This window comes from Bradyrhizobium sp. (assembly GCF_016213215.1).
In the GTDB taxonomy this organism is placed as follows: Bacteria; Pseudomonadota; Alphaproteobacteria; order Rhizobiales; family Xanthobacteraceae; genus Bradyrhizobium.
Genome location: NZ_JACRAW010000069.1, coordinates 1 through 47,858, shown reverse-complemented (window position 1 = coordinate 47,858; position 47,858 = coordinate 1). Strand labels below are relative to the sequence as shown.

47 protein-coding genes and 1 tRNA gene are annotated in these 47,858 nt (G+C 63.3%); 24 read left to right on the top strand and 24 right to left on the bottom strand.

The features are described 5' to 3' along the window. Positions 1-2,822 (top strand): carbamoyl-phosphate synthase large subunit (carB, locus tag HY852_RS12490; RefSeq protein ID WP_291605013.1); only part of this gene is annotated, 2,822 nt, incomplete at its 5' end. Between the two features lie 195 nt (positions 2,823-3,017). After that, positions 3,018-3,494 carry a transcription elongation factor GreA gene (gene greA, locus HY852_RS12485; protein ID WP_291605011.1) on the top strand — a complete coding sequence of 159 codons (477 nt, stop codon included), beginning with the start codon at positions 3,018-3,020 and terminating at the stop codon, positions 3,492-3,494. A gap of 76 nt (positions 3,495-3,570) precedes the next feature. On the opposite strand, the gene HY852_RS12480 is transcribed toward greA, so the two are convergent. Further along, entirely contained in the window at positions 3,571-4,059 is a 489-nt protein-coding gene (locus HY852_RS12480; RefSeq protein ID WP_291605010.1) for an Lrp/AsnC family transcriptional regulator, read from the bottom strand. A gap of 254 nt (positions 4,060-4,313) precedes the next feature. Here HY852_RS12480 and trxB point away from each other — a divergent pair, with 254 nt between their 5' ends. From trxB to HY852_RS12460, 4 genes are all read left to right on the top strand, one after another. Further along, positions 4,314-5,279 (top strand): thioredoxin-disulfide reductase, encoded by a 966-nt coding sequence (trxB, locus tag HY852_RS12475; RefSeq protein ID WP_291605008.1) that lies wholly within the window; start codon positions 4,314-4,316, stop codon positions 5,277-5,279. A gap of 6 nt (positions 5,280-5,285) precedes the next feature. Continuing rightward, positions 5,286-6,209, top strand: coding sequence for a LysR family transcriptional regulator (locus tag HY852_RS12470; protein ID WP_291605006.1), 924 nt, complete (start codon positions 5,286-5,288; stop codon positions 6,207-6,209). Positions 6,210-6,677: 468 nt separating this feature from the next. Next, positions 6,678-7,640, top strand: coding sequence for a 4-hydroxy-tetrahydrodipicolinate synthase (gene dapA / locus HY852_RS12465; RefSeq protein WP_291605004.1), 963 nt, complete (start codon positions 6,678-6,680; stop codon positions 7,638-7,640). A 148-nt stretch (positions 7,641-7,788) separates the two neighbouring features. Continuing rightward, entirely contained in the window at positions 7,789-7,920 is a 132-nt protein-coding gene (locus HY852_RS12460; RefSeq protein ID WP_291605002.1) for a hypothetical protein, read from the top strand. A gap of 89 nt (positions 7,921-8,009) precedes the next feature. Here the strand turns inward: HY852_RS12460 and HY852_RS12455 are convergent, their stop codons facing one another. The 5 genes from HY852_RS12455 to HY852_RS12435 all read right to left on the bottom strand — a co-directional run bounded on the left by HY852_RS12455 (position 8,010) and on the right by HY852_RS12435 (position 10,992). Continuing rightward, the gene (locus HY852_RS12455) at positions 8,010-8,687 is read right to left on the bottom strand and encodes a ParA family protein (protein ID WP_291605001.1); all 678 of its coding nucleotides are present in this window, start codon (positions 8,685-8,687) and stop codon (positions 8,010-8,012) included. A gap of 324 nt (positions 8,688-9,011) precedes the next feature. Then, the gene (locus HY852_RS12450; RefSeq protein WP_291605000.1) at positions 9,012-9,368 is read right to left on the bottom strand and encodes a hypothetical protein; all 357 of its coding nucleotides are present in this window, start codon (positions 9,366-9,368) and stop codon (positions 9,012-9,014) included. 267 nt (positions 9,369-9,635) lie between these two features. Next, positions 9,636-9,712, bottom strand: a tRNA-His gene (locus tag HY852_RS12445). A 166-nt stretch (positions 9,713-9,878) separates the two neighbouring features. Further along, the gene (locus HY852_RS12440; RefSeq protein ID WP_291604999.1) at positions 9,879-10,313 is read right to left on the bottom strand and encodes a phasin; all 435 of its coding nucleotides are present in this window, start codon (positions 10,311-10,313) and stop codon (positions 9,879-9,881) included. Positions 10,314-10,608: 295 nt separating this feature from the next. After that, a complete protein-coding gene (locus HY852_RS12435) occupies positions 10,609-10,992 on the bottom strand; it encodes a phasin (RefSeq protein ID WP_291604998.1) in 384 nt (127 codons plus the stop codon). Positions 10,993-11,321: 329 nt separating this feature from the next. Between HY852_RS12435 and HY852_RS12430 the strand changes: the two genes are divergently transcribed. Further along, the gene (locus HY852_RS12430; protein ID WP_291604997.1) at positions 11,322-14,567 is read left to right on the top strand and encodes a PAS domain-containing protein; all 3,246 of its coding nucleotides are present in this window, start codon (positions 11,322-11,324) and stop codon (positions 14,565-14,567) included. 36 nt (positions 14,568-14,603) lie between these two features. Here HY852_RS12430 and HY852_RS12425 read toward each other — a convergent pair whose 3' ends face one another. Beyond that, complete coding sequence (locus tag HY852_RS12425) at positions 14,604-15,806, bottom strand: NnrS family protein (protein WP_291604996.1); 1,203 nt, start codon at positions 15,804-15,806, stop codon at positions 14,604-14,606. 195 nt (positions 15,807-16,001) lie between these two features. On the opposite strand from HY852_RS12425, the gene HY852_RS12420 reads away from it, so the two are divergent. Next, positions 16,002-16,721, top strand: coding sequence for a Crp/Fnr family transcriptional regulator (locus HY852_RS12420; RefSeq protein ID WP_291604995.1), 720 nt, complete (start codon positions 16,002-16,004; stop codon positions 16,719-16,721). Here HY852_RS12420 and HY852_RS12415 read toward each other — a convergent pair. After that, positions 16,718-16,936, bottom strand: a complete 219-nt coding sequence (locus HY852_RS12415; protein WP_291604993.1) for a DUF1858 domain-containing protein — start codon at positions 16,934-16,936, stop codon at positions 16,718-16,720. The genes HY852_RS12420 and HY852_RS12415 overlap by 4 nt on opposite strands. Before the next feature lie 144 nt (positions 16,937-17,080). Further along, positions 17,081-18,430, bottom strand: a complete 1,350-nt coding sequence (gene hemN, locus HY852_RS12410) for an oxygen-independent coproporphyrinogen III oxidase (protein WP_291604992.1) — start codon at positions 18,428-18,430, stop codon at positions 17,081-17,083. Positions 18,431-18,663: 233 nt separating this feature from the next. On the opposite strand from hemN, the gene HY852_RS12405 reads away from it, so the two are divergent. The 5 genes from HY852_RS12405 to HY852_RS12385 all read left to right on the top strand — a co-directional run bounded on the left by HY852_RS12405 (position 18,664) and on the right by HY852_RS12385 (position 24,215). Further along, positions 18,664-18,870, top strand: a complete 207-nt coding sequence (locus tag HY852_RS12405; RefSeq protein ID WP_291604991.1) for a hypothetical protein — start codon at positions 18,664-18,666, stop codon at positions 18,868-18,870. Between the two features lie 364 nt (positions 18,871-19,234). Next, positions 19,235-20,356: a copper-containing nitrite reductase gene (gene nirK / locus HY852_RS12400; RefSeq protein WP_291604990.1), complete on the top strand. Its 1,122-nt coding sequence runs from the start codon at positions 19,235-19,237 to the stop codon at positions 20,354-20,356. A gap of 48 nt (positions 20,357-20,404) precedes the next feature. Then, positions 20,405-21,286, top strand: a complete 882-nt coding sequence (locus HY852_RS12395; protein ID WP_291604989.1) for an SUMF1/EgtB/PvdO family nonheme iron enzyme — start codon at positions 20,405-20,407, stop codon at positions 21,284-21,286. A 216-nt stretch (positions 21,287-21,502) separates the two neighbouring features. Continuing rightward, positions 21,503-22,492, top strand: a complete 990-nt coding sequence (locus tag HY852_RS12390) for a Fe(3+) ABC transporter substrate-binding protein (protein WP_291605015.1) — start codon at positions 21,503-21,505, stop codon at positions 22,490-22,492. Positions 22,493-22,568: 76 nt separating this feature from the next. Then, positions 22,569-24,215, top strand: coding sequence for an iron ABC transporter permease (locus HY852_RS12385; RefSeq protein WP_291604988.1), 1,647 nt, complete (start codon positions 22,569-22,571; stop codon positions 24,213-24,215). Between the two features lie 177 nt (positions 24,216-24,392). On the opposite strand, the gene HY852_RS12380 is transcribed toward HY852_RS12385, so the two are convergent. The 4 genes from HY852_RS12380 to HY852_RS12365 form a co-directional block, all read right to left on the bottom strand. Then, positions 24,393-26,042 (bottom strand): caspase family protein, encoded by a 1,650-nt coding sequence (locus HY852_RS12380; protein ID WP_291604987.1) that lies wholly within the window; start codon positions 26,040-26,042, stop codon positions 24,393-24,395. A 158-nt stretch (positions 26,043-26,200) separates the two neighbouring features. Next, positions 26,201-26,668, bottom strand: coding sequence for a DUF3592 domain-containing protein (locus HY852_RS12375; RefSeq protein ID WP_291604986.1), 468 nt, complete (start codon positions 26,666-26,668; stop codon positions 26,201-26,203). 177 nt (positions 26,669-26,845) lie between these two features. Further along, positions 26,846-27,412, bottom strand: coding sequence for a cytochrome b/b6 domain-containing protein (locus tag HY852_RS12370; RefSeq protein WP_291604985.1), 567 nt, complete (start codon positions 27,410-27,412; stop codon positions 26,846-26,848). 8 nt (positions 27,413-27,420) lie between these two features. After that, positions 27,421-27,693, bottom strand: a complete 273-nt coding sequence (locus HY852_RS12365) for a PepSY domain-containing protein (RefSeq protein ID WP_291604984.1) — start codon at positions 27,691-27,693, stop codon at positions 27,421-27,423. A 180-nt stretch (positions 27,694-27,873) separates the two neighbouring features. Here HY852_RS12365 and HY852_RS12360 point away from each other — a divergent pair, with 180 nt between their 5' ends. The 5 genes from HY852_RS12360 to HY852_RS12340 all read left to right on the top strand — a co-directional run bounded on the left by HY852_RS12360 (position 27,874) and on the right by HY852_RS12340 (position 31,119). Beyond that, entirely contained in the window at positions 27,874-28,158 is a 285-nt protein-coding gene (locus HY852_RS12360; protein ID WP_291604983.1) for a PepSY domain-containing protein, read from the top strand. Beyond that, complete coding sequence (locus HY852_RS12355) at positions 28,158-28,820, top strand: response regulator transcription factor (RefSeq protein ID WP_291604982.1); 663 nt, start codon at positions 28,158-28,160, stop codon at positions 28,818-28,820. The genes HY852_RS12360 and HY852_RS12355 overlap by 1 nt, the downstream gene beginning before the upstream one ends. After that, positions 28,817-30,208 (top strand): sensor histidine kinase, encoded by a 1,392-nt coding sequence (locus HY852_RS12350; protein WP_291604981.1) that lies wholly within the window; start codon positions 28,817-28,819, stop codon positions 30,206-30,208. The genes HY852_RS12355 and HY852_RS12350 overlap by 4 nt, the downstream gene beginning before the upstream one ends. Before the next feature lie 49 nt (positions 30,209-30,257). Beyond that, positions 30,258-30,665: a c-type cytochrome gene (locus tag HY852_RS12345; protein ID WP_291604980.1), complete on the top strand. Its 408-nt coding sequence runs from the start codon at positions 30,258-30,260 to the stop codon at positions 30,663-30,665. 193 nt (positions 30,666-30,858) lie between these two features. Further along, a complete protein-coding gene (locus tag HY852_RS12340; protein ID WP_291604979.1) occupies positions 30,859-31,119 on the top strand; it encodes a DUF3606 domain-containing protein in 261 nt (86 codons plus the stop codon). A gap of 48 nt (positions 31,120-31,167) precedes the next feature. Here the strand turns inward: HY852_RS12340 and HY852_RS12335 are convergent, their stop codons facing one another. The 5 genes from HY852_RS12335 to HY852_RS12315 form a co-directional block, all read right to left on the bottom strand. Then, complete coding sequence (locus tag HY852_RS12335) at positions 31,168-31,344, bottom strand: hypothetical protein (protein ID WP_291604978.1); 177 nt, start codon at positions 31,342-31,344, stop codon at positions 31,168-31,170. Between the two features lie 211 nt (positions 31,345-31,555). Next, a complete protein-coding gene (locus HY852_RS12330) occupies positions 31,556-32,281 on the bottom strand; it encodes a hypothetical protein (RefSeq protein WP_291604976.1) in 726 nt (241 codons plus the stop codon). After that, positions 32,278-32,673: a phage holin family protein gene (locus HY852_RS12325; protein WP_291604975.1), complete on the bottom strand. Its 396-nt coding sequence runs from the start codon at positions 32,671-32,673 to the stop codon at positions 32,278-32,280. The genes HY852_RS12330 and HY852_RS12325 overlap by 4 nt, the downstream gene beginning before the upstream one ends. Then, positions 32,670-33,221, bottom strand: a complete 552-nt coding sequence (locus HY852_RS12320) for a hypothetical protein (protein WP_291604974.1) — start codon at positions 33,219-33,221, stop codon at positions 32,670-32,672. The genes HY852_RS12325 and HY852_RS12320 overlap by 4 nt, the downstream gene beginning before the upstream one ends. Then, complete coding sequence (locus HY852_RS12315) at positions 33,218-34,228, bottom strand: DUF3618 domain-containing protein (RefSeq protein WP_291604973.1); 1,011 nt, start codon at positions 34,226-34,228, stop codon at positions 33,218-33,220. The genes HY852_RS12320 and HY852_RS12315 overlap by 4 nt, the downstream gene beginning before the upstream one ends. A gap of 344 nt (positions 34,229-34,572) precedes the next feature. Between HY852_RS12315 and HY852_RS12310 the strand changes: the two genes are divergently transcribed. The 5 genes from HY852_RS12310 (at position 34,573) to HY852_RS12290 (ending at position 39,416) form a co-directional block, all read left to right on the top strand. Further along, entirely contained in the window at positions 34,573-35,856 is a 1,284-nt protein-coding gene (locus HY852_RS12310; protein WP_291604971.1) for an SDR family oxidoreductase, read from the top strand. After that, a complete protein-coding gene (locus tag HY852_RS12305) occupies positions 35,853-36,326 on the top strand; it encodes a DUF2269 domain-containing protein (RefSeq protein WP_291604970.1) in 474 nt (157 codons plus the stop codon). The genes HY852_RS12310 and HY852_RS12305 overlap by 4 nt, the downstream gene beginning before the upstream one ends. A 269-nt stretch (positions 36,327-36,595) precedes the next feature. Further along, a complete protein-coding gene (locus HY852_RS12300; protein ID WP_291604969.1) occupies positions 36,596-37,543 on the top strand; it encodes an oxygenase MpaB family protein in 948 nt (315 codons plus the stop codon). 171 nt (positions 37,544-37,714) lie between these two features. Further along, on the top strand, positions 37,715-37,933 hold the full coding sequence (locus HY852_RS12295) for a hypothetical protein (protein ID WP_291604968.1): 219 nt from the start codon (positions 37,715-37,717) through the stop codon (positions 37,931-37,933). After that, positions 37,914-39,416: an amidohydrolase family protein gene (locus tag HY852_RS12290; protein WP_291604967.1), complete on the top strand. Its 1,503-nt coding sequence runs from the start codon at positions 37,914-37,916 to the stop codon at positions 39,414-39,416. The genes HY852_RS12295 and HY852_RS12290 overlap by 20 nt, the downstream gene beginning before the upstream one ends. A gap of 78 nt (positions 39,417-39,494) precedes the next feature. Here HY852_RS12290 and HY852_RS12285 read toward each other — a convergent pair whose 3' ends face one another. From HY852_RS12285 to HY852_RS12275, 3 genes are all read right to left on the bottom strand, one after another. Beyond that, the gene (locus tag HY852_RS12285; protein ID WP_291604966.1) at positions 39,495-39,758 is read right to left on the bottom strand and encodes a GlsB/YeaQ/YmgE family stress response membrane protein; all 264 of its coding nucleotides are present in this window, start codon (positions 39,756-39,758) and stop codon (positions 39,495-39,497) included. A gap of 43 nt (positions 39,759-39,801) precedes the next feature. Then, on the bottom strand, positions 39,802-40,257 hold the full coding sequence (locus HY852_RS12280) for a YidB family protein (RefSeq protein ID WP_291604965.1): 456 nt from the start codon (positions 40,255-40,257) through the stop codon (positions 39,802-39,804). A 268-nt stretch (positions 40,258-40,525) separates the two neighbouring features. Next, positions 40,526-41,080: a group 1 truncated hemoglobin gene (locus HY852_RS12275; protein WP_291604964.1), complete on the bottom strand. Its 555-nt coding sequence runs from the start codon at positions 41,078-41,080 to the stop codon at positions 40,526-40,528. 377 nt (positions 41,081-41,457) lie between these two features. Here HY852_RS12275 and HY852_RS12270 point away from each other — a divergent pair, with 377 nt between their 5' ends. Further along, positions 41,458-42,267 (top strand): enoyl-CoA hydratase/isomerase family protein, encoded by an 810-nt coding sequence (locus HY852_RS12270; RefSeq protein WP_291604963.1) that lies wholly within the window; start codon positions 41,458-41,460, stop codon positions 42,265-42,267. Between the two features lie 181 nt (positions 42,268-42,448). Here the strand turns inward: HY852_RS12270 and HY852_RS12265 are convergent, their stop codons facing one another. From HY852_RS12265 to HY852_RS12255, 3 genes are all read right to left on the bottom strand, one after another. Further along, entirely contained in the window at positions 42,449-44,407 is a 1,959-nt protein-coding gene (locus tag HY852_RS12265) for an AMP-binding protein (RefSeq protein WP_291604962.1), read from the bottom strand. A gap of 95 nt (positions 44,408-44,502) precedes the next feature. After that, positions 44,503-45,201 (bottom strand): cellulose biosynthesis protein BcsS, encoded by a 699-nt coding sequence (bcsS, locus tag HY852_RS12260; RefSeq protein ID WP_291604961.1) that lies wholly within the window; start codon positions 45,199-45,201, stop codon positions 44,503-44,505. A 70-nt stretch (positions 45,202-45,271) separates the two neighbouring features. Continuing rightward, positions 45,272-47,230: a glycosyltransferase family 2 protein gene (locus tag HY852_RS12255; RefSeq protein WP_291604960.1), complete on the bottom strand. Its 1,959-nt coding sequence runs from the start codon at positions 47,228-47,230 to the stop codon at positions 45,272-45,274. Positions 47,231-47,858 lie beyond the last annotated feature (628 nt).

Sequence of the window (47,858 nt, the reverse complement as noted above, 5' to 3'; positions counted from 1 at the left end):
TCATCCGCCCCTCCTTCACGCTGGGCGGCACCGGCGGTGGGATCGCCTACAACAAGGAAGAGTTCCTCGACATCGTCGAGCGCGGTATCGACGCCTCCCCCACCAACGAGGTCCTGATCGAGGAGTCCGTTCTCGGCTGGAAAGAGTTCGAGATGGAGGTGGTGCGCGACAAGAAGGACAATTGCATCATCATCTGCTCGATCGAGAACGTCGATCCGATGGGCGTGCACACCGGCGATTCCATCACCGTGGCGCCGGCGCTGACGCTGACAGACAAAGAATACCAGATCATGCGCGACGCCTCGATCGCCGTCCTGCGCGAGATCGGGGTGGAGACCGGCGGATCCAACGTTCAGTTCGGCATCAACCCGGTCGACGGCCGCATGGTCCTGATCGAGATGAACCCGCGCGTCTCGCGCTCGTCGGCGCTCGCCTCCAAGGCCACGGGCTTTCCGATCGCCAAGGTCGCGGCCAAGCTCGCCATCGGCTACACGCTCGACGAGATCGCCAACGACATCACTGGCGGCGCGACCCCGGCCTCCTTCGAGCCGACGATCGACTACGTCGTCACCAAGATTCCGCGCTTTGCCTTCGAGAAATTCCCCGGCGCCTCCACCACGCTCACCACCTCGATGAAGTCGGTCGGCGAGGTGATGGCGATCGGCCGAACCTTCCAGGAAAGCCTGCAAAAGGCGCTGCGCGGCCTGGAGACCGGCCTTACCGGCCTCGACGAGATCGAGATCGAGGGTCTCGGCCGCGGCGACGACAAGAACGCGATCCGCGCCGCGCTCGGCACGCCCACACCCAACCGCCTCCTGCAGGTGGCCCAAGCCATGCGGCTCGGCTGGTCGAACGAGGACATCTTCAAGTCCTGCAAGATCGATCCCTGGTTCCTCGCCGAAATGCGCGGCATCGTCGAAATGGAGAACAAGGTCAGGCAGAGCGGGCTGCCGGAAAACGCCTTCGGCATGCGGACGCTGAAGGCGATGGGATTTTCCGACGCGCGCCTTGCCGTTCTTGCCGAGACGACCGAAGCGGAAATCGCCGCAAAGCGCCGCGCGCTTTCCGTTCGCCCGGTCTACAAGCGCATCGATACGTGCGCGGCCGAGTTCGCCTCGCCCACCGCCTACATGTATTCGACCTATGAGGCGCCGTTCGCGGGCCAGACCGCCGACGAAAGCGCGCCCTCGGACAAGAGGAAGGTCATCATCCTCGGCGGCGGCCCGAACCGCATCGGCCAGGGCATCGAGTTCGACTATTGCTGCTGCCATGCCTGCTTTGCGCTGCATGACGTCGGCTACGAAAGCATCATGATCAACTGCAATCCGGAGACGGTGTCGACCGACTACGACACTGCCGACCGATTGTACTTCGAGCCTTTGACCGCCGAGGACGTGCTGGAGATCATCGATACCGAGCGCAGCAACGGCACGCTCCACGGCGTGATCGTGCAATTCGGCGGCCAGACGCCGCTCAAGCTCGCGCGCGCGCTCGAAGCCGCAAACGTGCCAATCCTCGGCACCTCGCCGGAGGCGATCGACCTCGCCGAGGACCGCGACCGCTTCAAGCGGATCCTCGACAAGCTGCACCTGAAGCAGCCGAAGAACGGCATCGCCTATTCGGTCGAGCAGGCGCGCCTCATCGCCGCCGATCTCGGTATGCCGCTGGTGGTGCGTCCGTCCTACGTGCTCGGCGGCCGCGCCATGCAGATCATCCGCGAGGACAACCAGCTCAGCGACGATCTGCTCGGCACGCTGCCCGAGCTGGTGCCCGCCGACGTCAAGGCGCGCTATCCGAACGACAAGACCGGGCAGATCAACACTGTGCTCGGCAAGAACCCGCTGCTGTTCGACCGTTACCTGTCCGACGCCATCGAGATCGACGTCGACTGCCTTTGCGACGGCAAGGATACCTTCGTCGTCGGCATCATGGAGCACATCGAGGAAGCCGGCATTCACTCCGGCGACTCCGCCTGTTCGCTGCCGCCGCATTCGATCGACGCCGCAACCATCACCGAGCTCGAACGGCAGACCCGAGAGCTCGCGCTCGGGCTCGATGTCGTCGGCCTGATGAACGTGCAGTACGCGATCAAGGACGGCGAGATCTACGTGCTCGAGGTCAACCCGCGCGCCTCGCGCACGGTGCCCTTCGTCGCCAAGGTGATCGGAACGCCGGTGGCGAAGATCGCGGCGCGGATCATGGCCGGCGAGAAGCTCGCCGACTTCAACCTGAAGCAGAGCGACCTCAAGCATGTCGGCGTCAAGGAATCGGTCTTTCCGTTTGCCCGCTTCCCCGGCGTCGACACGGTGCTCGGTCCGGAAATGCGCTCGACCGGCGAGGTCATGGGCATCGACCGCACCTTCGAGATCGCCTTCGCCAAGAGCCAGCTCGGCGGAGGCACGCGGGTACCGCGCAAGGGCACGGTGTTCGTCTCGGTGCGCGACAGCGACAAATTGCGGATCACCGAAGCGGTGCGATTGTTGCACGAGGTCGGCTTCAAGGTGCTGGCGACGTCGGGCACCCAACGCTTCCTGGCCGACAACGGAATCCCGACCGAAAAGGTTAACAAGGTGCTGGAAGGCCGGCCCCACATCGTGGACGCGATCACGAACGGCGACATCCAGCTTGTGTTCAACACCACGGAGGGGCCGCAGGCCCTGGCGGACAGCCGATCGCTTCGGCGGGCTGCCCTCTTGCATAAAGTGCCATATTACACCACTCTCTCTGGCGCCGTGGCGGCCGCGCAGGGCATCCGCGCTTATCTGGGCGGGGACCTTGAGGTTCGCACCCTGCAGAGCTATTTTTCCGAAACTGATCGTTGACCGGGCTGCGCCCCGTCAAGTGGTTCGGCAATAAAGCCGCAAGCGGCCGGAACCAGCCGGCCGTGCGGCTGTTCTGTTTCGGCGCCCGGCATGACAAAGTTCCGTTGGCCGCGTACCGAGCCCCGGAAAGGCTGATTTGAAGAGGTCTCCTGCGTATCCGCCGTTGCGGATTCGCGGGACCGAAGGACGAGAGAGATGGTCGAAAAGGTTCCGATGACCTTGGCCGGTTTTGCCGCGCTCGAGGAAGAATTGAAGCAGCGCCAGTCGGTAGAGCGTCCGCGTATCATCGCGCACATCGCCGAGGCTCGCTCGCATGGGGACCTGTCGGAGAACGCGGAGTATCACGCCGCGAAGGAAGAGCAGTCCCACAACGAAGGCCGGATCGCCGAGCTCGAGGACAAGCTCGCGCGCGCCGACGTGATCGACATCTCCAAATTGTCCGGCGACACCATCAAGTTCGGCGCGACCGTCACGCTGATCGATGAGGACACCGAGAAGAAGACGGTGTGGCAGATCGTCGGTGAGCCCGAGGCCGACGCCAAGAAGGGGCGCATCTCGATCACCTCGCCGCTCGCGCGCGCGCTGATCGGCCAGAAAAAGGGCGCTTCGGTGGAAGTGAACACGCCGGGCGGCGCCAAGGCCTACGAGATCACCAAGGTCGAGTGGCGATAGAATCATCGGCCGTCTGAAGCCAAGAGGGCCGCGCTTGCGCGGCCCGCTCGCATTCGCCCCGCATAGCTTCACGCGGTCATTGCGCGCCGCGCCGCGCCTTCACTTCAAGGGGTACCGCCGCTTCATATTTGCAGTTGTCCAGCACCAGCGACGTCCTGACATTGCGCACATGAGGCGCGGTGGTCAGGTGAGTGACGAATTCCTGGAAGGTCGCCATGTCAGGCGCCACGCATTTCAGCATGAAATCGACTTCCCCCGACAGCATCCAGCACTCGCGCACCAAAGGCTCGGCGCGGACGAATTCCTCGAACGCGCGGAGGTCGGCCTCGGCCTGGCTCGACAGATGCACCGCGGCGAACACCGTCACGTCGAAGCCCAGGCGGCGCGGATCCAACAGCCCGCGGTAGCCCTGGATATAGCCCTCCTCCTCCAGGGTGCGGACCCGGCGCAGGCAGGGCGGCGGCGAAATGCCGACGCGCTTGGCCAATTCGACATTGGTGATTCGTCCGTCGGCCTGGATTTCACTGAGGATTTTGAGGTCGATCTCGTCGAGATTCTTCGACACGGGCGGAGGTCCTCGGCTGGGGAGGCGGCGAATTTGGCGGCAATCCTCTTAGCCCAGCTCGGGTGCTTTGCGCAATTTTATTGCGCGTGCAACGCCGCAAATTTTGGTTCCGCGGGGAAAAATCCCCCGCTTGGGCTGCAATTCTTGCATGGCTGGCAGGATTGCTTAGATTGGGTGCACGCTTCGGGCCGCCCCAATACCTTCTGGCACCCCCTCCCGGGCGTAACGCAACTTCCCCGAGAGGCTTCAGTCCCATGCCCGCCGCGATACATGCCAAGATCGTCATCATCGGCTCCGGTCCTGCCGGTTATACCGCCGCGATCTACGCCGCGCGCGCGATGCTGGAGCCGATCCTGATCCAGGGCATCCAGCCCGGCGGGCAGCTCACCATCACGACCGACGTCGAGAACTATCCCGGCTTCGCCGACGTGATCCAGGGTCCGTGGCTCATGGAGCAGATGGAGAAGCAGGCGACGCATGTCGGCACGAAGGTCCGGACCGACCTCGTCACCAAGCTCGATCTTTCCCACCGGCCGTTCCGCCTGACCTGCGACAGCGGCGACGTCTATCTGGCGGAAACGGTCGTTCTGGCGACCGGCGCGCAGGCGCGCTGGCTCGGCATTCCCTCGGAAGAGGCCTTCAAGGGCTTCGGCGTCTCGGCCTGCGCCACCTGCGACGGCTTTTTCTATCGCGGCAAGGAAGTGGTGGTGGTCGGCGGCGGCAACACCGCGGTCGAGGAGGCGCTGTTCCTGACCAATTTTGCCTCGCAAGTGACCGTGGTGCATCGCCGCGATCAATTCCGCGCCGAGCGCATTCTTCAGGACCGCCTGTTCAAGCATCCCAAGGTGAAGGTGATCTGGGACAGCGCCGTGGACGAGATCTGCGGCAGCGACAACCCGAGGAAGGTCACCCATGTCCGGTTGAAGAACGTCAAGACCGGCGCGGCCACAGCGGTGCCGGCGGACGGCGTCTTCATCGCAATCGGCCATGCACCGGCGACCGAGCTCGTGGCCGGCCAGATCAAGCTCAAACCTTCCGGTTACGTGGAGGTGGCGCCGAACTCGACGGCAACGTCGGTGCCCGGCCTGTTCGCGGCCGGCGATGTTGCCGACGAGACCTATCGCCAGGCGGTCACCGCCGCGGGGTTCGGCTGCATGGCCGCCCTGGAAGCCGAACGCTATTTAGCCCTGCGCGCCGGCGAGCGCGCGGCAGCGGAATGACAGATCATGCCCCGAGCACGCGACGGATTTACGGATATGGACTGGGACAAGCTGAAGGTGTTTCACGCGGCGGCGGAAGCTGGCAGCTTCACGCATGCCGGTGAGCAGCTCGGCCTTTCGCAATCAGCGGTTTCACGCCAGGTCAGCGCGCTGGAGCAGGAGCTTTCCGTCTCGCTGTTCCACCGCCACGCCCGCGGCCTCATCCTCACCGAGCAGGGTGACCTTCTGTTCCGCACCGCGCATGACGTGTTCATGCAGCTGCAGGCCGCGCGCGCGAAACTGACCGACAGCCGCGAACGGCCGAGCGGCGACCTGAAGATCACGACCACGCCGGGCGTCGGCATCAACTGGCTGATCCCGCGGCTCGGCGAATTCACCTCGCTGTATCCGGAGATCCGGATTTCGCTGATCGTGACCGACGAGGAGCTCGATCTTTCGATGCGCGAGGCGGACGTGGCCATTCGCACCCGTAAGCCGACGCAGCCGGACCTGATACAGCGCAAGCTGTTTGCGATGGGCTTCCACGCCTATTGCTCGCCGGAATACATCAAGCGCTTCGGTACGCCGCGCACGCTCGAGGAGCTCGACAGCCACCGCATCATCACCTTGAGCGACGGACAGGTCGCGCCGCACCTGCAGAACCGCAACTGGCTGATCGAGGCCGGTCGCAACGGTTCGGGACCGCGCGAGGCTTATTTCAAGGTCAACAACATCCTCGGCCTCGTGCGCGCCTGCCAGCAGGGCCTCGGCATCGCCGCACTGCCGGATTACCTGGTCGAAGAAAACAGCCGGTTGGTGCAGCTGTTCAGCGAATCCGATTCGATCCAGCTCGACACCTACTTCGTCTATCCGGAAGAGTTGAAGACGGTGGCGCGGGTGCAGGTGTTCCGCGATTTCGTGGTGAGCAAGGCGCAGCGCTGGCCGTCCTGATTTCCGCATGACTGACATGCGGACCGGGCCTTGCTGCACGATGCGTGGCGCCCCCATAATGCTTTCATGCTGAGGGTTCGCGTTGCGCATTGTCCCCCTCCTCCAGTGGCGCGAAAGCTCAGTGATCCCTCTTGGAAGGTGATTGTGTCGGCCCCATGTGGCCAATACCTCAGCCGGGCTCCGCTGCGAGCCCGGCTTCTTTTCGTCGCCGCCGTCTCGTTTTACCTGTTCTCTCCCTAGTTGCATGCCAAATCGCGTGCTACCAATTGACTTTGCGGCCCGTTCACCGCATCATCGCTTCATGATCACGATCTCGTGCGTCGCCACTTTGAAACATCGTCCCCTCCCGGGGACGACGAGTCGACGCGCGCGATAGATCTTCGCTTCAGGCCGATTCCGAACCCCGCCGTCATGACGGGTTTTTTTTTCGTGGTCCCCGTCTCCGACGCAACTCCCAAGGAGATGGACATGACCGACCTTCGACACAGATTGCAGGGCCTCTGGCTTCCGCTCGTCACCCCGTTTCGCGACGGCGAGGTCGACGAAACTTCGCTGCGCCGGCTGGCGCGCCACTACGGCGCCAGCCCCATCCGTGGGCTGATCCTGGCGGCGACCTCGGGCGAGGGCATGACTCTTCGAAGCAGCGAACTCGAGCGCCTCGTGACGACGGTACGCGACGAAACCGAAAGCCGCAGCCTTCCGATCTGCCTCGGGCTTGCCGGCGTCGATACAAGCAGGCTGCGCGACCTCCTGGACGAAACTGCGGACTGGCCGATCGACGGCTACCTGATCTCGAGCCCCCATTACGTGCGACCTTCCCAGGCGGGACTGCTGCAGCACTTCACCGCCCTTGCCGATCACGCCGCCTGGCCGATCGTGCTCTACAACATCCCGTACCGGACGGCGGTCAACATCGGCAACGAAACCCTGCTTCGACTTGCCGAGCATCCGAACATTGTCGGCTTGAAGGATTGCGGCGCGAACCGCGAGCAATCGCTTGAGCTCTTGCGCGACCGCCCGGCCGGCTTCCGGGTCCTGACCGGCGAGGACGCGCAGTATTTCGACGCGCTCGCCGATGGTGCCGACGGCGCCATCCTGCTGTCGGCGCATGTCGAGACGAAGACCTTTGCCGCGGTGCAATCTCTGTTGAAGGAAGGCGACCGGGCCGCAGCGCTGGCACGCTGGCAGGAAGTCGCCGAACTCACCCACCTGCTGTTCGCCGAGCCGAGCCCGACGCCGGCAAAGTACTGGCTTTGGCGAACGGGATTGATCGACAGCCCCGAGGTGCGCCTGCCCATGGTGGAGATCGGGCCGGGACTGTCGGCATGGCTCGACCGCGAGATCGAACGGCGCGCTGTGCCGATCGACACCTTTCGCGGCCTGGCTCCGGCCGCACCGCACGCCGGCGCAGCCGTGGTCAATCCGGGCTGATCGAAAGCCCGGATGCTGTTTGGCAGCGCGACTGTCGTGGTTAATCCGACAGCAGCGCCTGTGGCCAAATGTGAGCGAAATCGCGACCGGGTTCTTAAAGGCAATCGCCTACGATTGCCGCGAAATAACAAGAAACGCGGGGGCGTTTGTGAATACCAGGCACTTGGTCAGCGAACAGCGGGCGTTTAGCACCGAGGACATTCTATGGGCCATCGGCATCTGGTGGGTGATCCTCACCCTGACGCCGGTCATCATCTTCTACATCCTGATGGTGGCCTGACCGCCGGTTCCATCTGAGAACCGAAGGCGGAAAACGAAAAAACGCGCGGGCAGCCGCGCGTTTTTTGTCGGGGGCCCCTCTTCCGGAAGCTACGCTGCCTGTTTGTGCATTGCACCGCTCGCGGAAGCCGTGCCGCGGATCGCCTTCACCGAGCGCTCGATCGCAGCCCACAGCCTTGCGATTTCCTGGGCCGCACGGCCGTCGGCAGAATATTCGCGTGCGCCTTCGCCATGTCCGAGCGCCATCAAGAGGTCCGAACGGTTGGTGATCTGACCGCCCCACACCGGAGCCCGGAATTTCGCCATTGCCTCGCGGGCGATGGTCACGATCGGGCTTTCGGCATCGTCCCTGCGCGCCGGCGCACCGTTGAGCACCACCGCGTAGGGTTTGCGCGCCGCACGGCACATCTGAATCGTTTCCTGCACTGCGTTGACGTCGAATACGCCGGGCCGCGCCGGAATGATGACCATGGTGGCGTTCTTGATGGCGTCGTCGACCACGGCCGACAGGTTCGGCGGCGTGTCGATGAGAACCCATTCGAATCCGTCGCGCCTGGCAGCGGCAACGATTCCGCTGACCGAATTCACCGCGGTCTTGATCGGCGGCTCATTCGTGCCGCGCAGCTTATGCCATAGCGTCAGCGAGCCCTGCGGATCCGCATCGACGAGCAAAACCGGCTTTGTCGCCTTGATTTGTGCAGCGAGATGAGCGGCCAGGGTACTCTTCCCCGAGCCACCTTTTCGTGATGCGAAAACAACAACATTCATACCCTTGCCTCCAGATTGACCCCAGGCCGCAAAAATGAATCACCACGGTGATTCGTAAAAGAAAAATTTACCGACAGTTGTCTGAAAGACACGAAATAACGAGTCGTGTTGGCTTTTGAGTCACACTTGAGCGCCGCAGTGCGTCGCAAACCAGACGAAAAGCCTTCGGCGCACGCAATTCGACCAGCAGCGAGTCAGGAAAATCCGGACTCAACCTCGGCGAGCATCGGCTTTCCTGACAGGTCCGACGTCGTCAGACACGAGCGGCGAACAAAAGGAGCCCACGCCGGAGCAAGAAGCGAGCGACCGCAATGGCCCGCCTGGCTACATCGCGTTTGGCTTCGCCGGCTTTTTCGCTTTGCGCGATTTCGCGCTCGCCGACGTGCCGCCCGAAGCCGGCTTGATGTTCATCGGCTTGCCCGCGGCCTGCGTCGACGTTTCGGGCCCGTCCCTGAAGAACACCCGGCAGGCCGGCGAGAGCTGCGCCTTGTTTCGGATCATGCACGCCGTGATGCGATCGACGTCGGGAATGTCGGAGCTGCAAAGGCGGAAAGCGTCGCCCGAGCACGCCTGCTCCTGCTCCGGCGTGTGTGCACCGGCGAGGCCCGGATAGGTCATTCCAGCGCCCGCCAAGGCCGCAATTGTGAGAAACTGGAACGCCCGCGACCGAAAAGCACTCATTCCTTCCCCCGAATCCGTCCTGAGAAATCTTGGGGACAGGTTCGATCCTTGGCAAGCTCGAACGAGCGCGGCCTGTGCGCGCAGCCATGTTCGGTCGCCGATGGAAGGCGCGCAGGTCTGCGCGGCTCGCCGCACGAGTTCCGGAGAATGGAAGGTCTACTTATTGGGATCGGCCGCAATCCGGCGAAGAGCAGCGGCGGTACGGTTCAATGCCGGAGGGCGGCCGCGACACCGATCGAGCTTGAAGACTTTGAAGGAGACAGAGGCTGGTACAGTTGGGTGGGCTCGAACCACCGACCTCCTGTTCCACAGACAGGCGCTCTAACCAACTGAGCTACAACTGCATCCGCAAGAGCCCGTCTCGGCAGGACCGGCGGGCTGAATGGGCCGGAAACTAGGTGCAACGCCCCGCTTTGGCAAGGCCGGAAGAGCGCCCGGCCGCTCGTCCTCATTCAAGAAAAAACCCGGACCTTGCGGCCCGGGCTTTCAACCTTGTTGGCCGACTTTAAATCAGGCGGCCGGCTTGTAGAACTTGGATGCGCTATCCTTGATCGGCTGGGCCGTCTCGGTCGCCACGCGCTGCGTCAGCTCGGCGAGCTCCTTGGCCTGGGCGGACAGCGTCTCGAACTGCTTGCGCGTCTGACTCGTCCACAGCTCCATCGCCTCCGACGGCGACTTGGCTGCGAGCAGATCCTGGGCGAAGTCCAGCGTGGAGCTGGTGTTCACCTTCAGGAACTCCATCACCTTGGCGCTATATTCGCTGGCGCCCTTGCTGACGCTGGTGAACACCGCCTCCATGGTCCCGTTGTGGGTCTCGGCAGCCTCCTTGAACTTGGCGTAGCTGTCGCGGGCTTGGGAAACACCCTTTTCGGCAAGGGCCCGCATCTGCTCCGGAACCTGGAACGGGATGATCGAGGCGGAGAAAGGATCGGTGGCACCTGTCATGTCAGTCGTCCTCTGCTAGTGATGAATGAAGAGAAGCCTCTTTGCGCGCCCGCGGGACCAGCGGGTGCGCGGAACTGGAACACGCTTTTAAGGGAGTGTGGCCTCGCCCAGCGCCAACATTGAATATCACTATCATGTCAATATTGTGCAATGCAATGTGATCTGAGGTGCATTGCCAAAAAAAAGACCCGGTCAGGATGACGCTCCTGGCCGGATACCGTTTCGGTTGTAGGGCCTTTGTCCCGAATCGTAGGCTTTCGGCTCCCGGCTTACCTACAATTTCAAGCGCTGGCTTTCAGCTTTTGGGCTTGGTGGCGTCGATCGCCGCCTTGCCGACCGCGTGTCCGATCTCGCTCGCCTGCGCCGCCAGCGCCCGCATCTGAGCCTGCACATACTCGCTGTGCAGGCGCATCACCTCGGAAATATCCTTGGCGTGGACCAGTGCTTGCGCGTAGTCCAGCGAGGCGTGCACGTTCTTTTCGGCGAAGGCGATCGCCTTGGCGCCGACGTCCTTGGCGCTGGCACGAACCGTCGCACCGCGCTCCTCGATGGTCCCCGCCGCGGCGTGGGCGCCGGCCAGGAATTTCTCAAAGGCTTCGCGCGCCTGGTTGAAGCCGGCCTCGGCCATCGACCGCAGCTCTTTCGGAATCTCAAAACGGTCGCGCGCTTCTTCGCTCATGGTCTTGCTCCTGTTGTCTTCCCTCGGCCCGCCGGGGGTCGTTTACCGGGATGAACTTAACACTATCAGCCACAAACGCAGGTGGTATGACGCCTGCCTCACAATCGACATGGTGGACCTCCGACCGTGTTTTGCAACCCGCTATGCTATGCCGTCGCGGGCTTGAGTGTTCAGCCGGATTAAGGTTATCGCGGCTTAAGCGGTGTGGGGACAGGATGGGGCCGTGGACCTGCCCGCCTCCGCAGGCGATACTAACAGTCTGTTAAGGCTGTCATGTTTGGCGGCCCGATTCGGACCGCCAAAGTTGATAACGGGCAAGTCGGGGTTGGATGAAGGGATCGGAATTCCAGTTGCGAGGCGTCGCCGATCCGCGGCTGGCGGTATACGCAGCAAGTCCCCTGCCCGCCTGGCTTTGGTCGGTTGACGGTATGCGAGTATTGTGGGCGAACCCGGTGGGCGCCCAGTTTTTCAACGCCGCCAACAGTACCGAACTTGCCGCAAGGACTTTCGGTCCCGCTGAGCCTCATCGTCGTCAGGTCGCCCGGCTCGCCGGAACGCTGCCGCCGAACGGCGCGCTAAGGCTCGAGCGGCTGCGCGGCTTCGGCGCGCCGCTCGGCTCGCTCATGACCTGCGGCTGCGCGCGGCTTGAATTTCCCGATGGCAGCCAGGGCATCCTGGTAGCCGCAACACAGGCTTGCAGTCGCGCCATGCCCCTGGTCGAGCGCCTGCAGCGCCTGGTCGAGGGCGTCTCGGTGCCGGTGGCAGCGTTTGCCCAGGACGGCATGTTCATCGGCGCGAGCGAGACTGCCCGCCCCCTCTTCGGCTTTCGCGATCTTTCGGAAGCGGGCCTGGATCAGGCGCGAAGCGACGCGTTGAGGCAGGGAAGAGTCGAACTGCCGGTCGGCATCGGCCACATGGTACTGCAGCGCGTTGGCACTGGCCCCGATATCGGCCTGGTGGCAACAATCGCTCCGGGCGCAGCACAAGCCGCACATGACGCCTGTCATGTCACTCCGGCCGCGCCGCTCGTTGTGCCGGCTGCACAGGACGAGCCGGTCACGCCGACCCGTGCGCTGCCGGATTACGAGCAGCCGGCGATCTCGGGAGAAGCGCCCGCGGAGTTTGCCCTCGTCGAGGAATGTGCCGAATGGAGCGAAACGCCCGAGCCCGAGCAGCCGCCGAGGCCGCGGCCGCTTTCTGCTGCACCGGTCGCGCAGCCGCTCGAGGAAACGCCGGCGCCACGCTTCAGGCCACTCCGCTTCGTCTGGCAGATGGACGTCGATGGCCATTTCATGCTGGGCTCGGACGAGTTCATGCGCCTGATCGGGTCGCGCACCGCTGCGCGCTTTTTCCGGCCCTGGCACGAAATCGCGGCCGGCTTTGATCTCGATCCGCAAGGCCGGGTTGCCGAGGCGCTCGCAACCCGCAACACCTTCGCCAACATCGAAGTGCACTGGCCCGCCGACAGCGAGGAGCGCCTGCCCGTCGAACTGTCGGGCATTCCGGTCTACGACCGCATGCGCAATTTCGCTGGCTACAAGGGCTTCGGCGTGTGCCGCGATCTCGACGGCCTCAACCGGCTGGAGGCGTTGCGGCGCTTCGAACTGTTCAGCGAGCCTGCAACAATCGCGCGGGCGCTGTCGGCCGACGTCGTCCAGGAGCCGGCGGGGTCGACCGAGACGCGGGCGCCGGGCGCACGCGATGCGACACCCCCCGCCGAATTGCCGACGCCGGATACCGAAGCAAAGTCATTACAAAACGATGTGGAACAGCACGTGGAAACGCCCCAGAACGTCGTGCCGTTTCGCCCGCTGAGCGAGGCGAAATCGCTGACCCTTACTCCCGTCGAGAACAACGCCTTCCATGAGCTTGCACGACAGTTGTCGCAACGGCTCGAGCGCGAGCAGGACTTGCCCATCGAACCGGAGCCAGTTCCGCGCGAGGCGGAAGCTGCGGCAGAGCCGGTGCCACCCGAGCCCGCGCCGCCCGCGTCCGAACCGCCACGCGAGTTGCCGGAATGGATGCAGCAGCCGGAGCCGGCGCCGCTCGGCAACAGCCGGCGCGACCGGACCCTGCTGGACCTGCTGCCCACGGGCATCCTGATCTACCGGCTCGACCGGCTGCTCTATGCCAATGCCGCTTTCCTGTCGCGCATGGGGTATGCCGACCTGCATGCACTGGAGGAGGCCGGCGGACTGGACGCGCTTTATGTCGAGCCCGGCGTCTCACTGGCGAGCAGCACCTCGGAGGCCGGAACGCCGGTGACGATCACCGCGAGCCGGGCGAGCGAGGCGACCTCCGTTCCCACCGAGGCGCGCCTGCACACCATCTCCTGGGATGACGAAGCCGCGCTGGCCCTGATCTGCGCAGCGGCGCAAGGCGCGACCGCAGCACCGGCCATCGAACCCGCCGTAACGGCGGCCGAGCCGGAGCCGCCGCCCGCCGAAACCCCGGTCGCAGGTCACGCCTATGCCGAAGATCTCGCCGCGATCCTCGACACCACGGCCGAGGGCATCATGATGTTCGATGCGCAAGGCCTCATCCACGCCTGTAACCGCAGCGCCGAAGCGCTGTTCGGCTATGACGGCGAGGAGCTGGTGCGGTTCAACCTTGCGGACCTGTTCGCGCCCGAAAGCCGGCGGCTGGTGCGCGACTATCTCGAGAACATCAAGGCCCAGGACATCGCAAGCTTGCTCGAGCACGGCCGCGAAGTGCTGGGACGCGAACGCAAAGGGGGCATCATTCCGCTGTCGATGACCATGGGACGCACGCGCCCCGACGGCCCGAACTTCTTCGCTGTGTTCCGCGATCTCTCCGAGAGCAGGAAGGGCGAGGATGAAGTCAAGCGGGCGGAACGGCTCACCGAACGCGCGGCAAATGCCAAGGCCGACATGCTGGCGCGGATCAGCCACGAGCTGCGTACGCCGCTCAATGCCATCCTCGGCTTTGCGGAGATGATGATCGGCGAACGCTTCGGCGCGCTCGGCAACGAACGCTATGTCGAGTACATGAAGGACATCCGGGCCTCCGGCCAGCGGGTCATATCCGTGATCGACGACCTGCTCGAACTGTCGCGGATCGAGACCGGCAGGCTGGAACTCGTCTTTGCCGACCAGAACCTCAACGATCTCGTCGAGCGCTGCGTTACCGTGATGCAGCCGCAGGCCAACCGCGAGCGCATCATCATCCGCACCTCGCTTGCGCATACGCTGCCGCCGGTCATGGCGGACGGCCGCGCGCTGCGCCAGATCACCATGAACCTGATCAGCAACTCGATCCACCTTGCGAGCGCGGGCGGCCAGGTCATCGTCTCCACCGCGCTCACCGACCGCGGCGAGGTGAGCTTACGCGTTCGCGACACCGGTCACGGCCTGAGCCAGACCGAGGTCGCCGCCGCGATGGACCCATTCCGCACGCTGCCGCCGCCGGACCAGGCTTCCGACAGCACGGGGTTCAGCCTTTCGCTGACCAAGGCGCTGACCGAGGCCAACCGCGCCCAGTTCGGCATCAAGAGCGTGCCGAATTCGGGCACGCTGATCGAGGTGGTGTTTTCGCCGACGCTGGCGCGGGCCTGAAGCGCGATTGGATCAAATCGCGTTTCACGTTCCTGCTCAGGCCGCGGCCCGCCGTATCGCCAGCGCGCGGCGGCGGCTGCCGACGAGCAGCGGGCCGAATGCGACTGCAAAGCCGAAGAAGGCGACCGCCCAGCCGAACGCCGCGATGTGCAGCAGGACGTCACTGTGCGCGGGCAGCACCACGGCGCAGATGCGCGCCAGCGCCGCAACGATGACCGCGGCATAGATTCCCTGGGTCGCAGGCGAGGCGGTCAGCGCCTGGCCGGTGTGTCCGAGGCTCGCACGCGTCATCACCGCGAGCGTCATGGTGCCGGCTGCGCCCGCCATCCAGGCGTGAATGCCCCCGCTCGATGGCAGCGAGGTAAAGGCCGCGGCGGCATGCAACAGGAAGCCGAACGGCACGAAGGCGTAGCCGACATGCAGGATCACGAGCAGCCGCTCGCGCAAGGTGCGGTCCCCGGCCCAGCGCGAAAGCCGCGCCAGGTGCAGCACGCCGGCAACCGCCATGAGCGCGCCGGTGATCTCGCTCGAGGGGCCAACAATCCAGCACACAAGCGCCAGCGCCGTGACGCCGATCACGACCATGTCGAAGCGGCCGAACGGCACCGGCAGCCGGCCGGGATTTTCCCGCACCAGCCAGTTGCGGGTGAAGCTCGGGATGATGCGGCCACCGATCAGCGAGATCAGCAGCACCACCACGCCGATGCCGATGCGGATGGCATAATCGGCGGCGCCGTTGACATGCGCCTCCAGGTGAAAGGTGATGTTGCCGGCGAGCAGCAGCAGAATTAGCCCGACGACAGGCAGATTGCGCCAATTGCGCCCGGCCAGGATCTCGCGCGCCGCGGCAGCGGCAACCAGCGTCAGAAAGCTCGCATCGACAACCAGCGCAAAGGCCCAGCCGGTTTCGGCCGACAAGGTCACCGCCAGGCGTCCCGCAAGCCAGGCGAGGACGAGCAGCATGAGCGGCGTACCCTGGATCGGCAGCCTTCCCGTCCAGTTCGGGATCGCGGTGAACAGGAAACCGGTGATCACCGCCGGCAAAAAGCCGTACAGCATCTCGTGCACGTGCCAGTCGCGGGGCGCGAACGCCGAGGTCAGGGAGAGTTCGCCGTGAAAGACCGGCAGCCACACCATGATGGCGAGCGCAGCCTGGATCGAACCGAGCAGGAAGAAGGGGCGGAAGCTGTTGGCAAACAGCGGCCAGCCCTGATAGGCGCGAAAACGCGGAACCGCCATGCAGCAAACTCCGTCTGATCCTCAGATCTTTGAAACCAAACTCGCTGCGCAAGTGGTGGAGCCAACCCGATCGCGCCGCGAGCCTCCTTCGGTTAAGTGAAGGCGCAAAGCTCGTTATTGTGCCAGCACAAACTTCCGCTTGATCGAACGGCCTAATCGCAGTCTAGATCGGTGGAACTGCCCGCGGGAGAGCCAATGGCCAAAGTCGACGCTTCGCTGGTCGCCCATCTGCCGCTGTTTGCGGGATTTGGCCCGGAAGATCTCGAGGAGATCCTGCGCGAAGCGCGCTCGGCGCGCTATCCGAAGAATTCCACGATCTTTGCGCAAGGCGAGGACGCCCATTCCTTCTTCCTCCTGCTGCATGGCCATGTCCGCGCCAGCAAGACCACGCCCGCCGGGGAACAGATCGTGGTGCGCTATGTCTCGCCAGGCGAGACCTTCGGGCTCGCGATGGCGATTGGGCTTCAGCATTATCCGGCGAACGCGACGGCCGTCGACGATAGTGTGGTGCTGGCCTGGCCGACGCCCGCCTGGCCGCGGCTGGTGGCGAAATTCCCGGCGCTTGCGACCAACACGCTGCAGACGGTGGGGAGCCGGCTGCAGGAGACCCATACCCGCGTCATCGAGATGTCGACGCAGCAGGTCGAGCAGCGTATCGCCCATGCGCTGCTGCGGCTTGCCAAGCAATCCGGCCGCAAGCTCGATCGCGGGGTCCAGATCGACTTTCCGATCAGCCGCCAGGACATCGCGCAGATGACCGGGACGACCCTGCACACCGTGAGCCGCATCTTGAGCGGCTGGGAACAGCGTGGGCTGGTCGAGAGCGGGCGGCAGCGCATCATCCTGCGCGAGCCGCACAAGATCGTGCTGCTCGCCGAACAAGGTATCGACGAGGGCAGATCCTCCGGCGATTAGTCTGCGGTCTCTTCCGGGCACATTTCGACGGACGAGCAAAGCGCTTTCAAGAAGGCATCCTGTTCGACGCCGTGCTCGCGACAGGCGTCGTCCACGGTATGAAAAGTTGCGATCGGGCAACCGACGCAGCTCATCCTGAATTCCAGGAACACGCGGATCGTCTGCGGCCATCCGCGCATGATGTCGTCGACGAGATCGTAAACTCCGAAGGGCATCCGCGTCTCCGTTCCGAGCTTCGAAAGGTAAACGCGTATCCGGAGCGACTCTTTGTCGGGGCGCAAGCTGCCGGGCGGTTCACGTCGAGGGAAACGCGCCTCGTCATGCCGCGCCTGGGCGGGGGCAGCCAATGGCCGCGAGCGTCAGACCGCGCGGCTGTGAAGCTGCTTGGAACTGTCCAGGTGGGCGTCGAACGCGGCGGCGACGCTACGGACCAGGAAACGGGAGTCCTCGGCGACGGTAACCTTGTTGCCCTTGAGCTTGACGATGCCGTCCGAGATCAGGGTGTTCAGGCGCGGCGAGGAGCGGAGAAGTTCCGGAGCCGCGCCGTGCCGCGCGCAGATCTCGCCGAGGTCGGCGTCGTACCGACACATGATCTGCTCGATGATCTCGGCCCGCAGACGGTCGTCCTCGGTCAACGCATAGCCCCTGATCGTGGCCAGCCGTCCCGAACTTACGAGATCCGAATAGACCAGCGTGCGAACCTCGTTCTGCACGTAGCCCTGCGGCAGGTGGCCGATTGCGCTCGCGCCGAAGCCGAGCAGCATGTCGCTGGCATCGGTCGTGTAGCCCTGGAAATTGCGGCGCAGCCTGCCCTCGTTGAACGCCTTTGCCATGGAATCCTCGGCCAGCGCGAAGTGGTCCAGCCCGATCTGCACGTAACCGGACTCCTTCAGCGCGTTGGCGATGGCGCAGGACTGGTCGAACCGTTCGGGGCTGTCGGGCAAGCAGTTTTCGCTGATCTTGCGCTGATGCTTCTTGAAACTCGGAACATGGGCGTAGCCGAACACGGAGAAGCGGTCCGGGCGCAACTCAAGGCAGTGGCGAACCGTGTCAAGGCAGGAGGCGACGGTCTGATGCGGCAAGCCGTAGATCAGGTCGAAATTGAAGCCCTTGATGCCGGCGCGCCGCAGGTTTTCCATTGCCGCCGCCGTTTCTTCGAAGCTCTGTACCCGGTTGATCGCGCGCTGAATCAAGGGATCGAAGCTCTGCACGCCGAGGCTGGCACGGTTGACGCCGGCAAGCGCCAGGGCGTCGATCATCTCCGACGTCAGAGTGCGCGGATCCACCTCGATGGCGATCTCGGCGGACGGCAGCACGAAGAAGCAGTGGCGCAGCGCTGCCATCAGGTCGCTGAAGCATTCCGGCGCCAGGATGGTCGGCGTTCCGCCGCCGAAGTGGATGTGCTCCACTTTCATCCGCCGGCCGATGTTGCCGGCAACGAGTTCGATCTCGGCGCGCAGGGCCGCGGCATAGGCCGTTACCGTCTCGTCGCGGCGGACGATCTGGGTGTGGCAGCCGCAATACCAGCACATCTCCCGGCAGTACGGGACGTGCAGATAGAGCGACGTGCTCAAATTGGCCGGCAGGGCCTTGAGCCATTGTCCATAGGTGTCCGCTCCGACGGCGGGCGAGAAATGGGGGGCCGTCGGATAGCTAGTGTACCTCGGCAGGCGTTCTTCGCCATAACACGCCGCCAGATCAGCCCTCATATTGCGCTCATTCCTGCATTGAACTGCCCCGGGGTACGACAGACAGTCGTTCCCCCAATTATCGTAGTTTACCCGGAACGGCGGGCCCGACTTTGCGCTCGCTCAAAACCGGTTTCCGTTTCCGGATCAAGGGGAAAAGAAAGCGGATTGGCGAGATTTTGCGCTCGCGCAAAGCGGCCTCGGGCCTTTCCGGCCATGGTTTGCATGGTGCTCGACCAATCGGAGCAGGTGCAATGGGCCTTTTCGTTCTGGACGTCGTTCTCTGGCTTTTGGGTGTCCGCGGCCATATCCCCCAATTCGGCGATTTCCGCCCGGTCCCGTCGGAGACTTCGGCCAACCCGTCGGTCCTGAAGCGGATCCTGACCGCCTTTGTCGCCGTTTTTGCCGTCCTGTCGCTCGCGGTGTGGGCGACGGTCTGGCTGGCCATCCGGCTGCTCTGATCAAGCTTAAGCCCCCCGCCACAGACACATCCCGAACATCGAAGCACGGCCGTACCACAACCATCGGGCGCACCTGACCGCGCGAGCGCCATTTTATTCCTGCCCCGCTTATGCGCCCTCACCAGCGGTGTGACGGTTTCGCCGAGCACGTCGGCGCCGATCAAAAGCGCGTAGCGACGTCGGGACCGACCATCTCGACACCCGAAACCGTGAACAGGTCTTCCTGCTGCAGCAGATCACCTACGTAGTTTTGCGGAGGCCCCGACAAACGATCGGAAGATTGTTGCGGCACAAACAGCCTTGCGGCAGTCGGCGCAAGATGGCGGCGGTAATCAAAGCAGTTTTCAGAGCAAGGAAACATCCGATGTTGACCCGCAGAGCCGCAATGATCAGCGCCGCCGGTTTAGCTCTCATGCTGGCGACGCCCGCATTTTCCAACGAACTCAAATTGCCGCGACAGAAGGTCGAACTCGTCGCGCCGCCTTTCGTGCATGCCCACGAGCAGGCAACCAGGCAGGGCCCCAAGATCATGGAGTTCAAGCTCATGATCGAGGAAAAGAAGGTTGTCATCGACGACAAGGGCACGACCTTCCAGGCCATGACCTTCAACGGCTCGATGCCCGGACCATTGATGGTCGTGCATGAGGGCGATTACGTGGAGGTGACGCTGGTCAATCCCGCCAGCAACACGATGCCGCACAATATCGATTTCCATTCCGCGACCGGCGCGCTGGGCGGCGGCGCGCTTACCCTGATCAATCCGGGCGAACAGGTGGTGCTGCGCTGGAAGGCGACGCGCACCGGCGTGTTCGTCTATCACTGCGCACCGGGCGGCCCGATGATCCCCTGGCATGTCGTCTCCGGCATGAACGGCGCCGTGATGGTGCTGCCGCGCGACGGCCTGAACGACGGCAACGGCCATTCCCTGAAATACGACCGCGTCTACTATATCGGCGAGCAGGACATGTACGTGCCGCGCGACGAGAAGGGCAACTTCAAGTCCTACGACTCGCCGGGCGAAGCCTATAACGACACCATGGAAGTGATGCGCAAGCTGACCCCGACCCATGTCGTTTTCAACAGCAAGGTCGGCGCGCTCACCGGCCAGAGCGCGCTCAAGGCCAATGTCGGCGAGAACGTGCTGATCGTTCACTCGCAGGCCAATCGCGACAGCCGTCCGCACCTGATCGGCGGCCATGGCGACTACGTCTGGGAGACCGGCAAGTTCGGTAACGCGCCGGAGACCGGCCTCGAGACCTGGTTCATTCGCGGCGGCTCGGCAGGGGCTGCAATGTACAAATTCCTGCAGCCCGGCATCTACGCATACGTCAGCCACAACCTGATCGAAGCGGCCGAGCTCGGCGCCACCGCCCACTTCAAGGTCGAAGGCAAATGGAACGACGACCTGATGACCCAGGTGAAGGCGCCGGCGGAAATCCCGCCGCAGGTGCAAGGCGCGCTGGAAACCGGCCGGCAAGCCAACTGACCACGAAAGGGGCCGGCGCAACCGGCCCCTTTCTTTTCGAGGCCTCCCATGCTGATCGCGTTCAAACTCAAACTGGCGCTGGCCTGCGCCGCCGGGGTCGCCGGACCGCTCGCGGTGGCGCCGCTGGTCACCGAGGTCACAGCTCCCGCCACGCTCGTCGCGCCGGCCCTTGTGGAGATTTCTTCCGGCTCCTTATCCTACCGCGCCTCCGGCGACTTCACCCGCGCCGGCAAGCAGGCCGAGGCACCGATGCTGTCGCGGCATTTTGCAGAGCCTCTTGCGATCATGCGGCACCAGGTCAGCTCCGCCGATTATCAGCTCTGCGTCGGCGATAGCGCCTGCCATGCGCTCGATCGCGGCGTCACCGTCGCACCCGACCGGCCCGCGGTGCAGGTGAGCTGGCATGATGCGCAGGCCTATGCCGCCTGGTTGTCGCGCAAGACCGGCGACCACTATCGTCTGCCGACCGACGAGGAATGGGCGTTTGCCGCCGGCAGCAGATTCAAGGACGACGCCCTGCCGGTCGATGCCAGCGATCCCGCAAAGCGCTGGATCAGCCGCTATGAACGTGAATCCGACCGCGACCTGTCCGACACCGCGGCTTATCCCTTCGGCAAGTTCGGCACCAACGAGCACGGCCTGTCCGACCTTTCCGGCAATGTCTGGGAGTGGACCTCGAGCTGCTTTGTGCGCAGCGTGCTCGACGAGACCGGAAAGACGATCCGGGAAAGCGCCAATTGCGGCGTCCGCATCGCCGAAGGCGCGCATCGTGCCTACGTAACGGACTTCATCCGTGACGCCCGCGCCGGCGGTTGTGCCGCCGGCCTGCCACCCGCCAATCTCGGTTTTCGCCTTGTGCGCGAGCCGAAATCGTGGGTCGGCGGCCTCTCTGGACGGCTGAGCAAGGCGTTGTCGGTCGCAAGATCGTAGGATCGCACGAACCCATTCAGCCTGCGCCAGTCGCGCCGACGAGAGTTTAAAGTTGGAATCACTCTAAATCATGGCCCTGGAATCACTCTAAATGGCGCCATTCGCGACATCGCGTCGCTGACTTTGCTGTGTTGCCTGCGCTACTCAGTCCGGCACCCAACCGCTGCCGGAGCAGCATTCATGAAAATTCTTCGCGTCTTCGCCGTGTTCGCGGCGATGCTGTGCCTGACCTCGCCCTTTGTCTCGCCGGCAGTCGCCGACAACGGCGAAGTCAACGTCTATACCTATCGAGAAACCAAGCTGATCCAGCCGCTGTTCGATGCCTTCACCAAGGACACCGGCATCAAGGTCAATATCGTCTCGGCGAGCTCCGGGCTGGAGCAGCGCATGAAGGCGGAGGGGGCAAACAGCCCGGCTGACGTGCTGCTGACGGTCGACATCGGCCGCATCGATGAGGCCGTGCAGGCCGGCGTGACCCAACCGATCAAGTCGGAGGTGATCGACAAGATCGTACCGGCACAGTACCGCGACCCGGACGGTCACTGGGCCGGCATTTCCATGCGCGCGCGCGTGATCTATGCCTCCAAGGACCGCGTCAAGCAGGACAAGATCACTTACGAAGAGCTCGCCGACCCCAAGTGGAAAGGCAAGATCTGCATGCGCTCCGGCCAGCACATCTACAACAACGCGCTGTTGGCGGCCTACACGGCGAAGTATGGCGAGGCCAGGGCCGAGGAATGGCTGCGTGGCGTCAAGGCCAATCTCGCGCAGAAGCCGTCGGGCGGAGATCGCGAAGCCGCGCGCGACGTCGCCGCCGGCAAATGCGACATCGGCATCGGCAACACCTATTACTGGGCGCTGATGATGAACGATCCCGAGAAGAAGCCGTGGGCGGAAGCAACCCGGGTCATCCTGCCTACCTTCGAAGGCGGCGGCACTCACGTCAATCTCTCCGGCGTGCTGCTTGCCAAGCAGGCGCCCAACAAAGCCAACGCCGTGAGTCTGATCGAGTGGCTCGTCGGCGAGCATGCGCAGCAAATGTATGCCGACCAGAACTACGAATATCCGGTTCGCGCCGGCCTCGCCGTCAATCCCATTATTGCAGGCTACGGCAAGCTCACACCCGATGCGCTGCCGATCGCAAAGATCGCCGCAAACCGCAAGGTGGCTGCGACACTCGTCGACAAGGTCGGCTTTGACAACTGATCTCTGGCAGCCCTCCTCCGACTTCTCCAGCGAAAAAGCGGAGGCCATCGCAGGCGTTCCGGAAGCGCGACCTCCCATGAAGCGCCGCGCTTACGCCGGACGGGTCGCGGCGGTAATCGCAGTGGCGACGGCGATTCTGGTCGCCGCTCCGGTCATCTCGATTATCTCGATTGCCATGCAGCCGGCCCCGGAGGTGTGGCACGACCTGATCAACTACGTCTTGCCGACCGCTGTCCTGGACACCGCTCTTCTGCTTGGCGGGGTCGGCGCCCTGACGCTCTCGATCGGCACCGGAACGGCGTGGCTGATATCGCTCTATGATTTCCGTGGGCGTCGGACGCTGCTGTGGTTGATGCCGTTGCCGCTGGCAATCCCGACCTATCTTGCCGCCTATGTCTATGCCGACCTGTTCGAGCCGCTCGGCCTTGTCCATCGCACCCTGGCAATCTGGTTTCCGATGCGCGACACGATCGGGGCGCTGCCCAATCTACGCTCGCTCCCGGGCGCGATCTTCGTGATCGGCCTCGTGCTCTACCCGTACGTCTATCTTTCGGCGCGGGCCATGTTCCAGTTCCAATCGGCCGAAGTCACCGAAGCCGCGACAGTGCTCGGCGCGGGCAAGTGGACCGTGTTCTGGCGCGTCTCCCTGCCGATGGCGCGGCCGGCGCTGGCGGTTGGCGTGGCGCTGGTATCGCTGGAAACGCTGAACGACATCGGCGCCAGCGAATATCTCGGCATCCGCACGCTGACGGTTTCGATCTTCACGACCTGGCTCAACCGCGGAAGCCTCGCCGGAGCATCACAGCTCGCCTGCCTCATGCTCGTCATCGTCACCGGCCTCATCGCCATGGAGCGTTACGGCCGCCGCAAAGCCGTCACCGAATTCTCCGCCGAAAGCCCGCAGTTGACGCAACGAACCCAGCTCGTGGGCGCAAGGGCATGGTCGGCATTCGCGGCTTGCCTGGTGCCTGTGCTGATCGGGTTTGTCGTGCCCTTGCTCTATCTGATGCACCAGAGTCTTGGCCGCGGGCTGTTTGCAAATTCCGACGCGCTGCTATGGCGACACGCGTTCAACTCGGTTGCCTTTGCAAGCCTTGCCACACTGCTCGCGCTCCTGCTTGCTCTCGCGATCACGATCGCGCATCGCTGGCGGCCTGGTCCTGTGCAATACCTGGCAATGAGCATCTCGCAGGTCGGCTACGCACTGCCCGGTCTGGTGATCGCGCTCGGCCTGCTGACTCCGGTTCTGGCGCTCGACAACGCCTTGAACGCGCTCGCCGCGTGGATGGGACTCCCGCTCCCGGGCCTGGTCCTGATCGGCTCGGGCGGTGCCGTCGTAATCGCCTATGCGATAAGGTTCCTGGCAGTGCCAAGCGGCCTGATGAAGGCCGGCTTCGAACGCATTCCTCGCGAATACGACGAAAGCGCGCGCGCCGTCGGAGCCGGCCAGACCATCACACTGCGGTGGATCTACCTGCCCTTATTGCGGCCGGCGATTCTCGGTGCCGTCATCATCGTGTTTGTGGATTGCCTCAAGGAGCTTCCGGCGACGCTGCTGTTGAGGCCGCTGAACGTAGAGACGCTGTCGACCTCCATCTATCAGTTCGCCAGCCGTGGCAGCTTTGAGGAGGGCGCGCTTGCGGCATTGCTGATCATTGCCGCCAGCATCGGTCCCGTGGCCTGGCTGACCCGGTTCTCCGACATGCCGAACGGCCCGGCGTAAGATCGCACGCGGATGGCGGCACAACAACCTTGGGGCGCATTTGCCTGCGCGACCGTCATTCATTGCCGCCGCCGCTGCTGCCGCCTGCCCCGCCGCCCCGAGAGCGCGGCATCGACCGGTCAGCCGGGCCCATCATCAACTCAGGTCTCCACCTGCCAACGACAACGGCGGCGCGCCTCAGCGTGCGGCCGTCGCCGCGGTGCGGAAGTAGAAGGGCTCGCTCGGAAGCGAACCGTACACGAAAGGCTCCTGCTGCCGTCCCGTCGCTGCCAACACGTCGTCACGAACGAAGCGAAAGAGCATGGAAATCTCCAGCCCCGGCTGCTTCAGTCGCTTAAGCAGCGCCTTCATGAACGGGCTGTTGCCGTCCTCTCCGTCCTGTGCCACCTGACCGGCCTTCGCCGCATAGGCGACCATCGTCCCACCCTCGGGCTCCACCCGCGCGAGTCCGCTTCCGAGCGAACGCGTGCTGTTGGTCAGGCGCATCTGCGTCGTGAACGGATTGTTGCGGCACGCGTCGAGCACGATCAGCCGGAGTCCCCGCGCGCCTTCGATTGTGGCGCTGAGTTCGTCGATCGACACCGCTTCGAGGCGAACGTCGCGATCTGTCTTGAACTGCGCATCCACCGGCGCGAGCCAGTTGATTCCACCCATCTCGAGCCCGTGCCCGGCAAAATAGATGACGGCCCAGTCGGCCGTCTCGGCTTCCCTCGCGAAGCCTCGCAGGGCAGCGAACATCTGCTCGCGCGTCAGGTCGCGCAGGAGCGTGACCTTGCGGAAGCCGAGCGTGTCCAGCTCCGCAGCCAGGGCCTCCGCGTCACGCCCCGCATTGTTGAGCGCGGTTACGTTCTGATAGGCGGAATTTCCGATCACCAGCGCGACGCGATTGGCCTGCTCTCGCGACGGCTGCCTGCCTGGGGCCGCCGGCTCCTCGCGGGATGGCGCCAGGCTGCTGTCCAGCTCGCGCAGAACCTGCTCGGCCTCGCGGAACACGTCGGCGGCATCGACGCTGGAGAGCGGCAGCCGGCGCGCGGCCGCCAGCGCGTCTCGGGCGGCCACCATGTTGCTCGTTCGGGACGCCGCCAGGCTCTTGAGCGCGAACGCTTCGGCGTTGTTGGGGTCTATCTTGAGCAGCCCGTCCAGCACCGAAAGGGCTTCCGAAAAGCGCTGCACCCCCACCAGGGCCTTGCTATGCAGCACGCCGATGTCCGAGGCGGTCTTCTGCTGCGAGTAGTCGCCGGCGGCGTTGCGAGCGGCCCGGGCGCGCGCAACGTATGAGAGCGCCTCGTCCGGGCGGCCGAGCTGGAGCAGGAAGTCAGCCTGCATGATGAAATTGTAGACGTTGCCGGGCTGCAGCTTGGCCGCGCGGTCCAGGTCGGCCCGGCTCTGCGCGCCGTTGCCGTGTCGCACATGGGCCGCGGCGCGGTTGCGCAGCGCACCGGCACGGTCGGAATTGTTGGTCGCCACCGCCAGCGCCCGGGTCGCGTCAGAGATGGCGAGATCGAATTGGCCGAGTCCACTGCGGAGCACGGACCGCGCGAGCCAGGGGTCGTAGAACGACGGATTGTCTTCGAGGGACCGGTCGCAATTCGTCAGTGCGTTCCTGTAGTCGTGCCGCAGGAGGTAGTTGTAGCACCGATTGTAGTACGCGGCCGCGCGCTCCTGTCTTGGAATGCCGCGCGTGCTGATGATCGCCATGCAGGCTGCGAGCCCGGCCTCGCCGTCGTCCATGCGGCAGGAATTCCAGAGCTTCGACCGGTTCTCGATGGCAGCATCCGCGGACGCCTCAAGACCGAGCAGCACCGCCAAAGCCAGCAGCAGCGCCATGCAATGCCTCAGCCAGGAGGTCTGCCGATGCGCCGGACTCTGGAAGGCGATCATGGATGTGTCCTGTTGATGTGACGCAGCGCTCTCATTCCAGACACCCCGCGGCTTACGGAACTACGACACGGCGAGACGACGAGACGCCCGGCCTGGCCGACGGATCACGCAGAGGCGGGCTGGTCGAACATTCGTTCGACCCGGCCACTCAGCACGACCATGGCAGTTCCGACCAAAAGGAAGATGGACCCGATGAAACTCAGGATCATCGGCATGAGCCAAAGGGAAATCATCCCTCGGATCGCCGCCGATTGAGGCTCCTCGGGATCATAGACGACCGAGACGGTCTGGCCGGTGCGGTAAGCGGGCGGATTGGTCCGCACGCCGGACTCGAATTCGATGGTCCTGCCGGCCACGGTCTTGAAGCGCACGATCGGCGTGAAGAGATAGCCTGTGTTTTCGCTGTTGCGCACGCGCACCATCTCGATCACTGACCCGCGCACTTCAACGGCGCGCGCGAGCCACGCTCTTGTGGTCCAGGCCGTGTAGGCGGCTCCGAGCAGCAGCAGCACGCCAATCGGTATCAGGCCGAACTTGCCGAGACGGCTGAGAAACACGGTAGGACGTTCCATGGCGAGCGGGCCCCTCGCAGGCGAGCGCGGTCCCGCGCTGTTGACGATGTGCGTCTGTCTCAGGACGGGCCAGAATGGTTCAAAGTTACCTCTCAAGATCAAGCGGTCTGGGTGCAAAGCGGACGTCTCGCATGACGGTCCGCCCGGCCCCCATTTTCGACCGATCGCGCCACCTCGCTAATCCGCCTTTCTCTTCCTGCCGCTGATCATCGAGGCGACGAGGTTCTCCTTGTGCTCGAAGCTGGCCACCAGCACGCCGAGGATGTGCCCTACCACAAGGCCCACGGTGAGATTGGCGAAGAGCTCATGGACCTCTTCCACCCACTTGGCTCCCCAATAGGCGTCGGTGGTCATCATGAAGCCGGTCGTGCAGGTGCCGATGAGGGCCGCAAGGAGCGCGACGATCATCGCTCCGCCTGCAGGATTGTGACCGAGATAGCGCCGCGCCCGGAGGAGCACCACGTCGCGGAGATAGGACAGCACCTCTCGCGGCGACCGGACGAAGTCGCTGAACCGCGCGTGACGGGAGCCGATCACGCCCCACACGATGCGGGCCGCGACCAAACCGGCAATCGTGTATCCGGCCGCGAGGTGAACCTTCTCGATTTCGTCTCCGGTTGCATAGGCCACCACAAAGCATGTGACCAGCGACCAATGGAACAGCCGCACGAACGGGTCCCACACCTTGACCGTCACCGGCGGCGTCGCGCCGCCGGCTTCGATCGTATCGCTCACGAGACTCATGTCGCCCGTCACAGGCGGCCAACGATCTGGCCGTTGGTCGGATCGACGAACAATTCGACCCGGTTTCCATTCTTGTCGAGCGTGTACAGCTCGCCACAGGCCTTCTTCAGCTTGGCCTTCTCCACCTTGAAGCCCAGCGCCTCGACCTTGGCCTGCAGTTGCTCGATCGAGAGCCACTGACCTTCGGGCGCCGTGGTGCACGGCTTGCCCAGGCTTCCGGCCTGAGCCGTTGCCGCTCCAAGGGCCGCCGCGGCGATGGTCAAAAGGGCGATCTTGCGCATAGATATCTCCTGCTGATGGTGGGCCACCGCACCACGCGGGGCCGACGGCGAGGAGACTGCCAGAAGGGCGCCAACGGCCGCCTGTTGATCGAAGTCAGCGATTTGTCAGGCTCGATCTGGCATCTTTATCCCTGGATGATGAGATGCTTCATGACGTTAACCTTTCATCGCGTTCGGACGATGTTGCTTGCGGTCGCCGCCCTGGCCGCGTTCGGTGGTACGCCTTCCGCCGCCCGGGACCAGGATGAGGCGCGGCAGGCGCTTCAGGCCGGCGAAATCCGCCCGCTCGCGGAAATCCTGGATGCCGTTCGCGGCAAGCTTCCCGGCGAGATCGTCCGCGTCAAGCTGGAACGGGAGATGGGCCGCTGGATGTACGAATTGCGCGTCGTCGACCACAGAGGACGGCTCCTCGAGATCTACGTCGACGCGCGCAGCGGCATGGTCGAGCGGACGAAGGAGAAGTGATGCGCATACTTGTTGTCGAGGACGACGCGCGCATCGCGTCAGATGTGTCTCGTACGCTCGAAGCCTCCGGGTACGTGGTGGAAACCGTCACCAACGGGGAAGACGCGTGGTTCGCCGGCGACACCGAGGATTATGGAGCCGTCATCCTCGACCTCGGCTTGCCGGGCATGGACGGCCTTGCCGTCCTTAAGCGCTGGCGCGCCAACGGGCGCGACATGCCGGTCGTCATCCTGACCGCGAGGGGCAGCTGGGCCGAGCGGGTGGACGGGATCGATGCAGGTGCCGACGACTACCTGCCCAAACCGTTTCGAATGGAAGAGCTGTTGGCGCGACTGCGCTCGATCGTGCGGCGCTCGACGGGGCGCGCCTCCTCTATTCTGAGCGCAGGCGAGATCACGCTGGACGAGCGGCAAATGAAGGTGACGCGGCGCGGCGTGCCGATCACGCTCTCGCCGCTGGAATACCGTCTCGTCGCCTACCTGCTCCGAAACCGCGGGCGGGTGGTGTCGCAGCTGGAATTGGACGAGAACGTCTATGGTCACGGCGAGGAGCACGACTCGAACACTCTGGAAGTGCTGATCGGGCGCGTGCGCAAGAAGCTGGGTGCCGGCGCCATCGAGACGCGGCGCGGCTTCGGCTATTTCATGCCGGATACGCCATGAACTGGCATTCGCTGAGATTGCGGCTCGTGGCCGGCGGGCTTGTTGCCATCCTGGTCGCCCTCGCGATCGCCGGCGGCGGGCTGGTCCTCGTGTTCGAGCGGCATGTCGCGCGCAACCTCGCCGAAGATCTCGATGTCCATCTCAAGCAACTGCTCGCCGGCATTGATGTCGACGCGCTGTCCAATTTGGTGCTGACGCAGACGCCAGGCGATCCGCGTTTCGCCGATCCGCTTTCCGGGCTTTACTGGCAGGTCAGCGACGAACGGGGACAGCTCCTGCGCTCCCGTTCTCTCTGGGACATGACCTTGAACCTCCCGCTGGACAAGCTCGGGCCGGGCGACGTTCACCAGCACGAAGTGGCGGGACCGCAAGGAAAGCGGCTCCTGCTGGCGGAGCGCGCAGTCACGCTTTCGACCGACGGCAAGCGCGTCCTGGTGCGCCTGGCGGTAGCCGCCGACCTCGCGCGGGTTTCCGCCGCCGCATCGGCCTTCGCGAAAGATCTCGCGATCGCGCTCGTCCTTCTTGCCTGCGTTCTGGCGATTGCGACCTCGATCCAGGTCAGCGTCGGCTTGCGTCCGCTTGCCGCCCTGCTCCGTGGCGTGGCCGACATCAGGGCGGGGCGCAGTCGGCGTCTGCCATCTTCGGTGCCGGCCGAAGTCAGGCCTCTGGTCGAGGAGGTCAATGCCCTGGTCGACGCCCAGGAAGAGGAGATCGAGCGGTCGCGCAGCCGCGCCGCGGACCTGGCCCACGGCCTGAAGACGCCGCTCGCGGCACTTGCGGCCGACGCATCCCGCCTCCACGAACGTGGCGAGCACGCAATCGCCGAGGACATCGAAGCGGTCGGCGAGGCGATGGGCCGAAACGTCGATCGCGAGCTGGCGCGGGCCAGAGTGCGAGGTCGCGCGCGAACTGCAGGCACGTCCTCTACTGAACTCGCGCCCCTCGTCCGGTCACTGGTCTCGACGCTGTCGCGCACGCCCCAGGGCTCACGAGTGACGTTCGAGCCGAAGATACCCGACGATTTTCGCGTGCCGTTCGACAGGACCGATCTGGCGGAGGTGCTCGGCAATCTCCTGGAGAACGCCGTCCGCCATGCGGCAGGGCGCGTCCTCATCGCGGCCGAGTCCGGTCCAGTCGGACCGTCCATCGTCATCGAAGACGACGGAACGGGAATCGCGCCTGCCCTGTTGTCACGCGTCGTCGAACGTGGCGTTCGCCTCGACGAGCGAGGCGGAGGCGCGGGTCTCGGACTCGCCATTGTCCAGGACGTTCTCGACGCTTATGGCTGGCAGCTGAACCTGTCCAATTCGTCACCGGGTGGTCTCAGGGCGACGATATCACCGGCACTGGCCCTGGATCCGCCCGCCAGATCATCGGCCATGCAATAGCCACTTTGGTTGGTGTTGGAGTCTTCTGGTTGGCCATTTCGACCAGACGATGGCTCGGCTTGCCGCCGGCTGGCCGCCGGGTGATACTGCAGATCGAAAACGAAACCCATCCGGTGCTCGAATGAACGCTTCCGATGTTTGTCGCGGCCTTTTCGTGTCAGCCCTTTTTGTCGCGTCGTATGCAATTGGCGGGGAAACGTCGGCCCAGCCTGTCAGTGGAGATCCCTCTGCAGGACGTCGAACGGCGGCTACGCTTTGCATGCAATGCCATCAGGTTAGCGGTCGGACCGGCGCTGAGAGTCCTTCCGGCTTCGCGGAAATAGCCAATCTGTCCTCAACCACGCCGCTTTCCCTGAAGGTGTTTCTTCGCTCCAATCACAACCGAATGCCCAACCTGATCATTTCGGAGTCCGATACCGACGATCTGATCGCGTTTATCCTCAGTCTCAAGAAGTAGCCGAGCTCAGCCCTCCGCCGGAGTTCGGAAGAGACTCCGATCGGACGACGGAGACAGCCCGATCGGATTACACCGTTCCGCGAGTGCGATCGAGGTGCCGAAGCACGGCTTCTTCGGATCCAAAGCGATCTTGAGGCGCAGGCTGGAACATTCCCTGTCCGCGTCGATTAGCTTCGCATCGGAGCACGCCATCATGCGCACTGTAAAACGGACGCCCATTCGCAACAGACTGGACCTCACCGATGCGCGGCAGGTCAGGACAATCAAGAAACGGCTTGGCGTGACGGAGCACGAACTCAGGAGCATCGTGGACAAGATTGGAGATTCCATCGCGGCTATCAGCAAGGAGGTTGACGCCCAGAAGCTTATCCGCACAGGTAATCTCGGCGCTGCGGTTGCTTCCAACTCACATGCCGAAGCTGATTTGAAGGCTGCGACTGTCTCGAAATTCTAGACGCATTGGCGTGCGCACCCCAGGTCGTGCGCAGCCTTGACCGATCCATCATTCGTTGCTGCTCTGGACAGGCACGATTTCCAGCTGGGCATCGGCCAGCGCCTCGACGACACACTTTGCGACGATCTTGGCTTCCTCAGTCCCCATCTGGTGCGGGGGTTGCTCCTTGAGAGCATCCAAGATCGCCGTTGCAATGATGGTCATCGCCTGGTGCGTGTCAGCCAATCTTGCTCTCCCATCCCGGTGATCTCGGCCGCTCTGATCAGCTTGGATGATTGGACTCACCTCGGACAAGGCTCGCGGTAACGCGGACGCAGACCCTGCCCGCGCCTTGCCCACGTAGTACTTCCGACTTCGCCGTCGAGCTTACCGACCTCAAGAAACATTCGTCCGCTTGCGGACATTGGCGCTGAGATCAAGGCAGGGAGAGATGCGCTTACGCGCCTGACGTCTCACGAGCTGCACGAAGAGCATCATCGCCGGTTCGCTTAAGCCTGTCGATCGATTCGGCGGTCATGTCGCTGACTTCATTTCTCACCACGTCCGCTCCCTCTCTCAAGCTTTGCGACACGCCAGCGGCTCGCGTCTGGATGCTGTTCTTTACCTTGTCACTCAAAGGGCCTGCCATCTCGTTCTCGAGTGCGGAGCTCTGGAAGGCGCTGGCCACCATGCCACCGACCGCCAAGCCGATCGCGCCAAGCGCCAACGGCTGCCTTTCAAAAAGATCCGACAAAATGGTTCGCGTTTGCGTGTATGCCCCTCTGACGGTCTCACGGGGATCAGGAAACTGACCTGCCGTCTCCATGACGTGAGATGTGCCTTTTGCCCAGACCTCCCGGAGAGAGTCGAAGGTTTCGGAGGCCGAATTCGCCATCGGTTGCATTCCCTCGCGGATATTGCCCGCAGCTTCGGCTTTCGAGGCGCCCGCTGCCTCTGCCGCCCTGCTCACGCCGTCGCGAACGGCGGCCCCGGTGTTCCGGATGTTGCGCGCGGTGATGTCGACCACCGGTTCGGCCGCACTGGCGATACCCGATGCCGCCGACTTGACGCCCTGATTGCCAAGCAGGAACCACAAGGCCCCGCCCGCTACCAGGGCGGCACCGAGCGGATTCTCCCGGGCCGCGGCGGTCAGTTTGTCCACGAAGTTGTTGGGGTTGTTCATCGAACCATTTCCTTTACCGCGTTCTTGTCCTTGTCGAGCTGGCGCATTGTTTCGTTCGGCGCCAGCGTCCTTGCATCCAGGCGGTTGATACCGATCGCGAACAAGATCGCCGCGAGTAGCCCGGCGATGACGGCCGACACCAGGTAGGAAACCGGCTCCGACCATCCCGCCGAGATCAAGGCGGCGGAAAGCGCGAACAGCGCCATGACCAGCGCCGGTATGACGAACATCGCTCCTGCCGCGATCATGCCGGCCGCGGTGCCCACCTGCCGGGCTTTTTCGCCGAACTCGGCTTTCGCCAGCTCGATTTCGTTCTGAAACAGCTTGGTGAATTGCGAAAGCGCATCACCCATCAGCGTGGCGATGGTGCGGAAGTCCTGTCTGTCGATCATGATCTGTCGTCCCGCGCCCCGGAGGTGTCGCCTGAAGCCTTCAGGAACCGCACGGCGGCAAAACCTGCGAGCACGGACAGCCCGAGGAAAGCAACCGGCTGGCGCTTCGCAAAATCGGTCGCTCCGTCGACGAGGTCGCGGAAGGTCCCGTTCCGGATTTTCTCGGCAGCGTCCTCCACGTAATCGGCGGCCGAGTTGATGCCGCGAGCGGCGAAGGGGGCGTCTGATTGGAACGCTTGGGCAGCGCTGCGGATGTTCCCGGCTACCCGTTCGACGAAATCGGCCCCCGCATGTTGCTGCTCGCGAGCCTTCTCCTGGACCTTGCCGGCTGCGTCGGATGCAACGTCCCTGACGGCCTCGGCGGCTTCCTTGAACCGCCCGCTCGCAGCGTCACTTGACGCCTGGAAAGCCTCGCCCGCACGCTGCCTGGCTTCGGCTTCGCTCATTTGACCCTGGAACGGTCGGGAGCTTTCCCCCGTCTGGCCTTTGGAGGAAGACTGGGAAGATCGTTCTTTGCTCTCTTTGTTGTAAACGTCGAAATCGCTCATGACTGCCTCTGTTCACTCTGGTGATTGTGAGACGGTTCGAACGCCGTCGTGACAGCGTCTTCCGTCACCGTCTTCAGCGTCTCTGCCACGTCCTGGGTCATGCGGCTGGCGTGCTCTCCAAGATCGGCATCGGACGCGGTTTGCGCTGCGGACTCTACGGCCGAAAGAGTCGCCTCTTTCGCCGCTTCATAACCCGACTGAGCCGCGTGCCTCGCAGCCTCCCGTACACGTGCGCTCGGCTTCCCAAGCATCCGGCTCTCCGCGCGGCTGGCGGGGAACGAGGCTGCGACGATGGCGCCGATTGCAACGCCCAAGGCGCCAACCAGCGCGGCATTCTGCCTGATCGCCTGCCGGGCGGCCTCGGGAGCAGCGGAGGTTGCGTCCACGGCCTTGCTCCGCGCTTGTTCCATTGCGTCCTTGGCCACTTGAGCGCTCGCGGTCAATTTGTCGCGGAGGGCGGCTCCAGTCTGAACAGCCTGATCTCGGAGATCCTCCAGTTTGGCCGAGGCGGTGTCGCCGAGTTCACCGGCCTTGTTCATCGCCTGGCTGGCGGTGTCGGAAACGGTCTCTTGCAGCGAAGCACCGGTGGATTTGGCCTGATCGGAAGCATCAGCGACATAGGCTTTGGCCTTTTCGGTCAGCGGCGCGGCCAGGTCGCTTGCCTTCTCTCGCACTGTCCTGGAGCTAAGGGCGAGCCCCGCGCCCATGACAAGAAGAGGGAGTGGGATTGCGCGCGACAACCGAAGTGTCGGGGCCGCGATGGCCACCCCCGCAGCAATCGCCTGCAATGGATTTTCCATCGCCTGTTGCTTGAGAGCGTCGACCCAGTTCTTGCTTTTGTCGCTCAGATAGCTTGAGACTTCCGCCTTGATGCCGGCCGGAGAAACTCTGTACCGGATGTCCTCGGCGGTATCCTTGATCTTGTACTTGAGCAATTCGACGGTAGTGGTCAGCTGCTCGCGGCTGCGCTCAGACTCTCGCCTGAGGTATTCGACTGATTGTGCCATGGGTTCTTCTTCTTCATATGAGTGCAACTCGAACTCATCGTCCGTTGATTTGTTCCTGAAAGGCTGAAACCCGGCATTGCCTTGCTACCCTCGATGCTCATCGGCTGCCGCCTCGGTGGGTTCCGCTTCGGGAAAGCGCGCAGTGATCGGTCCAAAGCCAGGGACGATGATCGCCCCAGCCGCGTCTTGTCCGGAGCGCGCGCCCCGCGCGCCGGAGTACCAGCAGAACTGCGGAGGCTAATGTTGCCACGGCCTTTGATGGCGCCCATCCCAACATCCGTTGGAACACCGGCGTGCGAGTACGTGTTCTCTGAGCCAGGCAGACGGCCGACCGGAACGCGTGCATGAACATTCTCCTCATCGGAGCATCGGGCCTGATTGGATCGGAAATAGCGGCTGGGCTGGCCCGGGAGGGGCACCAGATCGTGGGACTAGCTCGCCGGCCGCGTCACGAAATGGCGGTCGCAGGATGGGTGAGCCTGGACATTGCGACCGCCCGCCGCCCCGAGGACTGGCTCCCTCACCTGAAAGCTGTCGACGCGGTCATCAACTGCGCCGGCGTGCTGCAAGACAGCCCGCGTGAGGACGCGGAGGGCGTCCACTCGGCAGGCGTGGGGGTCTTGTTCGCCGCCTGTGAACAGGTTGGCATTCGTCGGGTGATCCATTTATCCGCGATCGGAGTTGATCGGGCGCAACCCTCGCCGTTCTCGGCGACAAAATACCGCGGCGACCGGCAGCTGATGGCTCGGGATTTGGACTGGGTCATCTTGAGACCTTCGGTAGTCCTCGGGCGCCCCGCCTTTGGCGCGAGCGCGCTCATTCGTGCCCTCGCCAGCTTGCCGGTCGTGCCGTTGATGCCCGGCACGCAGGCGCTTCAGGTCGTTCAGCTTCCGGATCTGCTTGCGACGATTTCGTTCTTTCTGAAGCCGAATGCTCCCTCACGCCTGGAGCTTGAACTTGCCGGTCCCGACAGGTTGATGATGCAAGAAATCATCGCGCAGTACCGTCGTTGGTACGGCTGGACGCGGGCTCGGAGCTTCACCCTTCCTTCCGCGATTGCGACTTTTCTTTATGCGCTCGGCGACATGGCGGGAGCACTGGGTTGGCGCCCGCCCGTGCGGACCAATGCCGCGCGGGAGATCGCACGCGGAGCCACAGGGAATCCGGAACGATGGACCGGGATAACCGGCATTCGTCCCGAGTCGCTGACGCAGGCGCTTGCGCGTGAACCTGCCACCATCCAGGAAAAATGGTTCGCGCGCCTGTACCTCGCCAAGGCAATCATCTTTCCAGTACTGGCGGCGTTCTGGATAGGGACGGGCGTGATTTCACTGACTGTCGGATATCCAAGCGGCATCGAACTGATGCGCAGCACAGGAGCCGGCGAACTGTCAGGCCCGGCCGTGATCGCCGGCGCGCTCGCGGACATTGCCGTTGGCATCGGCATCGCATGGCGGCCTCTCACGCGACATGGCCTGTATGGCGCGCTTGCGCTGTCACTGTTCTATGCGGTTGCAGGCTCCATTCTGCGCCCGGACCTATGGAGCGAGCCGCTTGGGCCGCTGCTTAAAATAATCCCGATCGTTGTGCTACATCTGATCGCACTCGGGATTCTGGATGACAGATGACGCTGTACTTCCTGCTGAAGTATCTTCACGTCATCGGCGCCGCGGTGATGCTGGGCACGGGAGCCGGCATCGCGTTTTTCATGCTGCGCGCGCATTTGACCGGCGAGCCTGCGGTGATCGCGGCCGTCGCGCGGATGGTTGTGCTTGCGGATTTTCTGTTTACAGCGACAGCTGTTGTCGCGCAGCCGATAACGGGGGTCTTGCTTGCCCGTGAGGTTGGGTATTCCCTGACCGAAGGCTGGATCGTGCTCTCGGTCGCCCTGTACGTGTTGACTGGAGCCTTTTGGCTCCCGGTCGTCTGGATCCAGATGCAGATGCGAAATCTTGCCGCGCTTTCGGTGGTCGACGGAAAACCCCTGCCCGCCCGATATTTTACCCTGTTCCGAATCTGGTTTGTGTTTGGCTTTCCCGCTTTCGGCGCGGTCATGGCGATATTCTGGCTGATGATTGCCAGGCCATCGATCTGGTGACGGATGGTTTGCGGTCGTATCCGAGCTGATCGAGCGTTCTTATCGAATTATCTCGGCACCTTGCGCCAAGGCCAGAGCCGGTGCGGCACTTGCGCAAGTCTATTTGCGCTTTTTGCCTGGATTGAGAGCGCAATGACGGAGATCCGGTCAAGCTTCGCCAGAGGCTGAGAGCTGCGAAGCGGAGCCGAAGACAGCGACACTCTTTGGCTGCTTTTTCGTCGTCGAATTGCAACCGACTTGTCCGGCCGCTCCTTTCGAAAGGTTCAAACTTGGTTTCCGAACGCGACTTGGAGACGGCTCTGGATTTCGCCCGTGCTGAAGCCGCAGGATCGATCGAGGGCCTCTTCGGTCCAGCCTCACTGACCTGGCGGATCGACAGAGAAGCCGTCATCTTCCTGGGCGCGGGTCGCGCTTTGCTCCTTCAACTGGCCCACCCATGGGTGGCCGCCGCTGTCGCCGAACACTCTCGGACCTTTGCGGATCCGATTGGCCGCTTCCATCGAACCTTTGACGTCGTATTTTCAATGGTGTTCGGTTCGCTCGACAAGGCACTTGCTGCCGCCCGACACCTGTATCGGCGCCACGCGACGATCGTCGGCGTCTTGCCCGAGGCAAGCGGTCCCTTCGCTTTGGGCACGACCTATTGCGCTAACGATCTGTCAGCGCTGCGGTGGGTTCACGCCACCCTGACCGAGAGCGCCGTTATTGCGCACGACCTTGCTTTGCCTCCGCTATCGGTCGAGGAGTGCGAGCAATATTGGTCCGAAAGCCGGCTCTTCGGGGCGTTGTTCGGGCTAACCTCTGCCGACTTGCCCGCCGATTGGGCATCGTTCGTCGCCTATAACCAGGCGATGGTTCAGTCCGATACTCTGTCAGTCAGCACCGCGGCGCGCCACGTGGCCGCGCAGATCTTCGCCGGAGGACCATCATGGCTACGGCCGCCGAGATGGTACCTGGCCCTCACTGCCCGGACGTTGCCGGAACGGTTGCGCGTGGGCTTCGGGTTGACCTTTGACGAACGTGAGAACAGAGCTGCGGACCGCGCGCTTGCATGGATACGACGCGTGTATCCCAAAGTACCTGCCCGCCTTCGATACGTCGGCCCCTATCAGGAAGCCCAGGCGCGACTCCGCGGAAAGCAGCAGCCCGACTGGGCCACCCGATGTCTGAATCGGGCTTGGATCGGACGACCACAGCTGGACGACCACCGGAAGTAACGTTGCCCACAGGTGGTTCCGGTCAACTCTGGTTGTTCACGCCTCGTATCCGGCGCGAAGCGCAAACGGATGATCTGGAACCAGGGCTTGGGGCAACGTGGCTGCCGGATAACATGCTTGCGCGACTACAAGTTTGAGCGTTGAATTCCTCCACTCTGCTCCGATCGCGGGATGCAAATCTCGCTCGGGCTCAGCCAAGGGCTGCAGACCGAGAACCAAACGTCCGAACTGGTTCAGCAGGGCTGCGAATGTCTCGAAAACGTCTCGACAGAAATTCGTATCGGCGCCGGTCGGTTCGGCCGCCGACGCATGTTGCTGCGCTGTAAGCGCCGGGGCGCTCGCGCACCCGGGAACAAGGAGGAGGACAACGATGAGCACGTGGCTGAGTGAACGAGAGCAGCGCCTCGTCGCAGGCGCCGAGTCGGCATCTGCGGCGACCCCGATCCCGACCCAGATCGTCTCCAACGGCGAGTATCTCCCGCCCCCGCAGAGCGCTACCCAGAAGAAGGTCGAGGCACGGATCAATGAGCTCGCCGACGTGAACTGCAAGCAGCTGGGTCTGAGCCGCCGCCAATTCATGCTTACAGGCTGCGGCATGGCTGCGGCATTTCTCGCGATGAACGACATCTACGGCAATGTCTTCCAGGTTACGCCGGCCGAAGCCCGCGAGCCCGAGCTCATGCTGGCTCGGGCGCAAACTCTGGCGGGCCAGTTCATCTTCGATGTCCAGACCCATTTCGTGCGCGACGACTTCGACCATAAGGAACTCCTGGGCCTCGGCCAGTTCGCGAGCGAGCACTGGAATCCGAAGATGAAGGAGGAAGGCGTCTCCTCGCTCGCACGCTACAAGTTTCAGAACTACGTGAAAGAGATCTACTACGACAGCGACACCAGCGTGGCGCTGCTGAGCGGTGCGCCGTTCGACGACCCGAGCTGGTGGCTTCTGTCCAACGAGCAGATCGTCAAGGCGCGCGAGCTGATCAACGATTTCGCCGGCTCGCGGCGCTTGCTGGCGCACAGCGTGATCACCCCGAAGCAGCCCGGCTGGATGGAGGAGGTCGACAAGGCGATCGAGATCTACAAGCCGGATTCCTGGAAGTCTTACACGATCGGAGACCCGCTGGCGCCCTCGAAGTTTCCATGGCGGCTCGATGACGAACAGCTGATGTATCCGTTCTACGACAAAGCGGGGAAGGCGGGCATCAATACGCTGTGCATCCACAAGGGCCTGCTGCCGCCCGACTACGAGAAGTCGTTCGCCGGCGTGTGGGAATACGCAACCGCGTGGGATATCGGGAAAGCCGCCAAGGACTGGCCGCAGATGAACTTCGTGATCTATCACTCGGCGTTGCGGCCGTTCCTTGAGCTGCCCGACCAGGCTTGGGCGGAGTTCGAACAGACCGGCCGCATCCGCTGGGCGACGGACCTGGCGGAAATCCCGCAGAAGTTCGGCGTCACCAACGTCTACGCCGAACTCGGCACCTCGTTTGCCAACTCGGCGGTGGCGCATCCGAAGTTCTGCGCCGCGCTGGTCGGCACGCTCATCAAGGGCATGGGGATCGACCATGTCATGTGGGGCACCGACTCGGTCTGGTACGGCTCGCCGCAGTGGCAGATCGAGGCGCTGCGCCGGCTGGAAATCCCGGAGGACATGCAGAAGAAGTACGGGTTTGCGCCGCTCGGGGACGCCAACAGTGCCATTAAGCAGCTGATCTTCGCCGGGAACGCGACGAGACTCTACAAGATGAAGCTGAAGGCGGCCGACAACGCCATGCCGACGTATTCGGAGGATCGTCTCGCGGCGCTCAAGAACGAGTACGAGTTGGCTGGTCAGCCCTCGAACCTGCGCTACGGCTATGTTCGCGCCGGCTGAGCACCCAGACTGCTGCGCCCGCGGAGCAGCCAACCTCGCGGGCGCGGTCTCGGCACCACTCGCAAAGACTTCGGCATTCTAGATCGTGCGCCGTCGCCGGCCGGCCACCATTCCATAGACGAAGAGAACGATGATCGCGCCGACCACAGCACCGATCAAGCCAGCGCCCTCTCCCGGGCGATACCAACCGAGAGCCTGACCGAGCCAGGTCGCGACGAAAGCGCCGACGATGCCGAGGATGGTCGTCAGTATGAAGCCGGACGGCTCGTTGTCTCCGGGCATGATGAGTTTAGCTATCACGCCGGCAATGAAGCCGATGATGATCGTCCAAAGGATGCTCATTCAGAAGTCCTTCCCGAAACGCTGCAGTGAAGGAGGTGGTCCATCATGCAGAAGGTAAGCGCCCGTCAGGCGTGTACTTATCGACCGCCGTGGGTAGCTCGCGAGATAGCCTGGCAACAAGCTCCTCTTGTGAGAGCCCGGTCTGCTGCTCGAGCTTCTCCAGGACGTCAGATCCGATCGCCTGCTTCAGCTGGGGTGGTGAGATCTCCTTGTTGGGACCTCGATCGATCCAGGATTTAGCCGCATCGCCCTGGCCGTTTTGCTGGAAGCGCTCCAGTAGTTCGCCAATTCCTCCGTTGAGCAGTCCACCTACTCCCGCCCCTCCCAACATCCCACTCAGGCCGCCAATCAGGCCGCCCAGCGGCTGCTGGTTGCCGGCCGAGGACGACTCGCCAGCTCCTGCACCCTTGAGCAATTCTGCCAGCTTGTCGCGATTCTGATACCCCGCAATCGCGAGCAGCCCGAGAAGTGCAGTCATCGATGGCATTCCACGGCCCATAGCTCTTGCCTCCATTCAAGGGATTGATGTCGGAAACTCCCGCCTTCCGGTTCTGTTCCTCTCGCGTCTTCAGCTTTTGCTTGTCCGTCCCGATTTGCGTCGTCAGGTCTTGGTGAGCGCCTTTCCCCTACGCGTCTCGCATTGCGCCAACAGCAGAACGCACACCGCGGCAACCGGTCGCTTTGTTCGGTTTGCGGCCGGCGCGCAGGCTGCCTTCGCGGCCGGCCTCGACCGGGCGGGATCGTCCGACCGGAGAACACGGAATGGTTCAGCCGCGTTTGGCGCGCGCGGCGTAACCGGCGGTCACCTCGTCCTTGTGGGCGGCGAATGCTGCCAGGACTTCGGCCTTTTCGCGTTTCGGGACCTTGGCAAAGTCGAGGGTCCGCCCGAGTTCCGCTGCGACTTCGTCGAATTCTGCCGGGGATATGCGGAGGTCGCGGTGGGCCTCCTCAAGGCCAAGCGGCGTCGAGCCGGGCTTTGTGGCTGTGAACTGGAACGGCCCGCCCGAAACGTTACAGACCCACAGCGTGCGCATGAACTTGAGGCCGGGCAGCCTTTCAAGATCTTTTGTGTGCCACTCCCGCAGCTGCGGATTTTTGGACTTCCGACCAACGACAGGGTTCTTCACGACGGCGTCGCTGAAGTGATCGACGACCGCCGCGATAGCGAAGACGCCGCCGAGCCGCTCATACAGACTTTTCTCAGGCGTGGGCTGGCGAACCTGCGCGTACGCGCTGTCGATCTCCGCCAAAGCCGCTGGCGCAGCGGTCAGCGCCAGTCCCGCGACCATGCTTCGTCTTGTGATAGAAGTCGCCTTTGCCATTGATACCTCCTTCGTGTTGGTTCCAGGGCGTCCCCTCCCGAGCGCGGCATCGGCCTCAAGCGGGGCCGTCCGCGTGCTCGTGCTGCACCCGTGCCGTTGAGCTCCTCGGTGCCCACTTGGATGGTTCTTGGGGGAAAAGGTTTCCAGAAAAATCGAGACCTCGCGAGGTCCAGACGCGCTCGGCAGGTGAATGGGGGACAGGGTCACCACGTCGCACGCAGCGCCAACCCAGGTATTGACCGAGTTGGTACGGACGTTCCCTCGAGCGGTACCTTTCGACACTCTTGGCGAACGCGGTGCTTGCGGCAGACAATAACGAACTCTAACATTTGTTAGAAAAGGTTGCACCTTGGGGTGCCAAGAGCAGGAACGTTCAAATGTCCGGTCGATACGCCGCCTACACCAGACTGAAGCTCGATTATCCGCTGGAGCGGATCTTGCGCATTACCTTCGATCGTCCCGAAACATATAATTCCGTGGATGCCGAAACGCATACGCAGCTCACCAACATCTGGCGCGACATCAACGACGACCCCGATGTCAACGCCGTGATCGTGACGGGAGCCGGAAAAGCGTTCTCGGCCGGAGGTGATTTCGAGCTGATCAAGGGCCTGCTCGATAATCCGGCCGCGCGGATGGCCACGTGGAAGGAAGCGAAGGACCTCGTCTACAACGTTATCAACTGCAACAAGCCGATCATCTCTGCCATCAACGGCGTTGCGGTGGGAGCCGGCCTCGTCGTCGGCATCCTTGCCGACGTCTCGATCTGCGGAAAGTCTGCGCGAATCGTCGATGGACACACGCGTCTCGGTGTGGCGGCGGGCGATGTCGCCTGCATCATCTGGCCATTGCTCTGCGGGTTGGCGAAGGCGAAGTACTATCTGCTCACGTGCAAGCCGCTGTCGGGTGAGGAGGCTGAACGCATCGGGCTGGTCTCGCTTTGCGTGGAAGATGCCGAACTGCAGAAGATTGCGCTTGAAACCGCCCAGGATCTCGCGACCGGTGCGCAGAGCGCGATCCGTTGGACCAAATATTCCCTGAACAACTGGCTTCGCGTCAACGGGCCGCTGTTCGACACCTCGACCGCCCTGGAAATCCTCGGCTTCGCTGGCGCCGAGGCGCACGAAGGTCTGGCCTCTCACCTGGAGAAGCGCAAGCCTGCGTTCCCCAAGGATTGTCCGATCTGAAGCTTTAATTGTCGCCGCGCCTACGACCTACCTCTCCCATTGGCAGAGGTCGGCGCGCCGCGCCGGGTGAGGGGCGCGGTCTCTTGGTACCTGAGTCCCCCTCACCCGATTTGCTACGCAAATCGACCTCTCCCCGCCGGGGAGAGGTCACCGAGCCTGCGGTCAGATCGATAACCGAAAATCAGCCTGACCGGGACGCCGTCAGGCTTCGCCGGAAGTGCTCAACCGCTTCAGGGTTGGCAAGGTAGGAAAGATCGCCGGGATCCCTGTCCTCGAAAACGGCACGAAGCACGCGTCTCATGATTTTCATGTTGCGCGTCTTCGGCAAGTCGTCGACCAGCAGGACTTCTTCCGGGCGGTACGAAGCGCCCATCCCGCGCACCAGCGCCTGGGACAGTTCTTCCGAAAGAGAGTCAGAATCCTGCGTCCCCGCCATCGGTACGCAAGCGCACACGATGGCTGAGCCTTTCACCGGATGAGGGACGCTGAAAGCCGCAGCCTCTGCGACCTTGCCGGTTGCGGTCAGGACGCCCTCCAATTCGGCCGGGCCGACACGCTTTCCCGAAACCTTGATGGTATCGTCCGATCGTCCGAGGATGTAGTAGAGGCCATCGTGGCCGCGCATGGCGAAATCGCCGTGAACCCAGATCCCGGGTATCGTATTCCAATAGCTGTCGAGATAGCGCTGATCGGCCTTCCAGAGGCTCTTGGTGAGGCCGATGGACGCATGGCGCAGCACAAGTTCGCCGACTTCTCCGTCGCCGACGCGATTTCCCGACATGTCCACAATGTCGGCGCCGACCCCGAGTGCAGGTCGGGAGAACGAACATGGGTTCATGGGATGGTTGGAGGTACCGGTGAAGATGCAGCCGCCGACTTCCGTTCCGCCCGAGATGTTGATGATGGGCATCCTGGACTTGCAGACGTGCTCGAAAAACCATTTCCACGGCATCTCGGTCCAGGCTTCGCCGCCCGAGGTCGTCATCCGAAGGCTTGAGAGGTCGTACTTCTCGACCTCGTCGCCATATCGCATCATGCCGCGCACGATGGTGGGCGAAACGCCGAGATAAGTGACTTTGTGTTCGGCAATCAGGCGCCAGAAGCGACCCGTATCGGGATAGTCCGGCGTGCCCTCCGCGACCAGCAGCCTGCCGCCCGCGAAACTTGGAATACAGGCGCACATGGCGCCAACCATCCATCCCATGTCGCTGAAGAAGAAGAAAAGGTCCGAAGGCTTGACGTCGCCGCAGATGATCATGTCGCGCGTGACCATGGACCCGATGAAACTGATGTGCGTCCACACGCAGCCATTGGGCTCCCCGGTTGTGCCCGAGGTGTAGAGAAGGACCGCCGGATCTTCGGCTTCCATCTCGGCGGTCGGAACGTCGTCGCCTTCTCGGGTGATCTCGTGCCACCAGTGGTCCCGTCCCGCCTGCATCGGTGCATCGATGTCCAGCCCGCCGCGGTCGACGACGATCACGTGCTCGACGCTCGCTGCGTTTCCAAGTGCCTCGTCGAGGACGGATTTCAGGCGCGCCGGAACTCCGCGGCGCCAGGTGGCGTTGGCCGTGATCACTGCCTTGGCGTCGCCGTGGTTCAGCCGCGACCGGATTGGGTCGGGGCCGAAGCCTGAGAACAGCGGCATCACGATCGCCCCGATCTTCAAAATCGCGAAGAAGGCGACGAAAGTCTCGGGCAGGTTCGGCATGTAGATGGCAACCACATCCCCCTTGCCGATTCCGAGCTTGCGCAAGCCGCCGGCCAGCCGTCCGACCTCCGAGGCGAATTCACTGTAGGTCAGTTTCCGCTGTTCGCGCTTGTCTTCGCCTTCCCAGACGAGAAAGGTCTGGTCCCACACCGCGGTCCCGCGGTGCTTGTCGATGCAATTGAGGACGATGTTCGTCGTTCCGCCGATGCACCAGCGAGCCCACGGCTGACCTCGCGAGACGTCCATCATCTGCTCGATCGGGCGGTAGAAACGGACGCCGCAGAATCTGAATACTTCCTGCATGAGCCACGCCGGATCAGCATCGGCCTTGGCAGCGAGTGCATCGTAATCGGGCTGCCCCGTGGCGCGAAGGAATGCGGTTAGGTTGCTCTTTTCCACCAGCTCCGCAGGTGGCGTCCAGAGATACGCCATCGTGTTTCCCCCCCCCCGAATTCCAAGCCGTTCTGCAATATTGTTCACGCGGCCTGCTGTCGCGTGTTCTAACAGATGCTGGAATTTGAGGAAGCTCAGAAGTTGGCCTGAAGATTGGCGCCCAGGTAAAGCCCCTCGCCGTAATTGCTGTCCCGCACGAAACCAAGCGAGATGCCGGAGCTGAAACCGGCAAAGGTAACGCCCGTTACATGCGCCCCGAGACGAAGCTGGTCGTAGGTCCAGCTACCCGAGAACGCAGCCTCGGGCCCAACGAAGAGATTGGGAGCGATCGCGAGACCTGTCTTGCCCTGCACGTAGTAGAACTCCGAGGCCGTGTTGTAGTGTGCCTGGAGGTAAACCATCGTGTCATCAGTGGGCTTGCCGTAGAGCGAGCCTAGGACCTTCGCGCCGTAGAGCATCGTATTCGAGGAAGGCAGGTTGCGCGCCGCGTACAGGTGACTGTCCACCACGGTCATCCCCGCGGCAACAAGCAATGACCAGCCGTTCGCCATGAACTGGTAACCCGCAAGCACATCCACCGTTGCATCGAGCCCGATCCGCTTGTGGCCGGAATCGATCATGCTGTAGCGGCGCGCCGAGGCAATCCCCTCCACGCGCCAGCCTGGCTCCCACAGATTGCCGAACGGAGAGTAGAGCGCCGTGAGGTCGGTGTAGAAAGCTCCATAAGAAGCAAAATCACTCGTGCTCTGCACAGAAAAGCGCGGCGGCTCCTCCGCGCCGGCGCCTGTGAACGTGGCGACGAGGGCCGAAGCAAGGCTGGCGATCCGCTTCACGGCTCGGCCCCAAATGCCGCGGTCTTTGCCCAGAACCGTCGCTGCTTCACCACGATCATTTCCCCCTCTCTTACATGCCCGGTTCTTCGATCAGTTCCGTCGCCAAGTCGGCAGCCGGATCGTCAGGGACCGTGGCCAAACCGATGCCCGCCATGATGTCGGTTAGCGCCTCGCGCCAACCTATCAGGCACAAGATGCCGTAAAGGAAGAAGGCGGCGTTGACTGCAGAAAAGCCAAAGAACAGCAGGCTGCCAAACCACAGGTTGGTTGCCGCCGAAACAACGGCGGTAGCCAGGAGCGCGGCCAGGGCGAGAAGATGACAGGCTGGCGCAGCCGTGCGGCCGTCAATCTTCGGCGTGCGTGCGAAGGCGCTCTTGCGTCCGGTGACTATCTGCTCGATCGAACGATACACTCCGGCCAGGTTTATGGGGACGAGCAGCAGCGTCAGCGTATAAACGCGCAGGATGTCCCACCATTTGTAGCCACATCGAACCAGATCCCGTCCGTAAAGCAGGTAGTAGGGAGCGGCAGCGATCGGGAACCATACATTGGAGAACTCGCGACCGAACGGAATCGAAAGAAGCAGCAAGAGGCTGACATTCGCAAGCGCCGGCGAGAGCAGATAATGCGAACGGACGAATACCTCCAGCCCGCCTGCGCGCCGCGAGCCGCGGCCTCGCCAGAGGTCAAGGACGCTCGGGAAAATGATCAGTCCGCCGTTCGCCCACCGCCGCCGCTGGATGACGAGCGCTCCGAAGTCTGGCGGGGTCGCGCTGTAAGCCAGCCGCTCCGGATGGTTGTGCAAGCGCCAGCCGCGTGCCACGAGATCAATGGTCGATCCCGTGTCTTCGATCAATGTCTTTTCCTGGATGAAGACAGGAACCGTGTGACCACGCTCGTCCGTAACGGTCCTGATCTCATCGAGGGCCGCATAGCGAAGCACCGCATTGGCGCCCACCCAAAACGTCGCGTCGTACGCAGTGAAACCCTGGTGCACGAGATACTGGATGTCGGTGGTCGCGCCCGCCACGCGCTCAAGCACCGAAGGCGGGTTCGGGTAGGCCGAATAGGGCGTTTGCGCAATCGCGATACCGGCATCCGCCTCCATGATGGAGACAAGCTTGGCGATGTAATCGGGGAGGATGATGCTGTCGGCGTCGACGGTGATCACGTAGTCCGCGCACGGAACCACGAGGTCGGCCTCGTTTTCAGGGCACTCGACGAGGAGAGGATCGTTACCGCGGCTCCTTTCAACGCGAAAGGCACGTCCGATAAGGCCAATATAGCTGTTGAGATTCATCGCCTTGTTGGGCGCGTGCGAAAGATTGCCGAACCGTTTGCGTTCGAAACAATCGATCGGCACCGCGAACAGAGTGGCCAATCGCCGATACTCCCGGCGAATCTGCTGCGATCCCAGCTCCTTTACGCTTCGAAGTTTCGCGGCGTGCTCGCGATGCTCCCGCACGAGACGATGGATGACGTCACGGGCGAAAACCGCGTCTGCGTGGGCAAATGCCGGCTGAGAACGCTCAGCATAAAGCTTGCCGAGATGCCGCACGAGCGCCGCCGCCTCTTGGTAGAGCCCGGCAAGAATCTCGCGCTCGCTTTCGACGACAACGGAAGCCGACGTAACCCGAACGTCATACGCTTCTGCCGCAGCACGAAAACGATGCGCCGCTCGGCCAAAGAAATCGTCAAGTTCAGCCACGAGGTCGCGTGTAGCGTTGAGCGCGACGAGATCCGCGCCGCTGGTCGCCGGCGGATCATCGATGAGCAACGTAACGCGCTTGTCGGGGTACTCGGAAAGAGCCGCCGACAGCAACGTCTGCATCACGACCGGGATCTGCTCCTTGTAAGAGGGGACGAGAACGCCAACCGGGGCCGGCCTCTCGATCGCGTGGAACGCCTCGCGGTCGCTCACGCTGTCGCGTCGAGTGGCGTGTCGTTTTATCTCTCCAAGTCGCGTCAGCTGGTAGACGACGTTACCGTAGAACAGGCTCAACAAGGCCGCGCAGAAGACGACAGCCAAAAGCAGTTTCTTGATCGAAGGCCGGTCAAGACCAAGATCGAGGCCGGAGATTAGGCTCGCAAAGCCGAGCGCAAGCGCAAGCGCGCTCACGCCGATCGCGAGACGCGTCAGCAGAACTTCGGTTTTCATCTGGGAATTGGCCTAGGAGTGATGCATTCGCCGCCCAGGTATAAGGCGGACTTTGACGCAAATGAGACCCGCTCGCCGGTTCCAGATCTCTTCCGCAACAAGCCGTATTAGCACGGTCGAGTACATCCGATTTTGCCCGCCGGGCAAATCCCCGCAAAACCTGTCAAGCCCTGCCGACGAAAATATTTCGCTTTTACCGAATTCGGAATTGGCGTATGGTTCGCCCCGTCTCACCCGACACGAGGGGCGGATCGCGAGTCGTCACGAAACGCGGGTTGGGATGCGGTGGACGCGACTGCGTCGTGCGCGAAGTGGCGTTGCAGGGCGGACCTCAAGTCCGTGAGCAAGGCTTTCGCGTGGACGAACGGCGCTGAAAGCGTCTTCGCTTCGGCTTCGAGGGTGAGCACACGCCAGCCGTCGAACGCCGGGCGAGGATGTGCGCGGACGGCCAAATCGTGTGGTCCTGGCGCCCGAAGCTGGCGTCAAGCGGCGCGGAGGC

Coding starts and splice junctions, on each gene's coding strand:
- HY852_RS12405 (WP_291604991.1), top strand. CDS start 18,664: ATGGGCCTTTTCGTTCTGGACGTCGTTCTCTGGCTTTTGGGTGTCCGC.
- HY852_RS12440 (WP_291604999.1), bottom strand. CDS start 10,313: ATGACAGGTGCCACCGATCCTTTCTCCGCCTCGATCATCCCGTTCCAG.
- HY852_RS12275 (WP_291604964.1), bottom strand. CDS start 41,080: ATGGCAAAGGCGACTTCTATCACAAGACGAAGCATGGTCGCGGGACTG.
- HY852_RS12315 (WP_291604973.1), bottom strand. CDS start 34,228: ATGGCACAATCAGTCGAATACCTCAGGCGAGAGTCTGAGCGCAGCCGC.
- HY852_RS12365 (WP_291604984.1), bottom strand. CDS start 27,693: ATGCGCAAGATCGCCCTTTTGACCATCGCCGCGGCGGCCCTTGGAGCG.
- HY852_RS12310 (WP_291604971.1), top strand. CDS start 34,573: ATGAACATTCTCCTCATCGGAGCATCGGGCCTGATTGGATCGGAAATA.
- greA (WP_291605011.1), top strand. CDS start 3,018: ATGGTCGAAAAGGTTCCGATGACCTTGGCCGGTTTTGCCGCGCTCGAG.
- HY852_RS12435 (WP_291604998.1), bottom strand. CDS start 10,992: ATGAGCGAAGAAGCGCGCGACCGTTTTGAGATTCCGAAAGAGCTGCGG.
- HY852_RS12295 (WP_291604968.1), top strand. CDS start 37,715: ATGCAAATCTCGCTCGGGCTCAGCCAAGGGCTGCAGACCGAGAACCAA.
- HY852_RS12325 (WP_291604975.1), bottom strand. CDS start 32,673: ATGATCGACAGACAGGACTTCCGCACCATCGCCACGCTGATGGGTGAT.
- HY852_RS12280 (WP_291604965.1), bottom strand. CDS start 40,257: ATGGGCCGTGGAATGCCATCGATGACTGCACTTCTCGGGCTGCTCGCG.
- HY852_RS12395 (WP_291604989.1), top strand. CDS start 20,405: ATGCTGATCGCGTTCAAACTCAAACTGGCGCTGGCCTGCGCCGCCGGG.
- HY852_RS12385 (WP_291604988.1), top strand. CDS start 22,569: ATGAAGCGCCGCGCTTACGCCGGACGGGTCGCGGCGGTAATCGCAGTG.
- HY852_RS12265 (WP_291604962.1), bottom strand. CDS start 44,407: ATGGCGTATCTCTGGACGCCACCTGCGGAGCTGGTGGAAAAGAGCAAC.
- dapA (WP_291605004.1), top strand. CDS start 6,678: ATGACCGACCTTCGACACAGATTGCAGGGCCTCTGGCTTCCGCTCGTC.
- HY852_RS12430 (WP_291604997.1), top strand. CDS start 11,322: ATGAAGGGATCGGAATTCCAGTTGCGAGGCGTCGCCGATCCGCGGCTG.
- HY852_RS12340 (WP_291604979.1), top strand. CDS start 30,859: ATGCGCACTGTAAAACGGACGCCCATTCGCAACAGACTGGACCTCACC.
- nirK (WP_291604990.1), top strand. CDS start 19,235: ATGTTGACCCGCAGAGCCGCAATGATCAGCGCCGCCGGTTTAGCTCTC.
- HY852_RS12450 (WP_291605000.1), bottom strand. CDS start 9,368: ATGAGTGCTTTTCGGTCGCGGGCGTTCCAGTTTCTCACAATTGCGGCC.
- HY852_RS12420 (WP_291604995.1), top strand. CDS start 16,002: ATGGCCAAAGTCGACGCTTCGCTGGTCGCCCATCTGCCGCTGTTTGCG.
- HY852_RS12350 (WP_291604981.1), top strand. CDS start 28,817: ATGAACTGGCATTCGCTGAGATTGCGGCTCGTGGCCGGCGGGCTTGTT.
- HY852_RS12455 (WP_291605001.1), bottom strand. CDS start 8,687: ATGAATGTTGTTGTTTTCGCATCACGAAAAGGTGGCTCGGGGAAGAGT.
- trxB (WP_291605008.1), top strand. CDS start 4,314: ATGCCCGCCGCGATACATGCCAAGATCGTCATCATCGGCTCCGGTCCT.
- HY852_RS12330 (WP_291604976.1), bottom strand. CDS start 32,281: ATGAACAACCCCAACAACTTCGTGGACAAACTGACCGCCGCGGCCCGG.
- HY852_RS12290 (WP_291604967.1), top strand. CDS start 37,914: ATGAGCACGTGGCTGAGTGAACGAGAGCAGCGCCTCGTCGCAGGCGCC.
- HY852_RS12415 (WP_291604993.1), bottom strand. CDS start 16,936: ATGCCCTTCGGAGTTTACGATCTCGTCGACGACATCATGCGCGGATGG.
- HY852_RS12285 (WP_291604966.1), bottom strand. CDS start 39,758: ATGAGCATCCTTTGGACGATCATCATCGGCTTCATTGCCGGCGTGATA.
- HY852_RS12370 (WP_291604985.1), bottom strand. CDS start 27,412: ATGAGTCTCGTGAGCGATACGATCGAAGCCGGCGGCGCGACGCCGCCG.
- HY852_RS12425 (WP_291604996.1), bottom strand. CDS start 15,806: ATGGCGGTTCCGCGTTTTCGCGCCTATCAGGGCTGGCCGCTGTTTGCC.
- HY852_RS12375 (WP_291604986.1), bottom strand. CDS start 26,668: ATGGAACGTCCTACCGTGTTTCTCAGCCGTCTCGGCAAGTTCGGCCTG.
- HY852_RS12360 (WP_291604983.1), top strand. CDS start 27,874: ATGTTGCTTGCGGTCGCCGCCCTGGCCGCGTTCGGTGGTACGCCTTCC.
- HY852_RS12470 (WP_291605006.1), top strand. CDS start 5,286: ATGCCCCGAGCACGCGACGGATTTACGGATATGGACTGGGACAAGCTG.
- HY852_RS12390 (WP_291605015.1), top strand. CDS start 21,503: ATGCTGTGCCTGACCTCGCCCTTTGTCTCGCCGGCAGTCGCCGACAAC.
- HY852_RS12320 (WP_291604974.1), bottom strand. CDS start 33,221: ATGAGCGATTTCGACGTTTACAACAAAGAGAGCAAAGAACGATCTTCC.
- hemN (WP_291604992.1), bottom strand. CDS start 18,430: ATGAGGGCTGATCTGGCGGCGTGTTATGGCGAAGAACGCCTGCCGAGG.
- HY852_RS12270 (WP_291604963.1), top strand. CDS start 41,458: ATGTCCGGTCGATACGCCGCCTACACCAGACTGAAGCTCGATTATCCG.
- HY852_RS12355 (WP_291604982.1), top strand. CDS start 28,158: ATGCGCATACTTGTTGTCGAGGACGACGCGCGCATCGCGTCAGATGTG.
- HY852_RS12345 (WP_291604980.1), top strand. CDS start 30,258: ATGGCTCGGCTTGCCGCCGGCTGGCCGCCGGGTGATACTGCAGATCGA.
- HY852_RS12305 (WP_291604970.1), top strand. CDS start 35,853: ATGACGCTGTACTTCCTGCTGAAGTATCTTCACGTCATCGGCGCCGCG.
- HY852_RS12380 (WP_291604987.1), bottom strand. CDS start 26,042: ATGGCGCTGCTGCTGGCTTTGGCGGTGCTGCTCGGTCTTGAGGCGTCC.